Origin of the sequence: Streptomyces sp. NPDC019224, from assembly GCF_040632605.1 — a bacterium.
Lineage (GTDB): Bacteria > Actinomycetota > Actinomycetes > Streptomycetales > Streptomycetaceae > Streptomyces.
In genome coordinates, this window is record NZ_JBEYCF010000024.1 from 1 (window position 1) to 57671 (window position 57671).

The following is a 57671-nucleotide window of genomic DNA, read 5'->3' on the forward strand; positions in this document are numbered from 1 at the left end:
GCCGGAGAGGGAGTCCTTCGGTGCCGCCCCGGGAGAGGCGGCTATGGCTGCTTCGCTGTACGGGCGCTCGGGGAGGATCACGCCTGCGGGGCGGCCTTGATCGCGGAGATGTCGAAGTTCAGCTTCACCTTGTCGCTGACCATCACGCCGCCGGTCTCCAGCGCCGCGTTCCAGGTCAGGCCCCAGTCGGAGCGCAGGATCTCGGCGCTGCCCTCGAAGCCGACGCGCTCGTTGCCGTAGACGTCGGTGGCGGAGCCGTTGAACTCCAGGTCGATGGAGAGCGGGCGGGTCACGTCCTTGATGGTGAGGTCGCCGGTGACGCGGTACGTGTCGCCACCGAGCTGTTCGGCGGAGGTCGAGCGGAACGTCATCAGGGGGAACTTCTCGGCGTCGAAGAAGTCGCCGCTCACCAGGTGGCCGTCGCGGTCCTTGATGCCCGTGTCCACGCTGGCGATCTTCACGTCGATCGAGGCCGTGGAGTTGGCCGGGTCGCTGCCGTCCAGCTTCAGGAAGCCCTCGTGGTTGGCGAAGGAGCCCCGGACGTTGGTGACCATGGCGTGACGGACGGTGAAGCCGATGCTGCTGTGCGCCGGGTCGATCGTGTAGTCGCCCGTGAGGGCGGCCAGGGCGGGGTCGACGGCGACGGTGGTCGTGGCGGCGGCGGTGCCGTTCTTGCGGTTGAACAGAGCCATGGCTCCTCCTCGGGGACGGGGCCGAGCGGGCTCGGCCTGTTGTTTAACGTTCAACGAGATTTACTGTAGACCCATCTTGTTCAAAGTTCAACATCTGTGACGCGGATCGTTGCGGCGGGCGCCATGTGTTCACGCGGTCGTTACGCCCGCCCTCTGGCGACGCGCGTAGAACTCGGGCACCATCTCTCCTGCCCCTTTGTCATGCACAGGAGGAGTCTCTCATGGTGTTCCATGCGCCCCACGTCTCCCGGATGACGCTGCGCCCCGTCCTGACCGCCCTCGCCCTCGTCCTCGGCGTCCTCTTCGCCCCCGGTATCGGTGTCGTCGGCGGGACGACCGAGGCGTACGCCGTCACCAAGCTCACCCACAGCCAGGCGACCGCCCGCTTCCGCGCGTCCGGCATCACCTGGTCGTCCTCGGGCGGCTGCTCCGACCGCAACGTCTCCACCTGCACCTCGTTCGACCAGCTCAACCTGCCGACCGCCCAGGGCGCCCAGACCCTCAAGAGCGCCACGGGCTGCGCCCTGAACATCACCGGCGGCACCGAGACCGGGCACGCCGGCGGCACGTACTCGCACTGGAACGGCTACAAGCTCGACTTCAGCAAGTCCACCTGTCTCACCAACTACGTGCACAACGTGTTCAGTTACATCGGCGTGCGCGGTGACGGCGCGCCCCAGTACAAGTCCGGCTCCGGCAACGTCTACGCCGACGAGGGCAACCACTGGGACGTGACCTACTACAACTGCGGCGGCTGCTGACGGCCTTCGCTCCCACGCATGACGGCGCCCCCGCCGATGGGCGGGGGCGCCGTCATGCGGGGGCGGGGGCGGCGGTCAGTCCGTCGCGTCCAGAGCACGTCGCGCCGCGGCGACGACTCCCGGGTCGGTGACGAAGTGGGTGTCCTGCTCGGCCGACGCACCGCCCGCGCCGAGCGGTACCCAGACGCTGCCGGGCCGGCGCGGGGCGCGGACCTTGGCGGAGAGGTGGACGGCGGCGACCCCGGCCGCGGCCAGCGCCGGGATGTCGGCGAGGCGCACGCCGCCGCCGGCCATCACCTCCACCCCCGGAGCGGCGGCGACCATCGCGGTGATCGCCGCCAGCCCCTCGGCCGCGGCGGGAGCGCCGCCCGAGGTGAGGACCCGGGTCAGACCGAGGGAGGGCAGCAGCGCGGCGGCGGCCACCGGGTCGGCGGACTGGTCGATGGCGCGGTGCAGGGTCACGTCCACCGGGCGGTCCGCGGTGCGGGCCGCCTCGGCGAGCCGGGCGACCGCGCCGGTGTCCAGGGCGCCGTCGGCGGTGAGCGCGCCGACGACCACCCCGGCGGCGCCGGAAGCGATCACGGACCGCACCTCGGCGACCATGAGGGCGACCTCGTCCGCGTCGTGGACGAAGTCGCCGGGCCGGCACCTGACGAGGACCTGCACCGGCAGCCCCTCCGCCGCGACCGCCTCGACCAGCGCCGCCGACGGGGTCACGCCGCCCAGCTCCAGCGCGGTGCAGAGCTCGACCCGGTCGGCTCCGTTCTCCCGGGCGGCGCGGGCGCCCGCCGGTGAGGTGACGGCGATCTCCAGGGCGGGACGGGCGGTCACTCGTCGTCCCCGGTCAGCGGCTGGTCGGAGGCGGGGATGACGCGGGCCGACAGGTCCGGGTCGGCCATCTCGCGGTCGAACGGGAACATCGGGCGGCGGATGCGGTGGTGGCCCAGACGCTCCAGGTCCTGGTCCACACCGCCGGGGGTGAGCGCCATCTTCCAGCCGACCGACATGTCGAAGAGTTCGGGCTCCAGGTACCCGATCTTCACGATCACGATGTCGGCGCCCCGCGGGTCGAGGCCGAGGTCGGTGAAGTCGTGCTCGTGGTGGTAGGGCTTGCGGAGCTCCGTGAGGATCGCGTACACGCTGCCCACCCGGATCACGACCTCGGTCCGGGCGTCCCGGTCGCCGTGCCGGACGGAGTGCACCGTGCCGGTCAGGGTGACCGGGCCCGCGTGCCGGTCGTCCACCTCCGCCCCGGCGGTGACCGTGACGGTGGCGCCGACACCGGCGGCGACGGCCGTCGCCACGGCGTCCGGACCCGGCACCGAGGCGTAGATGACGGTCGGGCCGTCCTCCTGCCGGAACTCCGGGCGGGCCAGCAGCCGGGTCAGCCCCCAGGTCACGTCACCGGCACCGCCCGCGGTCGGGTTGTCCCCGGTGTCGCTGATGAAGTAGGGGAGCCGGTCGGATGCCAGGGCCTCGTCCAGGATGCCGTCGAAGGTGCCGGTCGGGGCGACGAACTCGAAGTCGTGGCGGGCCTTCCAGAACCCCTCGGCCAGACGCTCCGCACCCGCCGAGACGGCGGCCCGGTCGGGGCCGGTGACCACCACGGCGGCGCGGTTGCGGGGTTCGTCGGCCCACGCGTAGCCGACCCAGATGGCGGCGTCGGTCACGCCGTCCACGGCCTCGACCTCGTCCACCGCCGCGTACACGCTCTTCGCCGGTTCGATCCGGGTGGAGGTCTGCTCGCCGGCCAGCAGCACCGGCACCGGCACCCACGCCTTGACCGGACGCGGTGCCCCGGAGGCCAGCAGCTCCACCAGGTTGCGGACGGCCCGCTCCTTGGTCTCCATGTGGTCCTCGTGGGGGGCCATCCGGTAACAGGTGATCAGGTCGCTGCCGTGGACGAGTTCGCGGGAGACGTTGCCGTGCAGGTCCATCGAGGTCGAGATGACGACGTCGGGACCGACGGTGGCGCGGATGCGGTCGAGCAGGACCACCTCGGCGTCGTCGATGCCCTCCACGGTCATCGCGCCGTGGATGTCGTACCAGAGGCCGTCCGGGCGGGGCAGTGCGGCGAGCCGTTCGATCAGCTCGTCGGTCAGCTCCTGCCAGGCGGCGGCGGTGACGGTGCCGCCCGGCAGCGACTTGCCGACCAGCGCGCCGTGCCAGTCGGCCGCCTCGCGCAGCTCCTCACCGGGGGCCAGGAACGGGTAGCGGTCCAGCACCTCGGCGCCGCGCGAGGGGTGGAAGGCGGCGGCCCGGGTCCGGGCGGGGGAGAAGGTGGAGGACTCGATGCCGAGCCCTGCGATGGCGATGACCGGGCGGGATGCTGCGGTGCGGGATTGCGACATGGCTCCTCGTAGGGGTGTGGCGTCAGAGGTGACGGGGGGCGAGTGAGCCGAACCGGCCGGTTCCGCCCACCTCGTGCAGGGCGTGGGCCAGGGCGTGCTGCAGGGCGAACTGCCCGGCGCCGACCAGACCGGCGTCGGCACCGAGTCTCGTCCGCTCGATGGTGAGGTGCTCGGTGACGAGCGGGTGGCAGCTCTCGTAGAGCCGGCTGCGCACAGCGGCGACGAACTGTTCCAGGGTGGAGAGGATGCCGCCGAGGTAGACGGCGTCCGGATTGAAGAAGTTGACGTTGGCGGCCAGCACCTGACCCAGGTAGTCGCCGGCCCTGCGGACCGTGCGGGTGGCCAGCGGATCGCCGTCGAGGGCCAGCCGGGCCACGTCCTCGGGGCTGCTCACATCCGCTCCCCGCTCGCGCAGGATGCGGACCAGTGCGGCCCCGGACGCCACGGTTTCCAGACAGCCGGTGTTCCCGCAGGAACAGGGGATGCCGGCACCGGCGTCGATCCGGATGTGGGTGATGTCGCCGGCGGCCCCGGTCGCGCCGCGGTAGAGGCGCCCCTGGGCGATCACTCCGGCGCCGATCGCGGACCCGATCTTCACCATGATCGTCTGAGCGGGCCCGTCGGCCCGGACGGTGTGTTCACCGACCGCCATGCAGTTGGCGTCGTTGTCCACGGCCGCCGGGACGCCGAAGCGCTCCTCCATCCAGGCGGCGACCGGGAAACGGTTCCAGCCGGGCATCCGCGACGGCCGGACGACCGACCCCGAGGCGAGGTCCACGGGTCCGGGCAGGGAGAGCCCGACCCCGCGCAGACGGCCGGGTTCACGCTGTCCGGCCAGCGCTTCCAGGGCCTCGGCCAGCCGGGGCAGGGCGGCCTCGGGCCCGTCCGCGATCAGGAAGGGGACGGTCGAGACGTCGGTCAGGCCGCCGCCCGGGAGCACCACGCCGATCCTGGCGTGCCGGCCTCCGAGGTCGGCGGCGACGGCGAAGTCGTCCCGGCTCCCGATCCTCAGCGCCTTGCGGGGGCGGCCGCCGGTGGAGGACTGGGTGCCCTCCTCGGCGACCAGCCCGCGATCCACCAGGTGCCCCACGGCGAGGGAGACGGTGGAGGCGGCGGCCCCGAGACGCTCGGCGAGTTCGGCCCGCGACGTCGCCTGGCCCGATGCGATGAGTTCCAGGACGCGCACGGCGAGGGACGGGGTCCCCTTCGTGGCCTTGCGGTCCCACGCGCTTATTCCAGTCATGTACAAAGTTACTTCCGCAACGGGTGTGTGGCGGAGACGATACGCCTGCACTTCGCACAGGGGAACAGTGTCGCGAAGGAAGTTCGCCGCCCTTGAAATCGGCCATGTCGGGCCAAATCACCCCAAGCTGTCCGGAGAAAAGGGGCGAGAGGACTTTCGTCGAATGTGCAGTAACTTACTTGTTATTAATTCTTGTTTGTTTCTTCGACGGCTGAGGCGTTAGCTGTCGTGAACGCAGCGCCGACCCCCCGAGCGGCTGCGGGCCCTTTCGATCCGAGGAGTGTCATGATCCTTACCCGCACGGTGAAGAACCGTCGCTGGGCCCTTGCCGCGGGCGCTGCCACCACCGCGGCCGTTCTGCTGTCCGGCTGTTCCGGCGGCGGCACGACCTCGTCCGGCTCCGGCTCCTCGGACAGCATCAACTACGCGCTGCCGGCGAACTTCACGCCGAACTGGATCCTTCCGGTCGGCACCGCCGCCCACCTCAACACCAACAACTCCTCGATATCCCAGTCCCTCTGGGAGCCGCTGATCGCGTACGACGGTTCCACCGGCAAGGTCGGCTGGAACAAGGGCAACTCGCTGGCCACCGCCGCCGACTTCGCCGAGGACAGCAAGAGCGTCACGATCACCCTCGGCGACCGGCACTGGAGCGACGGCGAGAAGATCACCTCGCGCGACGTGCAGTTCTGGTTCAACCTGGTCAAGGCGAACAGGGAGGACTGGGCCAGCTACAGCCCGGGCAAGGCGCCGGACAACTGGACCGCGCTGAAGATCGTGGACGACACGCACTTCACCATCACGTTCGACAAGGCGTACAACACCCAGTGGATGCTCGCCAACGAGCTGAGCATGATCCGCCCGATGCCGCAGCACGTCTGGGACAAGACCAGCGACGCGGGCAAGGTGTCGGACCTCGACCTCACCACCGAGGGCGCCAAGAAGGTCTGGACGTACCTCAACACGGCCGCCAAGAAGATCTCCGGTTACGCCACCGACCCGCTCTGGAAGACGGTCAGCGGCCCCTACACCATCAAGTCGTTCTCCACGGCCGGCAAGGTGCAGCTGGTGGCCAACGCCAAGTACGACGGCGGCGGCAAGGCCAACATCAAGACGGTGAACCTGCTCCCGTTCACCACCGCGGACGCCGAGGAGAACGCGCTCCGGGCGGGCACGGTCGACTACGGCTACATCAACGCCACCAACCTCAGCCAGGAGTCGTCCTTCACGGCCAAGGGCTACACCCTCAAGCCGTGGGCCGGCTGGGCGATCACGTACATGCCCTACAACTTCAACAACCCCACCATGGGCCCCGTCTTCAAGCAGCTCTACGCCCGCCAGGCGATCCAGATGTCGGTGGACCAGAAGACCCTGTCCGAGGTGATCTTCAACGGCACCGCCGTCCCGACCTACGGGCCCGTCCCGCAGGGCCAGGCCTCCACCTTCATCTCCGCGGAGCAGAAGAGCAACCCGTACCCCTTCTCCACCGCCAAGGCGAGGAAGCTGCTCACCGACCACGGCTGGACCGAGCAGAACGGCACCATGGTCTGCACGGAGCCGGGCAACGGCGACGACCAGTGCGGCGCCGGCGTGGACAAGGGCACGAAGTTCCAGATGCAGGTGCTGTCGCAGTCCGGCTCGACCGTGACCGACAACCTGATGAGCGCGCTCCAGTCCTCCTTCGCCAAGTCCGGCATCGGCTTCGGCATCAAGACCGCCCCGGTCAACTCGGTTCTCTCGCAGGCCGGTGAGTGCAGCGCCGACGCGCCCGGCTGCAAGTGGCAGCTGTCCTTCTTCGGCAGCGCGGGCAGCTGGTACTTCCCGGCCTACCCGAGCGGTGACTCGCTCTTCGCCACCGGCGGCGGCTCCAACTTCGGCAGCTACTCCAACCCCGCGGTGGACAAGGTGGTCAGCAGGACCACCACCGACTCCTCCGACGCCGCCATGCAGGAGTACAGCGCCGCCCTGGCCAAGGACCTCCCGGTCGTCTGGCTGCCGGAGCCCGACTACCAGGTCTCCGTGGTCAAGAAGGGCCTCGGCGGCTTCGCCCAGGACTCCCTCGCCAACTTCCACCCCGCCATGTGGAAGTGGACCAACAAGTGAGCCCGGTCGCCGACCACGCGCATCACTGAGCCGAAGCGACCGGAAAACACATGAGCACTTCCTCGTACCTCATCAGGCGGGTCCTCCAGGCCGTCGTGGTGATCGTCATCGTGACGATCGTGGTCTTCGGTCTGCTGCACGCCCTGCCCGGGGGTCCCGCACGCGGGATCCTCGGCCCGCAGGCCACCGCGCAGCAGATCGCGTCCTTCAACCACGACCAGGGCCTCGACAAGCCGCTGCCCGTGCAGTACTTCTACTACCTGAACCAGCTGTTGCACGGTGACCTCGGGACCTCGTACACGCTCAACGAGCCGGTGTCCCAGCTCATCACCGAACGGCTGCCGAAGACGCTGCTGCTCACCGTCCTGTCGGCGATCGTCGGCCTGGCGCTGGCGATCCCGCTGGGCATGTGGCAGGCCATGCGGCGCAACAAGCCCGCGGACTACGTCATCACCACGCTGAGCTTCATCGCCTACTCCACGCCCGTGTACTTCCTCGGGCTGATCCTGGTGCTGGTGTTCAGCCAGACGCTGCCGTGGTTCCCCGCCCAGGCACCGCAGGGCGACACGCTCGCCCAGGTGATCTCCGAACCGCAGGCGCTGGTGCTGCCGGTGATCGCGGGCGGCGCCTCCATGATCGCGGTGTTCAGCCGCTACATGCGGGCGGCCACCCTGGAGAACCTCTCCGAGGACTACGTCAGGACGGCGCGGGCCGGCGGCTCCCGCTCCCGCGCCATCCTGTGGCGGCATGTGTTCCGCAACTCGCTGACCCCGGTGGTCGCCATGCTCGGGTACTACGTGCCGGTGCTGTTCGGCGGTGCGCTGGTGGTCGAGCAGCTCTTCAACTACCCCGGCATGGGGCTGCTCTTCTGGACCGCCGCGCAGTCCTCCGACTACCCGGTGCTCCTGGGCTGCGTGCTCGTCATCGCGGTCGCCACGGTGACCGGCACGCTCCTCGCCGACATCGTCCAGCGCGTCATCGACCCCCGAGTGAAGGCAGGCCGGGCATGAGTGCCGTCATCCAGCCGGGCCAGGTGCCCGGCACGGCCGCCGCCGTCACGGCGTCCGGCTCCCGCCTCGCCGTGCGGCGCTTCTGCCGCAACCGGCTCGCCGTCGTCGGGCTCGGCGTCGTGGCCTTCTTCGTCCTGTTCTGCTTCGCCGGTCCGCTGGTGTACTCCACCGACCAGACCCACACGATGCTCCAGCAGGTCAACCTCGCGCCCAGCGGCTCGCACTGGCTGGGCACCGACGCGGTCGGCCACGACGTACTGGGCCGGCTCATGTACGGCGGCAAGGTGTCGCTGATCGTCGGTCTCGCCGCAGGCGTCCTGGCCACCGTCATCGGCACCCTGTGGGGCGCCGTCGCCGGCTACGCGGGCGGCTGGGTGGACGCGGTCATGATGCGGATCGTGGACGCGGGGATCGCCATCCCGGCCCTCTTCATCCTGCTGGTGGTCTCGGCCATCACCACCCCGGACCTGACCGGCCTGATCGTCATCCTCGGCTTCGTGTCCTGGCTGGTGCCGTCCCGGCTGATCAGGGCGGAGACGCTGAGCCTGAAGAACCGCGACTACATACTGACGCTCCGGGCGATCGGCGGGACGCACAGCCGGGCGATCATCCGGCACATCCTGCCGAACTCGGTCTCGACCATCATCGTCGCGGCCACCTTCCAGATCGCCGACGCCATCCTGCTCGTCGCCTACGTCTCCTACCTGGGCCTGGGCGTCCAGCCGCCGGCCACCGACTGGGGCGGCATGCTCTCGGCCGGTCTCACCGCGGCCTACTCCGGCTACTGGTGGCTCATCATTCCGCCCGGCCTGGCCATCATCCTGGTGGTGTGGGCGTTCAACGCGATCGGGGACGGGCTCCGCGACGCATTCGACGTGAGGGGACGCGGATGACCGTCACCCAGGGTCCCGCCGCACCGCCGGCCGGGCCGATTCTCGAACTCGACGACCTCGGCGTCGTCTTCACCACCGAGACCGGTGAGGTGCCGGCCGTCCGGGGCGTCTCCCTGCACGTCCGGCCCGGCGAGACGCTCGCCCTCGTCGGCGAGTCGGGCTCGGGCAAGTCCACCATCGCGCTGGCCGCGATGGGCCTGCTGACCGGCAACGCCCGGGCCACCGGCAGCGCCGTCATCGCGGGCACCCAGGTCGTGGGCGCCCGCGAGAGCGAGCTCGTGGCCCTGCGCGGCCGGACGGTCTCCATGGTGTTCCAGGAACCGGCCACCGCGCTCGATCCGCTGACCCGGGTCGGCCGGCAGATCGCCGAGGTGATCCGCAACCACCGCGAGACGTCCGCCAAGGACGCCGCCGCCGAGGCCGTCGAGCTCCTCCGCAAGGTCGGCATTCCCGAACCGGAGAAGCGGGCCACGGCCTACCCCTTCCAGCTCTCCGGCGGGCAGCGCCAGCGCGTGGTCATCGCCATGGCCATCGCCAACAACCCCGCTCTGCTGATCGCCGACGAACCGACCACCGCGCTGGACGTCACGGTGCAGGCCGAGATCCTCGACCTGCTGCGCCGGCTCGCCGCAGAGACGGGCACCGGCGTCCTGCTGGTCACCCACAACATGGGCGTCGTCGCCGACTTCGCCGACCGGGTCGCCGTGATGTACCACGGCGAGATCGTGGAGTCCGGACCGGTCGAGGACGTGCTCCTGCGCCCCTCCCACGACTACACCCGCCGCCTGCTGGCCGCCGTGCCGAGACTGTCCGTGGCCGAGGCGGGCCAGGCGGTCGAGGCCGCCTTTGCCGCGGACCCGGACACCGAGCCGGTGGCGGAACTCCGCGACGTCTCCGTGGTCTTCGGCCGCGGCAAGAACGCCGTGCGGGCCCTGGACGGCGTCTCCCTCGCCGTGCACGCCGGCCAGACCCTGGCCCTGGTGGGCGAGTCGGGTTCCGGCAAGTCCACCGCTTCCCGGGTCGCACTCGGCCTGATCGCGCCGAGCTCCGGCACGGTCTCCCTGTTCGGCACCGACCTGGCGCGCACCCGCTCCCGGGCCCGCCGGGCCCTGCGGGCGGGCATCGGCGTGGTCCTCCAGGACCCGGTCGCCTCGCTGGACGCCCGGATGACGGTCGGCGAGTGCGTCGCCGAGCCGCTCAGGGTCCACCACCGGGGTCTGACCGCCAAGGACCGCAGGAGCAAGGTGGCCGCCATCCTCGACCGCGTCCGGCTGCCGCGCGAAGTCGCCGACCGGGCGCCCCGGGAGCTGTCCGGCGGTCAGCGCCAGCGGGTGAGCCTGGCCCGTGCGCTGGTCCTGGAGCCCCGGCTGCTGGTCGCCGACGAACCCACCAGCGCCCTGGACGTGAGCGTGCAGCAGGCGGTGCTCGAAGTGATCTCCGAGCTCCAGGACGAGCTGGGCTTCGCCTGCCTGTTCGTCTCCCACGACCTGGCCGTGGTCCAGCACTTCGCGCAGCGCGTCGTGGTGCTGCGGGGCGGCCGCATCCAGGAGCAGGGCCCCACCGGGAAGACCCTCCTGTACCCGGAGACCGACTACACACGCGGCCTGCTGGCCGCCGTACCGGTGCCGGACCCGGTGATCCAGCGCGGTCGCAGGGCCGAGCGCCTGGCCGCCCTCACGGCCGGCCGGACGGAGGTCCAGGCATGAACCCGTACGACCGCAGGCTCTTCGCGGGCGTGGACATCGGCGGCACCACCACGCAGGTGGTCCTGTGCGACGACGACCTGACCGTCCTGGACCGCGCCGGGACGGCGACCCCGGCGGCTCAGGGCGGCCCGGCCATGATCCGCGCGGCCCTGGACACGCTGGCCCCGCTGCTGGAGCGCACCCCCGGCCGGCTCGTCGGCTGCGGGGTCGGCGCCGCCGGCGTCGTGGACTCCGCCACCGGTCGCATCCTGGTGGCCAGCGACTCCTTCACCGGCTGGGCCGGATTCGGGGTGACGGACGCCGTCCAGGACGCGCTGGGAGTCCCGGCCTTCCTGGACAACGACGTCAACGCCTTCCTCTACGGGGAGACCTCGGGCGGCGCGGTCCGGGGCGAGCCGGACGTACTCGGGATCACCCTCGGCACCGGTGTCGGCGGCGCGCTGTGGAGCGGTGGCGAACTGTTCACCGGCCCGCACGGCGCGGCCGGCGAGATCGGGCACATCCCCGGCTTCGGCGACCTGCTCTGCTCGTGCGGCGGGCGGGGCCATCTGGAGACCCTGGCCTCCGGCCGCTCCATCGGCGCCCGCTACGCGGAGCGCACCGGCCGCCGGCTGACCGCCCGTGAGGTCGCGGAGGCGGCGGGCCGCGGTGACGAGGACGCCCTCGCGGTGTACCGGGCCGCCGGTGCCGGCATCGCACGGGCGATCGTGATGACGGCGGGCGTCGTCGACATCACGACGGTGGTCGTGGGCGGCGGGGTCAGCCACGCCTGGCCGCTGCTGAACCCGGTCGTTCTCGCGGCGCTGGCCGACGAACCGCCGGTCAGCGGTCACCCCGTCCGGCTGGTCAGGTCCGGCCTGGGCGCCGACGCCGTACCGGTCGGCGCCGCGGCCCGGGCCCGGCGGGAACTCGTGGCGAGCTGCCCCGTCTGACACCCCACCGCGCCGGGCGGCCCGGACACAGGGGAGGACCCCCGTCCCGCCCGGACGGGGGTCCTCCCGGTCTGTGGGGGTGAGGTCAGGAACCGACGCTCACCGTGAACCGCCTCGGGTTGCCGTCGTTCGCGGCGCCCGAGACGTCCGGCTGCCCGTCCGGGCGTACGTCGTCGTACGGGAAGGCGTAGCCGATCGGGCTGTTGGCGTGGACGATCCGGGACCAGTGGTTGGTCACCGCGCCCTGGTAGTAGTCGGCCACCGAGGTGCCGTTGGGCTGGTCGGGGTGGCTGAGCATGATCGAGCGGTTGAAGCCGGCCGCGAGCCGGGCCAGCAGGGCCTTCTTGTCGTCGTTGTCCGCCGGGTTGTTGGTGAACGGCCCGTGGTTGCAGGTGAAGATGTCCTTGGAGACCGGCTTGGTGAACGTGTGCCCGCCCTCGAACACCAGGGTGTCGCCGCTGACCCGGCCGGTGCGCACTCCGCGTCCGCCCTGGAGGTCGATGCGCAGGTCCGTCGAGCGGTACTTCTCCCAGACCTGGTCGATCTGCGCCGTGAACAGGTCGCGGAACGGCATCTGGTCGGGCCGGTCGAAGTAGGGCGCCATCAGGTTCTGCGGCGAGATGACCCGCAGCACGCTGCCGTTCGCGCCACGGGTCACCAGCTTGTCCCAGGGTTGGCCGTCGGCCGCCGCCTGGGCGATGAGGCCGTCGGCGATCCGCTGCACGGCGCCGTCGGGGAGCGGGGCGACGGTGTGCGTGGAGTCGCCCTCCAGGGTCAGGCCGATCGGCAGCGCCGTCACCAGGTCGACGTAGCTGATGTTGGCGTACAGCTGCTGCGGGTTGAACGTGAACTCGCAGAACGACCAGGTGCGCCCGTAGTTCGGGTCCGCGGCGGTGGCGAAGGCCGGCTCGACGAGGGCGGGGCCCGGGTTGACGTAGAAGTCCAGGGTGTCGTCGCGCACGAAGTAGACCCGGGCGCCGTACATCTGAGGCAGCGTCAGGACGACGGGCGCTCCGCCCGCCCCGTTCAGCGGGATGGCGCAGTCGACCGGCAGCGGGGTCTGCGGGGCGGCGGGGGAGTCGGGGCTGTAGACGCTGCCGTCGGCGCGCAGCAGGACCCAGCGGCCGGTGCCCTGTTCGTGGCCGGTGACATAGGCGTTGACGCGGCCGGGCAGCGAGCGGTTCTCCAGGGCCAGTTCGCAGGTGGCGGCGGCCGCCGAGGCGGTGGGGCTCAGGGCGCTGCCCCAGAGGGGGTAGGTCAGTGCGGTGGCGGTGGCGGCGGCCCCGCCCGTGAGGAACTTCCGGCGCGAAATCATGAGGCGACTCCGGGGGTGCGTGGGGGGCGCGGACGGGGGACCGTGCGAGGGGGGTGGAGCGGGGGCGTCCGCGGTGCGCACCACTTTCGCGACGCGTGGCGCGGGCGTCAAGACTTGTGACTGAGAGCGCTCTCAAAAAGAAGAACTCTTCACAACTCGACACTGGTGGGCGGCAGTTGCCCGTCCGCTCCTCGATGTTTCCGTCACCCGCGATCAGGAGCTGAACACGGCGTCCGGGATGTCCCGGCTCCGCCCCACTTGGACTTACGGGGGGCGGTTGTTGGACTGGAGAGGCCCTCGGGGCCGTACGTCGTTGACGGTGCGCCGAGCCGACGACTACGCAGTGCACATGTCACCAAGATGTACGCCGGTGGGCGTCGCAGCCGCCGCCTCAGCAGCCGTCCTGGCCCTGGTGGGAACCGCCCTCCCCGCCGTGGCCGCCGCCCCCTCGCCCGCTGCCACCGGTGCCGCCGTGCCCGCGGGCGGCCCCGTCCTCCTCTCCGCGGACCTCGCGGTCGCCGTGGCCGCCGACTTCCCCCGCGTCCTCACGTACACCGACCGCGCCTCCGGCGAGCAGCTGGCCGGCAGCACCCGGCCGGTCACCGCCGTCACCCTGAACGGCACCGCGCACCCCGTGGAGCTCAAGGGCGCCCCGGAGATCACCGGCTCGGCCGCCCGCTACACCCTGGCCTTCACCGACCTGCCCGGCGTCGAGATCGACGCCACGCTCTCGGTGTCGGGCCGCGTCACCACCTTCAGGGTGACCGCGGTCCGCGACACCGCCGCCTTCCGGGTGGGCACGATCGACATACCCGGCCACGACCTGGTCTCCGTCGCGAGCACCGACGCCGGAGCCGCGACCGCCTTCACGAAGCTCGACCCCGACTCGACGAGGACCGCCGACGTCTTCGGGGCGGTCACCGCGGACACCCCGGCCCAGTCCGCGCCCGTCGGCGCCACGTACGCCCTCGTCAACACCGGTGCCCTGGCCGCCGCCGTCGAGTCCAACTCCTCGTACGACAAGCCCTCCGGCGCCACCGGCGGCGACGACGCCCGCTTCTGGCACCAGGCCCGCAAGGAAGCCGACGGCTCCACCCGGGTCGGCGTCCGGTCCGGCCAGTGGACCTACCGCGGCGACGGCGCTCCGAAGCCCGAGAGCGGCGACGGCCTGCCCTGGGCGAAGGTCGTCGTGACGCCCGACGCCAACGGCGACCGCACCGTCGACTGGCAGGACGGCGCCGTCGCGTTCCGCTCGATCGGCGTGGTGGCGCCGGGCAGCGAGGACACCGCGGACCGGGTGATCACCCACATCCCGTTCAACTTCGCCAGCCAGGCCACCCACCCCTTCCTGCGCACGCTCGACGACGTCAAGCGGATCTCCCTGGCCACGGACGGCCTCGGGCAGCTCGCGCTGCTCAAGGGGTACGCCTCCGAGGGCCACGACTCCGCCCACCCCGACTACGGCGGCGACTACAACGAGCGCGCCGGCGGGCTGAAGGACCTCAACGCCCTCCTGGAGGACGGCAGGAAGTGGGGCGCCACCTTCGGCGTCCACGTCAACGCCACGGAGGCGTACCCGGAGGCGAAGGCCTTCGACGAGAACCTCGTCGACAAGTCGAAGCCCGGCTGGAACTGGCTGGGCCAGAGCTACTACATCGACCAGCGCCGCGACATCAACAGCGGTGACCTGGCCAAGCGCTTCCAGCAGCTGCGGGACGAGACGGACAGCAACCTCAGCATGCTGTACATCGACGTCTACTACACGCACGGCTGGATCGCGGACAAGACGGTCCAGACCCTCCAGAAGCAGGGCTGGAACATCTCCAGCGAGTGGGCGGACAAGTTCGAGCGGGCCTCGCTCTGGTCGCACTGGGCCAACGACCTCGACTACGGCGGCGCCACCAACAAGGGCCTCAACTCGAAGATCATCCGGTTCATCCGCAACGGCGAGAAGGACGTCTGGAACAACGACCCGGTGCTCGGCCGGAGCGCCATCGACGAGTTCGAGGGCTGGACCGGCGAGACCGACTGGAACGCCTTCTACGCCAACATCTGGCAGCGGAACCTGCCCGCCAAGTACCTCCAGCAGCAGAAGATCACCCGCTGGGACGGCAACGACATCACCTTCACCGGCGGGATCACCGGAACCGTCGAGGACGGCAGGCGGACGTTCTACGACCACGGCCGCAAGGTCCTCAGCGGCACCGACTACCTGCTCCCGTGGGACGGCGGCAAGAAGCTGTACCACTACAGCCAGGAGGGCGGTACGAGCAGCTGGGCGGTGCCCTCGAACAGCACGTACACCGTCTACGAGCTCACCGACAACGGCCGCGTGAAGACCGGCACCGTCCGGCCCGTCGACGGGAGGATCACGCTGAAGGCCGAGGCCGGGCAGCCGTACGTCCTCTACCCGCACCGGGCCCCGAAGGCGGCCGACCCGAAGTGGGGCGAGGACACCCTCGTCGCCGACCCCGGCTTCAACGACGCCCGGCTCGGCGACTGGTCGAGGACCGGCGCCGCCGTCCGTGACACCGACGACCGGGGCCGCAACAGCGCGAAGCTCTCCGGCACCGGCACCGCGGCCCTCTCCCAGCGCATCGGCGGCCTCAGGCCCGGCGCCCGCTACACCGCGTCCGCGCTCATCGAGGTCGAGCCCGGGAAGTCCCGGCACACCACGCTCTCGGCCGGCGGGAAGTCCGTCGCCGTGGACCGCTCCACCGCCAAGGACCATGTCGCCGCGTCCGACTGGCACGGCACCTACTTCCAGCGAGCCAAGGTCAACTTCACCGCCCCGGCCGACGGCCGCACCACCCTGCGCATCGAGGCCGCCGACGGCAGCACGGCCACCGTCCGCGCCGACGACGTACGCCTGGTCGCCAACGCCCCCGCCACCCGGAAGAACACCGTGGTCCACGAGGACTTCGAGGACGTCGACCAGGGCTGGGGCCCCTTCCTCAAGGGCGACGCGGGCGGCTCCACCGACCCCCGCACCGTCATCTCCCGGCTGCACGCCCCGTACACCCAGGCCGGCTGGAACGGGAAGCTCGTCGACGACGTGATCGGCGGCGAGGAATCCCTCAAGGCCCACGAGGAGAACACCGGACTCGTCTACCGCACGGCCCCCTGGACCGTCCCGATGACCGCGGGCCACAGCTACCGGGTCGAGTACGACTACCAGTCCAGCCACGCCGGGGCCTACGAGTGGGTGGACGGCTACGACCGGATCACCGCCGAGGGCAGGCCCGCCTCCGTCGAGACCCGGGCCACCGCCATCGGCGCCCGGCGCACCACCGGCCACTTCACCGAGACCGTCACGGCGGGCTGCGGCGACACCTGGACCGGGCTGCGCAAGCGCGGCGACGCCCCGGACGGCGCCGACTTCGTGCTCGACGCCTTCACCGTGACCGACCTCGGCGAGGCGCCCGCGGGCGAGCGGGCCGCCTGCTCCACGCTCAGCCTCGCCCCGGCCGCCGAGACCCTGGAGCCGGGCACCGCCAACACCGTGAAGGCGAGCTTCACCAACTACGAGTCCACCGCCGCCACCGGCGTCACGGTGGACCTGGCCCTCCCCGAGGGCTGGAAGTCCGAGCCCGCCGGCGCCGTCACCTTCGACTCCGTCGCGCCCGGCGCGAAGGCCACCGCGAGCTGGCAGGTCACCCCGCCGGTGGACGCCGAGTACCGCACGTACGCCCTCACCTCCGAGGCCACGTACACGACCGGCGACGGGCAGCGGAAGATCGGTGCGCAGACCTCCGTACGCACCCTGCCGCCGCCGCCCACCACGGACAGCTGGGCCAGTGACCTCGACTGGACGGCCACCACCAACGGCTGGGGACCGGTCGAGCGCGACCTGTCCAACGGCGAGACCGGCACCGGCGACGGCACCGCCCTCACCATCGGCGGCACGGTCCACGAGAAGGGCCTCGGCAGCCACGCCCCGGCCACCATCCGCTACTACGTCGGCGGACGGTGCACCTCCTTCACCGCCGAGGTCGGCGTGGACGACGTCCAGAAGAGCGCCGGCAGCGTGCAGTTCTCCGTGAAGGCGGACGGCACCGAGAAGGTGAAGTCGCCGGTGCTCAGGGCCTTTGACACCGCCTGGTCGCTGACGGCCGACGTCACCGGCGCCGCGTACGTCGAGCTGATCGCCGGTGACGGCGGGGACGGCAACGGAAACGACCACGCCGACTGGGGGAGCGCCCGCTTCCACTGCGGAGGCTGAGTCCCCGCGGCGGGAGGGGGCCGGGTCCCCCTCCCTCGCGGGCTCACCGGCGTGTGCGGCAGACCACAGTGAACCGTTTGTGGAGCCTCCACAACCGATGCCGGGTACCGGCTGGTACTTCGCCTGCACGGCCCGGGGCTTCTGTCAGGCTCCACCAGTAATCCGGTCAGGAGACTGTACGGAGTCAACGGCAGGATTTTCTTGGCGGGGTTCGTAGGGTCAGTACATGACCGTTGTGGACGAAACCCAGGGCGAGCCGAGCGACACCCGTGGCCGTGTGGCCGAACTGCTGGCGCTGCGTGAGCAGGCCCGGCGCGGACCGAGTGACCGGGCGACCGAGGCGCAGCACGCCAAGGGCAAGCTGACGGCGCGTGAGCGCATCGAGCTGCTGCTGGACCCGGGTTCGTTCCACGAGGTCGAGCAGTTGCGGCGGCACCGGGCGACGGGTTTCGGCCTGGAGGCGAAGAAGCCGTACACCGACGGTGTGATCACCGGGTGGGGGACGGTGGAGGGCCGGACGGTCTTCGTGTACGCGCACGACTTCCGGATCTTCGGCGGGGCGCTGGGCGAGGCGCACGCGACGAAGATCCACAAGATCATGGACATGGCCATCTCGGCCGGCGCGCCGCTGGTGTCGCTGAACGACGGCGCGGGCGCCCGTATCCAGGAGGGCGTCTCCGCGCTCGCCGGGTACGGCGGGATCTTCCAGCGCAACACCCGCGCCTCGGGGGTCATCCCGCAGATCAGCGTGATGCTCGGTCCGTGCGCGGGCGGCGCCGCCTACAGCCCGGCCCTGACGGACTTCGTGTTCATGGTCCGTGAGACCTCGCAGATGTTCATCACCGGTCCGGACGTGGTGAAGGCGGTGACGGGCGAGGAGATCACGCAGAACGGCCTCGGCGGCGCCGACGTGCACGCCGAGACCTCGGGCGTCGCGCACTTCGCGTACGACGACGAGGAGACCTGCATCGCCGAGGTCCGCTACCTCATCGGGATGCTGCCCTCCAACAACCGGGAGAACCCGCCCACCACGGCGAGCGACGACCCGGCAGACCGGCGCGGCGAGGCCCTGCTGGACCTGGTGCCCGCCGACGGCAACCGCCCGTACGACATGCACAAGGTGATCGAGGAGCTCGTCGACGACGGCGACTACCTGGAGGTCCACGAGCGCTGGGCCCGCAACATCATCTGCGCGCTGGCCCGCATGGACGGCCAGGTCGTCGGCATCGTGGCCAACCAGCCGCAGGCCCTGGCCGGTGTGCTGGACATCGAGGCGTCCGAGAAGGCCGCCCGCTTCGTCCAGATGTGCGACGCCTTCAACATCCCGATCATCACTCTTCTGGACGTGCCCGGCTTCCTGCCCGGGGTGGATCAGGAGCACGGTGGGATCATCCGGCACGGCGCGAAGCTGCTCTACGCGTACTGCAACGCGACGGTGCCGCGGATCTCCCTGATCCTGCGCAAGGCGTACGGCGGCGCCTACATCGTCATGGACAGCCAGTCCATCGGTGCGGACCTCACCTACGCCTGGCCCACCAACGAGATCGCCGTGATGGGCGCGGAGGGCGCCGCCAACGTCATCTTCCGCAGGCAGATCGCGGAGGCCGAGGACCCCGAGGCCATGCGCACCCGCATGGTCAAGGAGTACAGGACCGAGCTGATGCACCCCTACTACGCCGCCGAGCGCGGCCTGGTCGACGACGTCATCGACCCGGCCGAGACGCGCGAGGTCCTGATCGCCTCCCTCGCCATGCTCCGCTCCAAGCACGCCGACCTGCCGGCCCGCAAGCACGGCAACCCCCCGCAGTAGTCCGACGCCCCGCAGCGACCCTGCGAGCCCCGCGAAGAACTGCCGAGAAGACGGAGACACACCCATGAGCACTGCCACCGCCGAGTCCGTGCTGCGCGTCGAGAAGGGTCTCGCCGACCCCGAGGAGCTGGCCGCCATCACCGCGGTCCTGCTCGCCCGCGCCGCCGCCCAGCCCGCCGCCGCCCCCCTTCGGGGCCGCGACACGGCGGGCTGGCGCCGCCTGGAGCGCACCCCCGGCTTCCGGGCGCCCCACAGCTGGCAGGGCTGAGAACCTCCGCCCGGACGGTCAGGGCGCGGCGGTGAGCACCCGCTCGGCGTCCCCGGTGGCGGTCCCCCGTCCAGGACGATCATGAGCTGGGCCGGCCCGATGAAGAGCAGCGCGCCCCAGCGGCCTGCGCCACCGGCTGGTGGCGGCGCCACGCCGACCGCACGGTCGAGCTGGTCCAGATCAACGGCGGCCCGGCGCTCCTCGTCCGCGTCGACGGCGAGATCGACGGGGTGGTGGCGGTACGGGTCGAGAAGGGCCTCATCGCCGGTGCCTACCACGTACGCAACCCCGAGAAGCTGTCCCGCCTGGAACGGGCGACCGCCATGAGCCGTTAGGGCACACGCGAAGGCCCCGCACCCCTCGAGGGGTGCGGGGCCTTCGTCGTCACGCCGTTCCTTACCGCAGGCGGGCCATCAGCGCGTGCTCGACGAGCGTGATCAGCGCGCTCTTCGCGTCCGCGCGGTGCCGCGCGTCCGTCGTCAGGATCGGGGTGTCGGGGCCGATCTGGAGCGCTTCGCGGACCTCGTCGGGGGTGTAGGGCTGGTGCCCGTCGAAGCCGTTGAGGGCGATGACGAAGGGGAGCCCGCTGTTCTCGAAGTAGTCGACGGCCGGGAAGCAGTCGGCGAGACGGCGGGTGTCGACCAGGACGACGGCGCCGATGGCGCCGCGCACGAGGTCGTCCCACATGAACCAGAAGCGGTCCTGGCCCGGCGTACCGAAGAGGTACAGGATCAGGTCCTGGTCGAGCGTGATGCGGCCGAAGTCCATCGCCACCGTGGTGGTGGTCTTGTCCCCGGTGTGCGTCAGGTCGTCGATGCCCGCCGAGGCGGACGTCATCACGGCTTCGGTGCGCAGCGGATTGATCTCCGAGACGGCACCGACAAACGTGGTCTTACCCACGCCGAAGCCCCCTGCCACCACGATCTTCGCCGAGGTAGTGGAGCGGGCCGCTCCGCCGCTAGAGCTTGCGAAGTCCACTGAGCACCCTTTCGAGCAGTGTCACATCTGGCTGGCCGCCGGCGGACTCGTCGCCGCCGGGCTGGTGGATAGCGACGAGTCCGGCCTCTGCCAGGTCGGCTACGAGGATCCGGGCCACGCCGAGGGGGATCGAGAGGAGGGCCGAGATCTCGGCCACCGACTTGATCTCGAAGCACAGCCGGCAGATCCGCTGGTGCTCGGGCAACTGCCCTTGCAGCCGGGACGGATCAGCCGTGGTACTGACCAACGCCTCAATGGCGAGTTGGTAGCGCGGTCGGGTCCGGCCACCTGTCATGGCGTACGGACGGACCAGCGGATTGTGCGCGGCCGGAGCCGCCGGTTCGGGAGCCCGCCGCGGCTGCACCGGCTGGATGCGGGGCTGCTGCTGCGGCGCGTCGAAGCGGTGGGGGCGCCGGGGGTGCTGGGGCTGCTGGGGCTGGTAAGGCTCCTGCTGCGGCCAGCCGGGGCCCGCCTGGCCGTACTGCGGCTGCCCGTACGGCTGATAGGGCTGTGGAGGCTGCTGAGCGCCCTGCCCGCCGGGGGTGGAGGGGAAGTCGAAACGTTCGTCCCCGTGCCCACCCGGCACATGCCGGCCACCGTCGTACTGGTGCCCGTCCGGGGGTGTACCCACGATTCCTCCTCCGCCTGCCGGTCCCGATCCCAGTGGGACCGCGCCACCGCACCCTATGGGGCGGTGACGCGAAACGCACTGTCTGGTTACTGGATAAGACTAGTTAAGAAGACTTCCCTGGAGCTCGGCACGGAGGTCCGGCGTCAGCACGCTGCCCGCGCGGTCCACCAGAAGGGCCATTTCGTACCCCACCAGACCGATGTCGGCGTCCGGATGTGCGAGAACGGCCAAGGAGGACCCGTCGGATACGGACATGATGAAGAGGAATCCACGCTCCATCTCCACAACCGTCTGATTCACCGCGCCGCCCTCGAAGATCCGCGAGGCACCGGCCGTCAGCGAGGTCAGACCGGAGGCGACCGCCGCCAACTGGTCGGCGCGGTCCCGCGGAAATCCCTCGGACATCGCCAGCAGGAGTCCGTCGGCGGAGACCACCACCGTGTGCGACACCCCGGGGGTGTTGTCCACGAAGTTGGTGATCAACCAGTTCAGATTCTGCGCCGCCTGGCTCATCGGGCTCACACTAACGCTCCTGGTTGTAGGTATTACTTGTGTCCGAACCCGCGTTGCGTCCCCTGAGGACACCGCGCCGCAGGTTGCTCAGCCTGCCACGCACGTCCTCCGGGGCGCGGGAGACCTGGGGGCCGCCCTGCTGGGTCTGTTCGGCGGTGCCCTCGACCAGGTTGGCCTTGGGCACGCGCCGGGGAAGACCGGAGGGGGTTATCCCGCCCGCCTTCGGCTCCCGGAGCTTCTCGGCCCGCTCCCAGCGCTCGTCGTTGGCCGAGCGCCGGTCGTCGGAGCCGTCGCCTCCGGCAGGGGCCTGCTGCGCCGTTGACGGCCGCTGCGGCAGTTCGTGCTGCTGCGGACGCTCCTGCACGGCACCGGGCCGGCTGTTCCCGCGGCCCGTGGGCTGCCAGTGCTGCTGGCCGCCCCGGCGCGGCAGACCGGCTTCGGTCAGTTCGTGGCCGGCGTTCGGGACGGGGCCCGAACGCTCGAAGCCTACGCGCTCCTGCGGCTCGGCGGGAGCGCTCGCCGCAGATTCCGGTTCCGCCTGCGCGACCGGCTCGAATCCACCCTGGTACGCGCTCTGATCTGCCCACTCATCCTGCTGGGGCTGGACGGCGTACTGCTCGCCGTAGCCCTGCTGGGGTGCCTCGGGGGCTGCGTACGAGGCCTCCGGATAGCCGCCCTGGGCCCCGTCGTAGCCGGTGGCGCCGGCGTACGGGTCGTAGCCGCCCTCGTACGGGCTCGCGGCGTAGGCGTCCTGGCCGTTCCCGGCGTAGGCGGCCTCACCGTTGCCGGCATAGGCGTCCTGGCCGTACCCGCCCTCCGGGTAAGCCTGTTCGGGCTGTCCCTGCCGCTGCTCCGGCTCCGGCTGCTGCGGGAACTGCTGGCGCTCGCCGGCGGCCTGGGCCCCCAGCGCCGCGCGGCGCTCCTCGCGCATCAGCGAGCGGCCCACCGGGTCGAGCTGGACGGCGTCCGCGGACGCCTCCTCGTAACGCGAGTCGTCGAAGCCGAGTTCGGCCGCCGTGCGCAGCTGCGGCTGGTGCGGCAGGGCGTCGAACGCCTGCTGCTGCGGGATGATCGAGGAGACGGTGAAGTCGTCCTGCGCCGGGGCCTCGCCGCCGCCACCGTGGGTGATCGCGTCCGGCAGCATGACCAGCGAGGTCGTGCCGGCCTGCTCCCCCGAGGGGCGCAGCTGGACCCGGATGCCGTGCCGGTCGGCGAGCCGGCCGACCACGAACAGGCCCATGCGCTGCGAGACCGCGGCGTCCACCGTCGGCGGGTTGGCCAGCTTGTGGTTGATGTCGGCGAAGTCCTCGGCGGTGAGGCCGATGCCCTTGTCGTGGATCTCGATCATCACGCGGCTGTCGGGCAGCCGGGTCGCGGTGACCCGCACCTTGGTCTGCGGCGAGGAGAACATCGTGGCGTTCTCCAGCAGCTCGGCCAGCAGGTGCACGAGGTCGGTGACGGACTGGCCGTGGATCTCGGTCTCCGGGATGCCGGAGAGCTCGATGCGCTCGTAGGACTCCACCTCGGAGGAGGCGGCGCGCAGCACGTCCACCAGCGGCACCGGCTGGTTCCAGCGGCGGCCGGGCTCCTCGCCGGCGAGGACGAGGAGGTTCTCGCCGTTGCGCCGCATGCGGGTGGCCAGGTGGTCCAGCCGGAACAGGTTCTCCAGCTGGTCGGGGTCGGCCTCGTTGTTCTCCAGGTCGGTGATGAGGGTCAGCTGGCCCTCGATGAGTGACTGGTTGCGGCGTGAGAGGTTGGTGAAGATCGCGTTGACGTTGCCCCGGAGCATGGCCTGCTCGGCCGCGAGCCGGACCGCCTCCTGGTGCACCTGGTCGAAGGCGCGGGCGACCTCGCCGATCTCGTCCCGGGAGGTGATCGGGATCGGCTGGACGCGGGTGTCGATGCGGCCCGGGTCGGTGCGCGAGAGCTGGTCGACCAGCGAGGGCAGCCGCTGCTCGGCGATGGAGAAGGCGGCGGTACGCAGCCGGCGCATCGAGCGGCTCATCTGGCGGGCCACCAGACCGGCCAGGAGGAAGGCGGCCAGGAGGGCGATGACCACGATCGCCGCGTTGACGAGGGCGTCGGTGCGGGCGTCGGACGAGATCTCCGCGGCCTCGGTCACGGCCTTGTCGACGAGCTCGTCCTCGACCGTGGTGTAGCCGTCGAACTTGGCGGTGGCGGCGGCCATCCAGGAGTCGGGCGTGATGCCCTTCGCCTTCAGCTGCTCGGGGGACCGGCCGAGGCCGATCTCCTGGGCCATGCCGTCGTAGACCGAGCCGTCGATGGTGGGCGGGGCCACGAACGGCACCCCGGCCGCGTCGGCCTTCGCCTTGGCGGCCTTGAGCTCGGCGGCGCCCGCGGCGGCCTTGGCGCCCATGACCTTCTTCAGCCGGGCCGCGTCGGCCTCCGTGCCGCCGGAGGTGAACTCACCGAGGGCGATCTGCTCCAGGTAGTTGTACGAGCCGAAGGCCTTGACCTGGTCGCTGAACTTGCCGTCCTCCTTGCTGGGACGGACCAGGAGGTGCGTGCCGATGGAGCGCTGAAGCGATTCTGCGGCCTTGGCCAGCTCGATCGCGTAGACGGTACGGCCGTAGCTGGTGATGTTGCCGGTGCCGAGACCCAGCTCGTTGCAGAACTCCATGAGGGAGTGCTGGACCTGGACGTAGCCCTCTTCGGTCTTCACCGGGTCCATGGCGGCGGTGTAGGCCACCTTGCGCAGCTGCGGGAGCTTGGGCTCCTCCAGCTTGAACAGCTTGAGGCGGCGCTGGAGGCCCTCCGTGGCCGGCATGTCCCTGACGGCCTCGGCGAACTTCTCCGCGGCGGCGTCGGTGGTGGCGCGGGTCCGCGTGACGACCTCGTCGTCCCGCTTGTTCGACAGCAGCGGCCGGGCGGTGAGGTCGCGCTCGTTGAGCAGGGCCTGCCCGTACTCGGCGGCCGCGCGCACGATCAGCGCGGTCTTCTCCGCGTCCTGGGCCTCCTGCCAGGTGTCGATCGAGCCCTTCACCTGGAAGCCGCCCATGACCAGGCCGACCAGTGCCGGGATCAGGAGGATCGCGTTCAGCCGGGTCGGCACCCGCCAGTTGCGCGGGGACAGCCGGCTGGTGCTGCCACCGGCCGGTGCCCCTTCGGACACGTCGGCGGACGGCGCCGCGGCTCGCGACGGCGGGGTGAAGTTGCCCCGCTCCGCCTGCGCCGTGGAGCCCTTGTTGTTACGCCTCACTCGACCAACAACCTCTCGGCGTCGGCACCTACGCTGTGCCGGGTTTTGTTCAGGGCCGTACTTACTCGGGAGTCGGTCGCATTGCAGCACGGCCGGCGGTCGCGTTCCAAACAGTCGGAATGAGGGATTCCGAGTGGCTCATGCCTCAGATAAATCGGGCATAAAGAGCGAGCCCCGCCAAAAGGCGAGGCTCGTGTGAGCGCAGTGACACCACTTGTGCGCATCCGGTATCTGTCGCGGGGCAATTCTCTTTCGAAACGTTATGAAGGTGGGGGCGGATCGTGTCAAAGGACACAGTCCGCCCCCGGTGGCTACGGTAACTGCCGTACGGTACTTCCGACTTGCCGCTACTTGAGCCGGGCCATCAGCGCGTGCTCGACGAGCGTGATCAGGCCGCTCTTCGCGTCCGCGCGGTGCCGTGCGTCCGTGGTGATGATCGGGGTGTCGGGGCCGATCTGGAGCGCTTCGCGGACCTCGTCGGGGGTGTAGGGCTGGTGCCCGTCGAAGCCGTTGAGGGCGATGACGAAGGGGAGCCCGCTGTTCTCGAAGTAGTCGACGGCCGGGAAGCAGTCGGCGAGACGGCGGGTGTCGACCAGGACGACGGCGCCGATGGCGCCGCGCACGAGGTCGTCCCACATGAACCAGAAGCGGTCCTGGCCCGGCGTACCGAAGAGGTACAGGATCAGGTCCTGGTCGAGCGTGATGCGGCCGAAGTCCATCGCCACCGTGGTGGTGGTCTTGCCGCCGGTGTGTGTGAGGTCGTCGATGCCCGCCGAGGCGGACGTCATCACGGCTTCGGTGCGCAGCGGATTGATCTCCGAGACGGCACCGACGAACGTGGTCTTGCCCACGCCGAACCCACCGGCCACGACGATCTTCGCCGAGGTGGTGGCCCGGGTCGCCGCACCGCCGTTAGAGCTTGCGAAGTCCACTGAGCACCCTTTCGAGCAGTGTCACATCCGGCGCGCCGCCGGCCTCTCCATTGCCCGGCTGGTGGATGGCCACCATGCCGGCTTCCGCCAGATCGGCTACGAGAATCCGCGCCACACCGAGGGGCATCGACAGCAGGGCCGAGACCTCGGCCACCGATTTGACCTCGCGGCACAGATGGCAGATCCGCTGATGCTCGGGGAGCAGGGTCCCCAGATGCGCGGGATCGGCCGTGGTGCTGACCAGTGCTTCTATCGCCAGCTGGTAGCGGGGCCTGGTGCGTCCGCCGGTCATGGCGTACGGACGGACCAGCGGCTGGTCACCCTCACCTTCGTACGACGCGTGGCTGGACGCGCCGTACGGATCGGGTGAGGCGGGTGGCGGGGTCATGAGTCCTCCGGGCGTGACAGCAGGGTGTCGGCTTGCCGTCTGAAGGGGCCGGTGGGGGGCTGTAAGCGGCCGGACGGGCGAGGGTTGAGTGCGGTTCCTGGGTTGATCGTCTGTGTCACTGGTTCAGGCCGCCTAGTGGAGCAGGCTGCCCTGCAGCTCCGCACGGAGGTCCGGGGTCAGGACGGTGCCCGCCCGGTCCACCAACAGGGCCATTTCGTAGCCGACCAGACCGATGTCGGCGTCCGGGTGGGCCAGTACGGCCAGCGAGGAGCCGTCCGAGATGGACATGAGGAACAGGAAGCCCCGCTCCATCTCCACCACGGTCTGGCTGACGGCACCGCCCTCGAAGATCCGGGAGGCACCTGCCGTCAGCGAGGTCAGTCCGGACGCGACGGCCGCCAGCTGGTCGGCGCGGTCGCGCGGGAAACCTTCGGACATCGCCAGCAGCAGGCCGTCCGCCGAGACCACCACCGTGTGCGACACCCCTGGGGTGTTGTCCACGAAATTGGTGATCAACCAGTTCAGATTCTGTGCGGCCTGACTCATCGGGCTCAACTAACGCTCCTGCTGGTGAGTGGGGCCGAGGGGGAAACTGCCGGTCTGACCGCTGCCCGCCTGGCGTCCCTGCTGGATGCCCCGGCGGAGGTTGGTCAGACGCCCGCGCACATCGTCGGGCGCTCGCGAGACCTGCGGCCCGGACTGGTGGTTCTGCTGCTGGGCGGCACCCGGCACCAGGTTGGCGCGCGGGACCCGGCGAGGCAGACCGGAGGTGGTGATTCCACCCGCTGCGGGCTTCTTCACCCGCTCCGCCTGCCGGACGATCTCGTCGTTCGGCGAGGCGCGCCAGGCGCTCGTCGCACCGGTGTCGCCGAGGCCCCGCTGCGGCGCGGGAGCCGCGGGCTTCTGCCCGTTCTGCTGCGGGAAGCCCGGCGTCGGCGCGGCGGGAGGCTGCTGCGGGGCACCCTGCTGCGGACCGCGGAACCAGTTGGTCTCCAGCGTGTCGTACAGCGGGGTACGGCCGTCGCCGGGCCCGGAGGCCGGTGGCAGCGCCTCGGGCTGCGACTGCTGCGGCAGGGCCGGACGGTACGGGGCCTCGGGGGCCGGGGCCGCCAGGGGCGGACGCGGCGCGCCGAAGTCCTGGCTGTCGCGCTGCGAGGGCGCCGGCTGCTGCGGGGCGCCGAAGTCCGGCCGGGCGAACTGCGAGGTGCTCGCCACGTCCGGGTTCTGCGGTCCGTTGCCGTACGAGGTGTCGTGCTGCGGCCCGTTGCCGTACGGGCCGGAGTCACGCGGTCCGTTCTGCGGTCCGTTCTGCGCGCCGGGCGCGGGGGCCGAGAAGTCCGGGCGGGGGAACTCCGCCGTGGAGCCCGGGCCCTGGCGGTCGTCCGCCGGAAGGAGCGGGGCCTGCGGCTGCTGGAAGCGGCCCGTGGTCTCCGGCTCCTCGTGACCGCGCGGCGCGTCGAGCGGCGCGCGCCGGGGCGCGGACGGCTCGTCGGTGCCCCAGCTCGTCGTCTGCGGGCGCTCCGGGGCGGGGAAGCCGCCGCCCGGAGCGGCCGGGGCCGGAGTGCCGCCGGGCAGCTCGGCACGCGGACCGCCGACGGGCGGCAGCCGGCGCTCGCCGCGGGCGGGACCGCGCGGCGCCTCGAAGGCGTTGCGGCCGTCCTGGCCGCCCTGGTCGAGCCGGGCCTGCTGGGGCTGCGGGGCCTGCCGGGCGGGGCCGTTCTGCTCGGGGCGCCGCTGGTCGAACAGGCTGGGCGGGTTCGTGTCCGTACCGCCGTCGCCCTGGCCGCCGTGGGCACCGAGCCGGGCACCGCCGAACGCGCCGGCGAGACCGCCGCCCTGACGCGGTGGCTCCGGACGGGCCCCGTCCTGCGGCCGGGCCTGCGGCTTCTGGAACGCCGCGTCCTGCGTACCGGGTCCGCCCTGCGGGTTCTTCTGCTGCGTGCGGCCGACGTCGCGGGCGGGCAGCGCGGCCCGGGGACCGGCGCCGGCGCCGACCTGGCCGCGCTGGGGACCACCGGGGCCGCCCGCGAGCAGGCCGCCGGGGGACTGCTGGCCGGGCGCCTGCTTCGGGGCCGGCTGCTTGCCGCCGTGCGCGACGTCGACCGGGAGCATGACCAGCGCGGTCGTGCCGCCCGAGTCGGAGGGCCGCAGCTGGATGCGGATGCCGTGGCGCAGGGAGAGGCGGCCGACCACGAACAGGCCCATGCGGCGGGAGACCGAGACGTCCACGGTGGGCGGCGAGGCGAGCCGCTCGTTGATCGCCGCCAGGTCCTCGGGGGAGAGACCGATGCCGGTGTCGTGGATCTCGACGAGCACCCGGCCGTCGGGCAGCGCGTGACCGGTGACCCGGACCTTCGTCTGCGGCGAGGAGAACGACGTGGCGTTCTCCAGCAGCTCGGCGAGCAGGTGCACGAGGTCGTTGACGACCCGGCCGGCGACCTCGGTGGCGGGCACGGCGGCCAGTTCGATGCGCTCGTACTGCTCCACCTCGGACGCGGCGGCGCGGAGCACGTCGACGAGCGGCACGGGGCGGGTCCACCGGCGGCCCGGCTCCTCGCCCGCGAGGACGAGGAGGTTCTCGCCGTTCCGGCGCATACGGGTCGCGAGGTGGTCGAGCTTGAAGAGCGAGGAGAGCTGGTCCGGGTCGGCCTCGCGCGACTCCAGCTCGGAGATGAGCGAGAGCTGGCGCTGGATGAGACCCTGCGAGCGGCGCGAGAGGTTGGTGAACATCGCGTTGACGTTGCCCCGCAGAAGGGCCTGGTCGGCGGCGAGACGGACCGCCTCGCGGTGCACGTCGTCGAAGGCCGCGGCCACCTTGCCGATCTCGTCGCGGGAGTGCACACCGACGGACTCGACGGAGGTGTCGACGTCCTGCGGGTCGGACTCGGAGAGCTGCTTGACCAGCTCGGGCAGGCGGTCCTGCGCGACGCGCGTCGCGGTGTCCTGGAGCCGGCGCAGCGAGCGGATCATGGACCGGGCGACGACGAAGGCGCCGACCAGGGAGACACCGAGCACCAGCAGGATCAGCGCACCGGAGATGATCGCCTCGCGCTGGGCCTCGTCACGCAGCTCGCGCGCCTTGCTCTCCATGTCGCTGAGGAGGGTCTCCTCGATCCGCTTCATGGCCTGGATCTTGATGGTGTCCTGGTCGTACCAGTTCATGTACGAGCGGCGCGTGGAGGAGCCGCTCATGGAGATGGGGTTCTCCAGCATCTTCTTGGCGTACGTGTCCGCCGCCTTGATGTCCGGATGTCCCTCCTCGAGCGTCGAGGTCAGCTCGTCGGCGTTCTTGCCCGTGGTGGTGTAGATCGCCTCGAAGGAGTTGAGGGCCGCCTCCTCCTTGCGCTGCGCGGCCAGACCGAACTGCTGGTCGTTCCGGTTGAGCTTCGGCTTCTCGTCATCGCTGTTCGGCAGCGCGGCGGCGATGATCGCGCGCTGGATCGAGGCGTACTCCTTGGAGGAGGAGAAGGCCGCCAGCGCACGGGTCCGCTTGATCATCTCGGGGCTGCTGGTCGCCTGCGCCATGTCCTGGGAGAGGCTCAGCAGCGAGGTGATCAGCTGGCTGTAGGCGTCGACCGTCTGGAGACTCGGGCTGCCATCGACGTACGCCTGCCGACGGGTGTCCCGGATGGAGCCGAGCTGGGCGGCGATCTGCTGGACGCTGGCGTGGATGCTCTCCAGCGTCTCGTCGCCGGCGGTGTCGCCGATGGCCTCCGTGCCGTCGAGGAACGCCTTCCGCGCCCGGTCGGTCTTGTCCCGGGGCGTGGTGACCTTGAAGTCGGTCGCGGGCACCCCGTTGGACAGCGGGCCGGCCGTCTGGTCGCGCTCCTCCTGGAGCGCCTGCGCCAGCGAGGTCGCCTGCTTCGTCATCTCCGTCAGCAACTGCATGTGCTCCAGCTGCTGGATGTCGTTCAGGGACTCGTTGATGCGCAGACCGCCCAGGGTGGTCGCGGCGACCACGGGGAGGGCGAGCAGGGAGACCAGGCGCGTGCTGATGCGCCAGTTGCGCAGCGCTACGCGCGAGCCCGTGTTGACGGGGCCACGCGGCTTCGGTGCGACGGCCTGCTCGGACTCGCCACCGGCCTGCGCGGCGCCGGGGCGCCTGTCGCGGTCGCCGTGGTCACCGGCCGCGGCCGGCCGGGGGTTCTGGGCGTGCTGGGGCGAGGAGCCGCGGTCGGTTCCGCCGCGCGGCTCCTGTTCCGCCGCCGCGCTGCCATCCCTCTTGAAACGTCCCTGCACTAGCGTCGCAACCTCTGGACCAGGCGCTCCTCCGTCGTGAACGGAGAAAACGGTGTCGGCGTGGCGGGGCGTCGTCCCGCCCCGTGGTGGTCGTGAGTGACCGGCGCTCTTCCCCTTCCCGCCGCCACTCGGCGCTGCGTTGCGCCCCTGCGCGCCGGCTTGAAACCCGCGGCGGTGCGTGGAATTTCAGCACAGTGCCGGATCTCCAACAAGGGCCAGGTACCGGGCTGTGACCTGCGTGACACCGTGTGATGACTGCGTAACAAGGGGTGCGGGGTGTTCGGTGACATAACGGACCATTGGGTGCGAGTCCGATCGGGGCGAGGGGTGTCCCAGTCGCCATGATCAGGAGCGGAATGACTCATTCAGGGATGACATGTCCGTTTCTGAGGTCCAGACCATGCGCCCGCATTGCTCCATTTGTCCTGTCGTTCGTGAGCAAACTCACATGAAGATCGCCGTCTCTTCCGGACTCCCGGAGGGAATTGCATGTTTAGCCTGACGCTTTACTGGGATGGCAGAACCGACAACCGGCGCCCCCTCGCACGGGCGGCGCCCCGACGACAGGGCCCGTACGGCAGATGAACACGACGACGTTCCGCAACATCGCCAACCCCCGGCGCACCACGCTGGCGCACCTCAAGGACGCCGAGGCGCTGAGGACGGCGGAACTCCTGGAGCACGCGGTCCAGCTGCCGACGCAGACCGCCAATCCGCGCCGCACGATCCTCATGAAGGCCCCGGCCGCCGCGGAGTGAACCCGCGCGGGAGCGCCCCTCCTGCGCGCTAGCCTGGAGCGTCAGTCTTTTCCAGGCACCCAGCAAGCAGTGAGGGGCGACAGCAACCCGTGCGCATCGCCAGGTTCTCCATCGACGGCAATGTCGCCTTCGGCGCGGTCGAGGGCGACGGGCCCGACGGTCTCGTCCTCGACATCATCAAGGGCATTCCGTACTCCGAGTTCGAGCTCTCCGGGACCAAGGTCCCGCTGAACAAGGTGCGGCTGCTGCCGCCCGTGCTCCCCAACAAGGTCGTGGCCATCGGCCGCAACTACGCGGAGCACGTCGCAGAACTCGGCAACGAGGTCCCCGACGTCCCCGTCGCCTTCTTCAAGCCCACCACCTCGGTGATCGGCTCCGGCGACGCCATCGAGTACCCCTCCTTCTCCGACGAGGTCCACCACGAGGCCGAACTGGCCGTGGTCATCGGCCGGATGTGCCGTGAGGTGCCGCGCGAGCGGGTCAAGGACGTCATCTTCGGCTACACCTGCGCCAACGACGTCACCGCCCGTGACGCCCAGAAGCGGGAGAAGCAGTGGGCCCGGGCCAAGGGCTTCGACACCTCCTGCCCGCTCGGCCCCTGGGTGGAGACCGACCTCGACCCCGGCGACCTCGCCATCCAGGCCACGGTCAACGGCGAGCAGCGCCAGCTCGGCCGGACGAGCGACATGATCCGGAGCATCGAGGACCTGATCGTCCACATCACGGAAGCCATGACGCTGCTCCCGGGCGACGTGATCCTCACCGGCACTCCCGCAGGGGTCGGACCCCTCCATGTCGGCGACGAGGTCGCCGTCACCATCGAAGGCATCGGCACTCTCACCAACAAGGTGATCAAGCGTGGTTAACGCACCAGTCCGCGTACGTTTCTGTCCCTCCCCGACCGGCAACCCGCACGTCGGCCTGGTCCGGACAGCTCTCTTCAACTGGGCCTTCGCCCGGCACCACCAGGGCACCCTGGTCTTCCGCATCGAGGACACCGACGCGGCCCGCGACTCCGAGGAGTCGTACCAGCAGCTCCTCGACGCCATGCGCTGGCTGGGCCTCGACTGGGACGAGGGCCCCGAGGTCGGCGGCCCGCACGCCCCCTACCGCCAGTCGCAGCGGATGGACATCTACAAGGACGTCGCCGAGAAGCTCCTCGCCGGCGGCTACGCGTACCACTGCTACTGCACCACGGAGGAGCTGGACACCCGCCGCGACGCCGCCCGCGCCGCCGGTAAGCCGTCCGGCTACGACGGCCACTGCCGCGAGCTGAGCGACGAGCGGAAGGCCGCCTACGAGGCCGAGGGGCGTACGTCGATCGTCCGCTTCCGGATGCCCGACGAGGCCATCACCTTCACCGACCTGGTCCGCGGCGACATCACCGTGCAGCCGGAGAACGTCCCGGACTACGGCATCGTCCGCGCCAACGGCGCCCCGCTCTACACGCTGGTCAACCCGGTGGACGACGCCCTGATGGAGATCACCCACGTCCTGCGGGGCGAGGACCTGCTCTCCTCCACCCCCCGCCAGATCGCCCTGTACCGGGCGCTCATCGAGCTGGGCATCGCCAAGGACACCCCGGTCTTCGGGCACCTGCCGTATGTCATGGGCGAGGGCAACAAGAAGCTCTCCAAGCGCGACCCGCAGGCCTCGCTCAACCTCTACCGCGAGCGCGGCTTCGTCCGCGAGGGGCTGCTCAACTACCTCTCGCTGCTGGGCTGGTCCATCGCCGAGGACCGCGACATCTTCGACATCGACGAGATGGTCGCCGCCTTCGACATCAAGGACGTCAACGCCAACCCGGCCCGCTTCGACCTCAAGAAGTGCGAGCACGTCAACGCGGAGCACATCCGCCGGCTGGACGTGAAGACGTTCACCGAGGCGTGCGGCCCCTGGCTGCGGGCACCGTTCGCCCCCTGGGCCCCGGAGGCCTTCGACGCGGAGGTCTTCGCCGAGATCGCCCCGCACGCCCAGACCCGGGTCACGGTGCTCTCCGAGATCACCGCCAACGTGGACTTCCTCTTCCTCGACGAGCCGGTGCGCGACGAGGCGTCCTGGGCCAAGGCGATGAAGGAGGGCTCCGACGCCCTCCTCGCCACGGCCCGCGCCGAGCTGATCGCCGCCGACTGGAACGCGGACGCCCTGAAGGCCGCGGTCCTCGCCGCCGGCGAGCAGCACGGCCTCAAGCTCGGCAAGGCCCAGGCCCCGGTCCGGGTCGCCGTCACCGGCCGCACGATCGGTCTCCCCCTCTTCGAGTCCCTGGAGATCCTGGGCCGCGAGAGGACGATCGCCCGCATCGACGCGGCCCTGGCCGAGCTGGCGGCGTAACGCGTCACGCGAAGCACGAGGACGGGCCCGGCGGCCGCACAGCGCGGCCGCCGGGCCCGTCCGTCCGTATGCGGCCGCGCGTAGAGTCGGGCCATGCCCATCAGAGCCGTCCTCTGGGACATCGACGACACGCTCTTCGACCACACGACGGCCGCCGCCACCGGCATGGCGCGGCATCTCGCGGCGGAGGGGCTCCCCGAGGGCTACGCCACCCCCGACGAGGCCGTCGAGGCGTGGCAGCGGCTCACCCGGCGCCACTGGGCGCGGTTCTCCGCCGGGGAGACCGACTGGCAGGGGCAGCGGCGCGACCGGGCCAGGGAGTTCCTGGGACGGGCGCTGGACGACGCCGAGGCCGACGCCTGGTTCGAGCGGCACGTCTCCCACTACGAGGGCGCCTGGGCGCTCTTCCCGGACGCCGTCCCGGCGCTCGACGCCCTGGCGGGGACGTACCGGCACGCCGTGCTGTCCAACTCGGCCCTGGAGTCGCAGCACCACAAGCTGACGGTGCTCGGGGTGCGCGACCGGTTCGAGTCCCTGCTGTGCGCGGCCGAACTGGGCGTCTCCAAGCCCGCAGCCGGGGCGTTCCTCGCCTCCTGCGAGGCGCTGGGACTCGATGCGCACGAGGTGCTGTACGTCGGGGACGAACCCGACATCGACGCCGCGGGAGCCACCGCCGCAGGCCTCGCCGGCGTCTGGCTGGACCGGCACGGCAGGGGCGGGCGGCCCGAACTGGTCCGGATCACGGGGCTCGGCCAGCTGCCCGGACTGCTCGCGGGCCATACCCGTTTTGGAGCGTCGGACACCTTCGGGTAATGTTCTTTCTGCGCCGCCCGAGCGGGCCGAAAGATCCGGCCGGGAAGCGCAGACAGGAACAAGACCCTCAGGGGTTGCGTTTCAGTGGGCTATGGTGTAATTGGCAACACTACGGTTTCTGGTACCGTCATTCTAGGTTCGAGTCCTGGTAGCCCAGCGCAGTACAGAGCAAGTTGTAGGACAAGCCCCCGTTGTGTAGCGGCCTAGCACGCTGCCCTCTCACGGCAGTAGCGCCGGTTCGAATCCGGTCGGGGGTACAGATCCTTCCCGCGAGATCATCTGGGTCGCACCCACGGTCTCGATGCAGGATCGCTAGGGCCCCCGTTGTGTAGCGGCCTAGCACGCTGCCCTCTCACGGCAGTAGCGCCGGTTCGAATCCGGTCGGGGGTACTTGCAACACCATGGGCTATGGTGTAATTGGCAACACTACGGTTTCTGGTACCGTCATTCTAGGTTCGAGTCCTGGTAGCCCAGCGCAGTACAGAGCAAGTTGTAGGACAAGCCCCCGTTGTGTAGCGGCCTAGCACGCTGCCCTCTCACGGCAGTAGCGCCGGTTCGAATCCGGTCGGGGGTACAACAGAGCAACAGGCAGAGGCCCTTCACTCCGGTGAGGGGCCTTTCGCTTGTGCGCGGCGCGGCCCTCGGCCCGCTCGCTCCGTACCGCTCGTGAGAAGGGGGCCGCCACGACGCTGGGGCGGCTTCGGGGAAGAGGAGGGGGATGCCGCCGGCTCAGCCGTTGCGGCGCAGCGCCTCGCTCAGCCGGGCGGCCGAGTCGATGACGGCCTGGGCGTGCATCCGGCCCGGGTGACGGGTCAGCCGTTCGATCGGTCCGGAGACCGAGACGGCGGCGACCACGCGGTTGGACGGGCCGCGCACCGGGGCGGAGACCGAGGCGACGCCCGGCTCGCGCTCACCGATCGACTGGGCCCAGCCGCGGCGCCGTACACCGGAGAGCGCCGTCGCCGTGAAGCGGGCGCCCTGGAGGCCGCGGTGCAGACGCTCCGGCTCCTCCCAGGCCATCAGGATCTGCGCGGAGGAACCCGCCTTCATGGTGAGCGTGGAGCCGACCGGCACGGTGTCCCGCAGACCGGACAGCCGCTCCGCCGCCGCCACGCAGATGCGCATGTCGCCCTGGCGGCGGTAGAGCTGGGCGCTCTCGCCGGTGATGTCGCGCAGATGCGTGAGCACCGGCCCGGCCGTGGCCAGCAGGCGGTCCTCGCCGGCCGCCGCGGCCAGCTCGGAGAGCCGGGGCCCGAGAATGAACCGGCCCTGCATGTCCCTCGCCACCATCCGGTGGTGTTCCAGTGCCACGGCCAGCCGGTGGGCCGTGGGTCGTGCGAGCCCGGTCGCCGCGACCAGCCCGGCGAGGGTGGCCGGTCCGGACTCCAGGGCGCTCAATACCAGAGCCGCCTTGTCGAGAACGCCGACGCCGCTAGAGTTGTCCATACGACGATACTCCCGTCTCACTCTGTGAAACGCAAGTTCAAATTTCCCGGGAAGTTGCGAACCTGTACCGGCGGCCCCACAACGGCCCGTAGCCACCGCCCCGTACGGGGGTCGGGACGGGGGCGCACCGAATCTCTAGTTGGGCCGGCGACGACGCCGGCCGGAGGGAAAGCGATGGGTAGGACACTCGCGGAGAAGGTCTGGGACGACCATGTTGTCCGGCGCGCCGAGGGCGAGCCCGACCTCCTCTACATCGATCTGCACCTGCTGCACGAGGTGACCAGCCCGCAGGCCTTCGACGGCCTGCGGCAGGCCGGACGCCGGGTGCGGCGCCTCGACCTCACCATCGCCACCGAGGACCACAACACCCCGACCCTCGACATCGACAAGCCGATCGCCGACCCGGTCTCCCGCGCGCAGCTGGAGACGCTGCGCAAGAACTGCGCGGAGTTCGGCGTCCGGCTGCACCCGCTGGGCGACGTCGAGCAGGGCGTCGTGCACGTGGTCGGCCCGCAGCTGGGCCTGACCCAGCCCGGGACCACCGTCGTCTGCGGTGACTCCCACACCTCCACGCACGGTGCGTTCGGCGCCCTCGCGTTCGGTATCGGCACCAGTCAGGTCGAGCACGTGCTGGCCACCCAGACGCTGCCGATGGCCCGCCCGAAGACGATGGCGATCACCATCGACGGCGAACTGCCCGACGGCGTCACCGCCAAGGACCTGATCCTCGCGATCATCGCCCGCATCGGCACCGGCGGCGGCCAGGGATACATCCTCGAATACCGCGGCCCTGCCATCGAGAAGCTCTCGATGGAGGCCCGGATGACCATCTGCAACATGTCGATCGAGGCCGGCGCGCGGGCGGGCATGATCGCCCCCGACGAGACCACCTTCGAGTACCTCAGGGGCCGCGACCACGCCCCGCAGGGCGAGGACTGGGACGCCGCCGTCGCGTACTGGAAGACGCTGCGCACCGACGACGACGCGGTCTTCGACGCCGAGGTGGTCATCGAGGCCGCCGAACTGGCGCCGTTCGTCACCTGGGGCACCAACCCCGGCCAGGGCGCGCCCCTGTCGGCCAACGTCCCCGACCCCGCTTCGTACGAGGACGCCTCGGAGCGCAACGCCGCCGAAAAGGCGCTGGAGTACATGGGGTTGACCGCGGGGCAGCCGCTGCGCGAGATCAGCGTCGACACCGTCTTCGTGGGCTCCTGCACCAACGGCCGCATCGAGGACCTGCGCAACGCCGCCGCCGTCCTGGACGGCCGCAAAGTCGCCGACGGCGTACGGATGCTGGTCGTCCCGGGCTCCGTCCGGGTCGCCCTCCAGGCCGTCGACGAGGGCCTGGACAAGGTCTTCACCGCCGCCGGGGCCGAATGGCGGCACGCCGGCTGCTCGATGTGCCTCGGCATGAACCCCGACCAGCTGGCCCCCGGCGAGCGCTCCGCCTCCACCTCGAACCGCAACTTCGAGGGGCGGCAGGGCAAGGGCGGCCGCACGCACCTGGTCTCCCCGCAGGTCGCCGCCGCCACCGCCGTGCTGGGCCGTCTGGCCTCGCCGGCCGACCTGTCCGACGTCCGTACGCCTGCCGGAGTCCGATAACCATGGAAGCTTTCATCACGCACACCGGCCGGGCCGTCCCGCTGCGCCGCAGCAACGTCGACACCGACCAGATCATCCCCGCCCACTGGCTGAAGAAGGTCACCCGGGACGGCTTCGAGGACGGGCTCTTCGAGGCCTGGCGCAAGGACGAGAACTTCGTCCTCAACCGCCCGGAGCGCAAGGGCGCGACGGTCCTGGTGGCCGGCCCCGACTTCGGCACCGGCTCCTCCCGCGAGCACGCGGTCTGGGCCCTGCAGAACTACGGGTTCAAGGCCGTCATCTCCTCCCGGTTCGCCGACATCTTCCGCGGCAACTCGCTGAAGAACGGTCTGCTGACCGTGGTCCTGGACCAGAAGACCGTCGACGCGCTCTGGGAGCTGACGGAGGCCGACCCGACGGCCGAGGTGGCCGTCGACCTGGAGGCCCGGCAGGTCCGCGCCGAGGGCATCACGGCCGACTTCGAGCTCGACGAGAACGCTCGCTGGCGGCTGCTGAACGGGCTGGACGACATCAGCCTCACCCTTCAGAACGAAGCGGACATCGCGGCCTACGAGGCTGCCCGGCCGGCCCACAAGCCCCGCACAATTCACGCCTGATCAGCACGTTTTCAGGACTGCGCCCCCTGCCTTCTGGTAGGGGGCGCAGTCGTTTGTTGGGACCCCGTCGGGCGACAACTCGCCCCAGATGGCACAATCGGTGCATGGGACGCGACAGCCAACTCAAGCTTTACGGCCAAGTCGCCGACCAATTGAAGGAAGCGCACTCCCGGGTGCGCGCACTGCAAGTCCCGGACGGCGTAAGGATGGCGTTGAACCGGAAGCTGTTGGTCGTCACGGCCACGGCGAAGCACGATCTCCCGGGCGCGGCAAGGCGTCTGGACCGGTTGATGAAGGACCTCGACGAGGGCCGATTCCCCGAAGGTGACTGACCCCGCAGAACTGCGCGGCGGTCCACTTCGTTGCGGCACTAGGGTGATTAGCCCGTTTCGTGTTTGATTTGCGGTATATATCTGCCTAACGTGCGAAAAAGCCTGAACAGATTCGTTCCGGCAATGTCTCCGAAGGGGAAGACGTGAACAAGGCGCAGCTCGTAGAAGCGATTGCCGACAAGGTCGGCGGCCGGCAGCAGGCCGCGGACGCCGTCGACGCGGTGCTCGACGCGATCGTCCGTGCGGTTGTCGCGGGGGACCGGGTCTCGGTCACCGGCTTCGGCTCGTTCGAGAAGGTCGACCGCCCCGCCCGCTACGCGCGCAACCCCCAGACGGGTGAGCGCGTGCGGGTCAAGAAGACCTCGGTGCCCCGCTTCCGCGCGGGCCAGGGCTTCAAGGACCTGGTGAGCGGCTCCAAGAAGCTCCCCAAGAACGACGTGGCCGTGAAGAAGGCCCCCAAGGGCAGCCTCTCGGGCGGTTCTTCCGCCCGTACGACGGCCAAGGCCGCCGCGAAGAAGGCCACCGCCAAGAAGGCCGTGGCGAAGAAGGCCACCGCGAAGAAGGCCGTGACCCCGGCGAAGAAGACCACGGCCGCGGCCAAGAAGGCCACCGCGAAGAAGACGTCGCCGGCGAAGAAGACGACGACGGCCGCCGCGAAGAAGGCCACCCCGGCGGCGGCGAAGTCGACGGCGGCCAAGAAGACCACCGTCGCCAAGACCGCGCCCGCCAAGAAGACCACGGCGAAGAAGGCGCCCGCGAAGAAGACCACGGCGCGCAAGACCACGGCCAAGAAGGCCACCGCGCGCAAGAAGTGAGACCGGGCCGCACGGGCCCCCACACGCGCCGGGCCGGGCTCCCCTCGGGGAGCCCGGCCCGCGGGCTGTCCGGGGGAGCGCCCCGGAACCCCTCAGAACGTCTGCAGCGTCACCAGGGTGATCCGCAGCGCGGCCCCCTCGCCCTCGCCCTCGATCCGCACCCGCTGTCCCGGACGCAGCAACCGCAGCCCGCCGGCGTCGAAGGCCGCTGCGTCGAAGTCCACCGGGGTGCCGTCGTCGAGCAGCACACTGCCGCTGCGGGTCACGGGGTCGTACGTGTACGAGGTCGCCTGCATGGGTGCAGACTATCGGTCCGGCGCCAACGCCCCGGCGGCCCAGCGGCCCGCCGTGAACGGGCCGACGCCCAGCGCCAGCGCCACCCGGAGGTCCTCGCCGGTGTCCACGTCCCGGCGCACCGAATCGATTCCCGGCAGCGTGATTTCCACCGCGCCCGACGCCAGATGGTGCGCCCGCGAAGGGCCGCCGAAAGCGGGCCGCAATTCCACTCCCGGACCGGCCGACAGAAATGTCGTCCCGATGCCCGCCGCATCCGGAACAAAAGCGCGGGGAAAAGCGGCAGAGAATTCGAGGACCCGGGACAATTCCGCCGGGCGCAGTGCGGGAAGATCCGCGTTGAGCGCCGCGAGCGGCGCATCCGCCCGGGCCGCCCGGGCCACGTGCTCACCGTGCGCGAGGGCGGCATTGAGCCCCGCGGCCGGGGAGTCGGGCACCACCCGGGCGCCGAGCGCGGCCAGCGCCGTCCCCGCCACCGTGTCGTCCGTGACGACCACCACATCCGCCACGTCCGGGCAGGACAGCGCGGCGGCCACGGTGTCGCGGGCGAAGGCGAGGGCGAACCGGGGGCGCAACAGGGCGCCGGAGGCGGGCACCAGCCTGCTCTTGGCCCGCGCCAGGGGCTTCAACGGGACGACCAGGGACCAGCGGCCGGCCGGGTCGGTGTTCGTGGCGGTGCCTCCCTCCATACGCGTCGCCGCCCATTCTCGCCTGCCGGTGCGCCGACCCGGAGGGGCGCTCCCCGGGGCGGGGCGTACGGTGTTCTCGACAGAGCAGGGGCCTGGGGCGAGACTTGACCCTCGGTAGTCAGGCAGCAATCAGCTCCACAGCCCCGTTCGCAGAGGAAAGGTGTCCGAGTGTCCCGCCGCAGAATCGGCTTCTGGTACCGCCTGGCGGCGGTCATTGCGAAACCGCCGCTGGTGGTTCTGTTCAAGCGCGAGTGGCGGGGAATGGAACACGTTCCGGCCGAGGGCGGATTCATCACCGCGGTCAACCACAACTCGTACCTGGACCCGCTTTCGTACGGGCACTTCCAGTACAACACCGGCCGCGTGCCGCGGTTCCTGGCCAAGGCCGGGCTCTTCAAGGCCCCCTTCGTCGGCATGATGCTGCGCGGCACCGGCCAGATCCCCGTCTACCGCGAGACCACCAACGCGCTGGACGCCTTCCGGGCCGCCGTGAACGCCATCGAGCGCGGCGAGTGCGTCTGCTTCTACCCCGAGGGCACCCTCACCCGGGACCCCGCGATGTGGCCGATGGCCGGCAAGACCGGCGCCGCCCGCGTCGCGTTGATGACCCGGGCCCCCGTCATCCCGGTCGCGCAGTGGGGCGCCAACGAGGTGATGCCGCCCTACGCCAGGGAGAAGAAGGTGCGCCTCCTGCCCCGCAAGACCCTCCGGGTCCAGGCCGGCCCGGCCGTCGACCTCTCCCGGTTCTACGACAAGGAGCCGACGCCCGAGCTGCTGCGCGAGGCCACCGAGGTGATCATGCGGGCGGTCACCGCGCAACTGGAGGAGATCCGGGGGCAGCAGGCACCCGCCGAGCCCTACGATCACCGCAAGGCCCGCGTCGAACAGCGGCGCAGGGCCCAAGGAGAGGGACTCACGTGACGCACCCCGCGAAGGCCGCCGTCTTCGGAACCGGCTCATGGGGTACCGCCTTCGCCGTCGTCCTCGCGGACGCGGGCTGCGAAGTGACGCTCTGGGGCCGCCGGGCCGAGGTCGCCCAGGCCGTCAACACCACCCGCACCAACCCCGACTACCTGCCGGGCATCGAGCTCCCGGCCTCGGTCCGGGCCACCACGGACGCGGCCGAGGCCCTGCGCGGCGCCGACTTCGCGGTCCTCGTCGTACCGTCCCAGACGCTGCGCGCCAACCTCGCCGACTGGGCCCCGCACCTGGAGCCGCAGACGGTGCTCGTCTCCCTGATGAAGGGCGTCGAACTCGGCACCGCCAAGCGGATGAGCGAGGTGATCGAGGACGTCACCGGGGTGTCCGCGGACCGCATCGCCGTCATCACCGGGCCCAACCTCGCCAAGGAGATCGCCGAACGCCGCCCCGCCGCGGCCGTCGTCGCCTGCCGGGACGAGTCCGTCGCCCAGCGCCTCCAGGCCGCCTGTCACACCCCGTACTTCCGCCCGTACACCAGCACCGACGTGGTCGGCTGCGAACTCGGCGGGGCCGTCAAGAACGTCATCGGGCTGGCCGTCGGCATCGCGGACGGCATGGGGCTCGGCGACAATGCCAAGGGCTCGCTCATCACCCGGGGCCTCGCCGAGACGATCCGGCTGGGCGCGGCCATGGGCGCCGACCCGCTGACCTTCTCCGGGCTCGCCGGTCTCGGCGACCTGGTGGCCACCTGTTCCTCGCCGCTCTCGCGCAACCACACCTTCGGCACCAACCTCGGCCGGGGCATGACGCTCCAGGAGACCATCGCCGTCACCAAGCAGACCGCGGAGGGCGTCAAGTCCTGCGAATCGGTGCTGGACCTGGCCCGCAGGCACGGCGTCGAGATGCCGCTGACCGAGACCATCGTCGGCATCGTCCACGAGGGCAAGCCGCCGAAGGTCGCGGTCAAGGAGCTGATGTCGCGCAGCGCCAAGGCCGAACGGCACTGACCCCGTTCGGCCCCGGGCGGCCCGCGCCACGCTGACTCGACCGGTACCAGCAGGTACGCTCATCGCGATATGAGCAGCGAGAACCTCCCCCAGAGCACGGAGCAGCAGCTCCGCAAGCCGCGTGTGGCCGTCGTGTTCGGCGGCCGCAGTTCCGAACACGGCATTTCGGTGGTCACGGCCGGCGCCGTCCTGAACGCCATCGACCGGACCAAGTACGACGTCCTGCCGATCGGCATCACGACGGACGGCCGCTGGGCGCTCACCGCCGACGACCCGGAACGCATGGCCATCGCGAACCGGCGGATGCCGGACGTGGACCAGCTGGCCGAGTCCGACGAGGGCGGCGTCGTGCTCTCCGTCGACCCCGGCAGCCGCGAAGTGGTCTACACCGAGCCCGGGGCCGTTCCCAAGGCGCTCGGCGAGGTCGACGTCGTCTTCCCCGTCCTGCACGGCCCGTACGGCGAGGACGGCACCCTGCAGGGACTCCTGGAACTGTCCGGCGTGCCGTACGTGGGCGCCGGCGTCCTCGCCTCGGCCGTCGGCCAGGACAAGGAGTACATGAAGCGGGTCTTCACCTCCTTCGGCCTCCCCGTCGGCCCGTACCTGGTGGTCCGTCCCCGCGAGTGGGACCGCGACCCCGCCGCCGCCCGCGAGCGCATCACCGGTTTCGCCGCCGAGCACGGCTGGCCGCTCTTCATCAAGCCCGCCCGGGCCGGCTCGTCCATCGGCATCACCAAGGTCGACGACGTCTCCGGTCTCGACGCGGCCATCGAGGAGGCCCGCCGCCACGACCCCAAGTTCCTCGTCGAGTCGCTGCTGCGGGGCCGCGAGATCGAGTGCGGCGTCCTGGAGTTCGAGGACGGACCGCGCGCCAGCGCGCCGGCCGAGATCCCGCCCGTCACCGCGCACGACTTCTACGACTTCGAGGCCAAGTACATCGACGCCGCCTCCGGGATCGTGCCGGCGCCGCTCACCGACGAGCAGACCGCCGAGGTCCAGCGGCTCGCCGTCGAAGCCTTCGAGGCATGCTCCTGCGAGGGCCTGGTGCGCGCCGACTTCTTCCTCACCGAGGACGGCGGCTTCGTCATCAACGAGATCAACACCCTGCCGGGCTTCACCCCGATCTCCATGTACCCGCGCATGTGGCAGGAGAGCGGCGTCGGCTACCAGCAGCTGGTGGACCGCCTCATCCAGGCCGCGCTCAGCCGGCCGACCGGCCTGCGCTGACCCGCTCCCGGCACGGCGAAGGGCGTGCGCTCGCTTCGAGCGCACGCCCTTCGCCGCGGCCCTAGAGCCGGTTCGGAACCGTCTTCTCCACCGCCGGCGCGAAAGCCGCGAGCGGTGTCGTGTCGTGCGCGTACGCCTCCGAGAGCGACACCTCGACGTACACCTTGCGCAGGGTGGTCGTCAGCCGGGGGCCGTCGTCGTCCCGCTGTTCCAGCATCCAGTTGACGCCGTTCGCGGTGATCCCCTTCGACTGGTCGTCGTCCATCTTCGCGGGGCGCTCCACACCGCAGCGCAGTACGATCGCCCCGTCCCCCCAGCCGGCGGTCAGCTCCGAACCGGGTTCCGGATCGCTCCGCTCCAGACCGGCGACGGTATCCGGCAGCTCCCTGTCCAGCGCACGGCAGTAGGCTGCGGCTTCCGGGGAGGGGGAGGGCACCGTGACCGACGCCGTCGCGTCGCCCGCGGAACAGCCCGCCGCGGCAAGCACCAGCAGGGCGGCGAACGGACCGAGGAGCACGGAATGGGGGAGCCGGCGGCTGGAGGACGTCACCGGCCCAGCGTAGACGGGGGCTACAGGTGAACGACCGGGCAGGTCAGGGTTCGGGTGATGCCGTCCACTTGCTGGACCCGCGCCACCACCATGCGTCCGAGTTCGTCGACCGTGTCGGCCCGGGCGCGCACGATCACGTCGTAGGGACCGGTGACGTCTTCTGCCTGGATGACTCCCGGGATCTCGGAAATGGTCTCGGCGACGATCGACGCCTTGCCCACCTCGGTCTGAATGAGGATGTACGCCTGTACCACGGAACCTCCAGAGCGGCCACGAGGATCATGTGGGGGAAAGGGACGCCACGTTATCGCGTCGCCGCGCGCGGCGGGGAGACCCACGGGCCGGATGACGTCCTCAGCGTGGCGTGCAGAACGCACAAGTTGACGTATCTCTTGACACTACCGACAGCAGTGACGGCACGCGACCGCGAGTGGGGCGGCGCGCGCGGGGGACAGGCCGGAAGGTCCGGCCCGACAGATGAGAGGTGACACTCGGTGAAGGCAACCGTGGGCGAGTTGGGGGAGTTCGGGCTCATCAGAGAGCTCACGTCCCGGCTCACCACCACTCCGGCGGTCCGGCTCGGCCCGGGCGACGACGCCGCGGTCGTGACCGCCCCCGACCGCAGGGTGGTGGCCAGCACGGACATCCTGCTGGAGGGACGGCACTTCCGGCGCGACTGGTCGACGGCGTACGACGTGGGCCGCAAGGCCGCCGCGCAGAACCTTGCCGACATCGCCGCCATGGGCGCCGTCCCCACCGCGCTGCTCCTCGGCCTCGTCGTCCCCGCCGAACTCCCGGTCACCTGGGCCGCGGAGCTGATGGACGGCCTGCGCGACGAGTGCCAGGTCGCGGGGGCGGCCGTGGTCGGCGGGGACGTGGTGCGCGGTGACACCATCACCGTCGCGATCACCGCCCTCGGTGACCTGCGCAACCACGAACCCGTCACCAGGGCGGGCGCCCAGCCCGGGGACGTCGTCGCCGTCACCGGCTGGCTCGGCTGGTCCGCCGCCGGATACGCCGTGCTCTCCCGGGGCTTCCGCTCCCCGCGCGCCTTCGTCGAGGCCCACCGCCGCCCCGAACCGCCGTACCACGCGGGCCCCGCGGCCGCCGGGCTCGGCGCCACCGCCATGACCGACGTCAGCGACGGGCTCGTCGCCGACCTCGGGCACATCGCCGAGGCCAGCAAGGTCCGCATCGACCTGCGCTCCGGGCTCATCGACGTGCCGTCCCAGATGTCGGACATCGGGCAGGCCGTCGGCGTCGACCCGCTCCAGTGGGTGCTGACCGGCGGCGAGGACCACGCCATCGTCGCGACGTTCCCGCCCGACGTGAAGCTCCCGGCCCGCTGGAAGGTGATCGGCGAGGTCCTCAACCCCTCGGCGCTGCCCCAGGTGACGGTCGACGGGGCGCCCTGGAACAGCAAGAGCGGCTGGGACCACTTCGGTGACATCGAGGACGCCCAGTAGATTGCGGCGTATGCCGATAACCACCCCCGTACCTCCCCGCGTGCTCACCGTCGCCGGATCCGACTCCGGCGGCGGTGCGGGCATCCAGGCCGACCTCAAGACGATGCTGGCGCTCGGCACGCACGGGATGAGCGTGCTCACCGCCGTCACCGCGCAGAACTCCCTCGGCGTCCAGGGTGCCTGGGAACTGCCCCCCGAGGCGGTCCGCGCCCAGTACCGCAGCGTCGTCGACGACATCGGCGTCGACGCGGTCAAGACCGGGATGCTGGCGTCCGCGCCCCTCGTCGAGACCGTCGCGGAGCTCCTCGCGGGGACCGGCGCCCCCGTCGTCGTCGACCCGGTCGGCGTCTCCAAGCACGGCGACCCGCTCCTCGCCGCGGACGCCCTCGAATCGGTCCGCACGAAGCTGCTCCCCGTCGCGACCGTGGCGACCCCCAACCTGGACGAGGTGGCGCAGCTCACGGGCATCACCGTCACGGACGAGGCCGGAATGGCCCGGGCCGCCGGCGTGCTGCTCGGCTTCGGGCCCCGCTGGGTCGTGATCAAGGGCGGGCACCTGCCCGGCGAGCCCGTCGACCTGCTCACCGACGGCACCGAGGAGCACTGGCTGCGCGCCCCCCGCCACGACAACCGGCACACCCACGGCACCGGCTGCACCCTCGCCTCCGCCATCGCGAGCCACCTGGCGCGGGGCGCCGGCGTACCGGCGGCGGTCCGCGCCGCGAAGGCGTACGTCACAGGGGCGATCGAGGCGGGCTTCCCGCTCGGCGCGGGCATCGGCCCGGTACGCCACGGCTGGCGGCCGCTTGACGCGGGCTGACCGCGCGGCCCACCGGACGCCGCGGGCACCCGCCGGCGTCCGGGCACAGCAAAAAGCCGGTCCACCGAGATGGACCGGCTTTTTGGGCAACCGGTAGGGCTGCGCTACGACGGGAACGTCAGCGCGCGACCTTGCCGGCCTTGATGCACGAGGTGCAGACGTTGAGCCGCTTCGGCGTCCGACCGACCACGGCACGCACGCGCTGGATGTTGGGGTTCCAGCGACGGGACGTACGGCGGTGCGAGTGCGAAATGTTGTTGCCGAAGCTCGGCCCCTTGCCGCAAACGTCGCAGTTGGCAGCCACGGGTCACTCCAAAGACTTCAGATGCACTTACAGTGAATTCCGGTACGCCGGATTCAAGGTCTGAAGTGGCGGTACCGGGGGAATGTCCCGACTTTCGTCGGGCAACCGAAGCAGCATACAACGGCTGCTCCGGAGATACGAAACTACCATGGGTTCCACCGCCGCCCTCCCCGCCCCCGGACCGGCCGCACCCCCGACCGGGGCTAGGGTCTGTGCGGCCCGGATCCGCCGGACAGACCCTGACCTGCGGTGCGGCCGGCCGCTCCGTCCCCGTTCCGAGTCCCTGTTCCGAGGAGGACCCGAGGTGCCGCAGACCGCCGACGAACCGGATGCCGTCGCGGTACGGACCTGGTGCACCCTCGCCCTGGACGCGCTCGGCCGGGAGCGGGAGGCGATCGACGCGATCAACGTCTACCCGGTCGCCGACGGGGACACCGGCACCAACCTCTACCTGACCGTGGAATCGGCGGCGGCGGCCGTCGAAGCGGTGTTCGCCGCCCACGAGACCGGCACCTCGGCACCCTCCGCCGCGGACGCCGTACGGGCCATGGCCCACGGTGCCCTCATCGGCGCCCGGGGCAATTCCGGCACCATCCTCGCCCAGCTCCTGCGCGCCATGGCCGGTGTCCTCGCGGAGGGCACCGGCGGCGACCGGATGCGCCTGGCGCTCGACCGGGCCGCGGTCCGGGCCCGCGAAGCGGTCGCCCACCCCGTCGAGGGCACCATCCTCACCGTCGCGGACCGGGCCGCGGCCGCCGCCGGAAGCGCGGCGCCCGGCGCGGACACGGCCGAGGTGGTCCGGGCCGCGTACGAGGGGGCGCGCACCGCCCTGGACGCCACCCCCGGACAGCTCCCCGCCCTCGCCAGGGCCGGGGTCGTCGACGCCGGCGGACGCGGCCTGGTCACCCTGCTCGGAGCCCTGGTCCACGCCGTCTCGGGGCGGGCCCCGGAGCGGCCGTACGAGGCCCCCGCCCCGTTCGTCCCGCCGCCCGCCGACGACGCCCGGTGCCCGGCGGCCGACGGGGCGGGCAGCGGGCCCGCCTTCGAGGTCATCTACTTGCTGGAGGCCGGCGACGAGGCCGTCGCGCGGCTGCGCGCCCGGCTGGACGCGCTCGGCGACTCCCTCGTGGTGGTCGGCGGCGACGGCCTGTGGAACGTCCACGTCCACGTGGACGACGCGGGCGCCGCGGTGGAGGCCGGCGTCGAGGCCGGCCGGCCGTACCGCATCCGGATCACCCACTTCGCCGCCGACCGCTCGCACGCCCGCCCCGAACCCGCCCGCCGCGCGGTCGTCGTGGTCGTCCCGGGGGAGGGGCTGGCCGCCCTGTGCCGGGAAGCCGGCGCGACCACCGTGCTCGCCCGGCCCGGCGAACCACCCGCCAGCGGCGAACTCGTCGACGCGATCCGCCGCGCCCACGCCCGCGAGGTCGTCCTGCTGCCCAACGACGGAGACCTCCGCCACACCGCCGCTGCCGCCGCCGAACAGGCCAGGGCCCAGGGTGTCAGGGTCGCCCTCATCCCGACCCGGGCCGCCGTCCAGGGCATCGCGGCCCTGGCCGTCCACGAGCCGGACCGCAGCTTCGACGAGGACGTGGTCGCCATGACCGCGGCGGCCGGCGCCACCCGCTACGCCGAACTGGCCGTCGCCGAACGGCAGTCCTGGACCACGGCGGGCATCTGCCAGGCCGGCGACATCCTCGGCCTGATCGACGGGGACGTGGCCGTCATCGGCCAGGACGTCCCCGGCACCGCCCGCAAGGTCCTGGACCGGATGCTCGCGGCCGGCGGTGAACTGGTCACCCTCGTCCTCGGCGACGACACCCCGCCCACCCTGGCCGAAACCCTGGAACAACACGTCCGCGAGGGCCACTTGGCGGTGGACACGACGACCTACCGCGGCGGCCATCGGGGCGCGCCGCTGCTGATCGGCGTGGAGTAGGACCAGGCGCACCGACGGGCCCCCGGCGGTGCCCGACGGACAACTGTCACTGCCGTGGTGTGCAATGGATCGCGTGTCTGCGTTCGACGAACCCCTGAAGAAGCTGCTCGGCGGTCCCACCGCGAAGGTGATGGCCGAGCACCTCGACCTGCACACGGTCGGTGATCTCCTGCATCACTACCCGCGCCGGTACGAGGAGCGCGGCCGGCTCACGGCGCTGACCGACCTCCCGCTCGACGAGCACGTCACGGTCGTCGCCCAGGTCGCCGACGCCCGCGTCCTCACGTTCAACGGCGGACGCGGCAAGCGCCTCGAAGTCACCCTCACCGACGGCCACGGCCGGCTCCAGCTGGTCTTCTTCGGCCACGGCGTCCACAAGCCGCACAAGGAGCTGCTGCCCGGCCGGCGCGCCATGTTCGCCGGCAAGGTCTCCGTCTTCAACCGGAAGATGCAGCTCGCCCACCCCACCTACCAGCTGCTCGACGCCGAGGACACCGACGGGGCGAGCGAGGCCGTGGACGCCTTCGCGGGCAGGCTGCTGCCGATCTACCCCGCCTGCAAGCAGCTCGACTCCTGGCGGATCGCCAAGGCGGTCGACACGGTGCTGCCCAGCGCCCGGGAGGCCGTGGACCCGCTGCCCGCCGCCCTGCGCGAGGGCCGAGGCCTCGCTCCGCTGCCCGAGGCGCTCCTGAAGATCCACCGGCCGCAGACCAAGGCCGACGTCGCCGCGGCCAGGGACCGGCTGAAGTGGGACGAGGCGTTCGTCCTCCAGGTCGCCCTGGCCCGCCGCAGGTACGCCGACACCCAGCTCCCGGCCGTCGCCCGCAGGCCCGTACCCGGCGGCCTCCTCGACGCGTTCGACGCGAAGCTGCCGTTCACCCTCACCGACGGCCAGCGGAAGGTCTCCGCGGAGATCTTCGACGCCCTCGCCACCGAGCACCCGATGCACCGCCTCCTCCAGGGCGAGGTCGGTTCGGGAAAGGCGCAGCCCCTCGACTCACTCGTCCTGACGCCTGCGGGCTTCAGGAGGATGGGGGACATCTCCGTGGGAGACCAGGTCGTGCTCCCCAACGGTGAGATCAGCTTCGTCGGAGGTGTCTTCCCCCAGGGCGAGCGGGACGTATGGCGTCTCGTACTGTCCGATGACACCTCCGTGGAGTGTGATGACGAACATCTGTGGATCGTCGGAACCAGCTGCGCTTGGGATCGGGGACAGACCCCCAGGGTCATGACGACCCGCGAGATCCGCGCGGATACGTTCAAGGCCGACGGATCTTCGAAGTGGTACCTCCCGGTGGCCACCCCGGTGGATCTGTCCGATGGCACGGCACCGCCTCTCGACCCCTACCTCTTCGGCTTGCTGCTGGGAGACGGGTCCTTCCGACACAACCTGCGCTTTTCGACGGCCGACGAGGAACTCCTGGCTGCCGTGCGCTCGATTCTGGCTCCGGATTGCGCGGTTGCACCGGTTCCCGGCTCGCGCTGTGACTACACCATCGGGCTGGCAGGCCCCAGGGGTGGCACCCGCCGAAACCCAGTGATCAGCGTGTTGCGTGAGCTCGGTCTCTGGGGACTCACTTCGCACGACAAGTTCCTGCCCCTCGCCTTCAAGAACACATCGGTCAAAAACCGTCTGGCGGTCCTGCAGGGGCTCATGGACACGGACGGGACAGTGGATGCCCAAGGCATGAGCGTGTCGTTCTGTTCGGCCTCCCGGCCGCTGGCGGACGACGTGGCATGGCTGGTCCGCTCGCTGGGGGGAAGGGCTCGAGTCCTGCCGAAGAAGGCCGCATTTAACGTCTCCGTCGCATTGCCCGACGAGTACGTCCCGTTCAGGCTCGACCGGAAGGCGCGTCGCATGCGCCCGAGGCCGAAGTACAACACCTTCCGACGGGGGATCCGTGCGGTCGAGTACGTCGGACGCAAGCCCGTGCAGTGCATCAGTGTCACCGACGCGAGTCATGCGTACGTCACCGATCACTTCACCGTGACTCACAACACCATGGTCGCGTTGCGCGCCATGCTCGCCGTGGTCGACTCCGGCGGCCAGGCCGCCATGCTCGCCCCCACCGAGGTCCTGGCCCAGCAGCACCACCGGTCCATCACCGAGATGATGGGGGAGCTGGCGGAGGGCGGCATGCTGGGGGGCTCCGACCAGGGCACCAAGGTCGTCCTGCTCACCGGGTCCATGGGCACCGCCGCCCGCCGGCAGGCGCTGCTCGACCTGGTCACCGGCGAGGCCGGTCTCGTCATCGGGACGCACGCACTGATCGAGGACAAGGTCACGTTCCACGACCTGGGCCTGGTCGTCGTGGACGAACAGCACCGCTTCGGGGTGGAACAGCGCGACGCCCTCCGCTCCAAGGGCAAGCAACCGCCCCACCTCCTCGTCATGACCGCCACCCCCATTCCCCGTACCGTCGCCATGACCGTCTTCGGGGACCTGGAGACCTCCGTCCTCGACCAGCTCCCGGCCGGCCGCTCGCCCATCGCCAGCCACGTCGTCCCCTCGAAGGACAAGCCGCACTTCCTCAGCCGCGCCTGGGAACGGGTCCGCGAGGAAGTGGAGAACGGCCACCAGGCGTACGTCGTCTGCCCCCGCATCGGGGACGACGAGGACGAGGCCGCCAAAAAGAAGGGGAAGGGCAGGAAGGCTGCCGACGAGGAGGAGGCGGCCGCGGCGGACAAGCGGCCCCCGCTCGCCGTCCTGGAGATCGCCGAGCAGCTCGCCAAGGGCCCGCTGACGGGACTGCGCGTCGAGGTGCTGCACGGCAGGATGCAGCCCGACGACAAGGACGGCGTGATGCGCCGCTTCGCCGCCGGCGACGTCGACGTCCTGGTCGCCACCACCGTCATCGAGGTCGGCGTCAACGTCCCCAACGCCACCGCCATGGTCATCATGGACGCCGACCGCTTCGGCGTCTCCCAGCTGCACCAGCTGCGCGGCCGGGTCGGCCGCGGCTCCGCCCCCGGCCTCTGCCTGCTGGTCACCGAGGCCCACGAGGCGAGCCCGGCCCGCGCCCGCCTCTCCGCCGTCGCCGCCACGCTGGACGGCTTCGAACTGTCCCGGATCGACCTCGAACAGCGCCGCGAGGGCGACGTCCTCGGCCAGGCCCAGTCCGGCGTCCGCTCCTCGCTGCGGGTCCTCAGCGTCATCGACGACGAGGAGGTCATCGCCGCCGCCCGCCAGGAGGCCGTCGCCGTCGTGGCCGCCGACCCCGGCCTGGAACGCCTGCCCGAGCTGCGCACCGCCCTGGACGCCCTGCTCGACAAGGAACGCGAGGAGTACCTGGAGAAGGGGTGAGCGCGGGCGGACCCCCGCCCGCCGCCCCGGCGCACCGGACCCCCGGCCCTCCGGAGCACCGGGCACCGCCCGCCCCGGGGCGCTCCACCCCCGCCGACGCCATATCGTGGGAGGCACGGCGCCCACGGCACCCCGAGCGCCGCCCCGACCCGAGGACCAGTCACCCATGACCCGCGTGATCGCAGGCGTGGCCGGCGGACGCCGCCTGGCCGTCCCGCCCGGCACCGGCACCCGCCCCACATCCGACCGCGCGCGCGAGGGCCTGTTCTCCACCTGGCAGGCGCTCCTGGGAACCCTGGACGGCATCCGGATCGCCGACCTCTACGCCGGCTCCGGCGCCGTCGGCCTCGAAGCGCTCTCCCGGGGCGCCGCCCACGCCCTGCTCGTGGAAGCCGACCCCAAGGCCCTGCGCACCGTCAAGGACAACGCCCGCACCCTAGGCCTGCCCGGCGCCGAGGTCCGAGGCGGCAAAGCCGAACAGATCGTGACGGGTCCGGCACCGGCCGAACCGTACGACGTGGTCTTCCTGGACCCGCCGTACGCCGTCACCGACGACGATCTTGGCGAGATCCTGCTCACACTCCGTGCCCAGGGGTGGCTCACGGGCGACGCGCTCGTCACCGTGGAACGCAGCACCAGAGGCGGAGAATTCAGCTGGCCCAAGGGTTTCGAGCCATTGCGGGCCCGTCGCTACGGCGAGGGGACGCTTTGGTACGGTCGCGCCGCCGCTACGTGCGAAGACGCACGATGACCGGACCGGAGAGCGAGGGAATCAAGTTGCGCCGCGCCGTATGCCCGGGGTCGTTCGACCCCATCACCAACGGACATCTCGACATCATCGGCCGTGCCTCGAAGCTGTACGACGTCGTACATGTCGCGGTGATGATCAACCAGTCCAAGAAGGGCCTGTTCACGGTCGACGAGCGGATCGACCTCATCCGCCAGGTCACCGCGGAGTTCGGCAACGTCCAGGTCGAGTCGTTCCACGGCCTGCTGGTCGACTTCTGCAAGCAGCGCGACATCCCGGCGATCGTGAAGGGCCTGCGGGCCGTCAGCGACTTCGACTACGAACTCCAGATGGCCCAGATGAACAACGGGCTCTCCGGCGTCGAGACGCTCTTCGTGCCGACCAACCCCACCTACAGCTTCCTGTCCTCCTCGCTGGTCAAGGAGGTCGCCACCTGGGGCGGCGACGTCTCCCACCTGCTGCCGCCGGTGGTCCAGGAGGCCCTGGCCGAACGCCTCGCCCGGAGCTGAGCCACTGACAGCGCGTCAGCCGTACCCACCGCAGGTGTCGGGCGGGCGCCGACTGGCCGTACAGTCGTCCCGTCCGTCTCCAACCGGCAGTAGAGAGTGGCGAGCACACGGTGGACGTGCAGAAGAAGCTCGACGAGATCGTCGAGACGGTCGGGAACGCCCGGTCCATGCCCATGTCGGCGTCCTGCGTGGTCAACCGCGCCGAACTGCTCGCGATGCTCGAAGAGGTGCGCGACGCCCTGCCCGGCTCGCTCGCCCAGGCCGCGGAGGTCATCGGCGGCCACGAACAGCTCGTCGAGCAGGCCCGCCAGGAGGCCGGCCGCATCATCGAGAACGCCCACGCCGAGCGGACCGCCCTGATCTCCGACACCGAGATCGCCCGGCGCTCCCGGGCCGAGGCCGACCGAATCCTCGCCGAGGCCCGCAAGGAGGCCGACGAGGTCCGCGCCGAGGCCGACGAGTACGTCGACAGCAAGCTCGCCAACTTCGAGGTCGTCCTCACCAAGACCATCGGTTCCGTCGACCGGGGCCGCGAGAAGCTCCTCGGCCGCGGCCAGGGCTTCGACGAGCAGGGCTACGAGGACCCGGACTTCGCCGAGGCCCCCGAGCGCAGCACCGACCCGGACACCCTCCGGAGCCGCGCCGACGCGTACGTGGACACCAAGCTCGGCGCCTTCGAGGCGGTGCTCGCCAAGACCCTGGAGGCGGTCGGCCGGGGCCGGCAGAAGCTGCACGGCCGGGTCGCCACCGACGAGCTCGGCGCGCACATCGCCGCCCAGGACGCGGCCGGCGATCAGGGGCACACCAGCGACGAGGACCACTGGGCCGGACTGGCCGAGGTGGCCGCCCCGCAGCCGCTCCGGATGCCGCACCAGGCCGAACCGCAGTACGCCCGGCCGGAACCGCAGTACGCCCAGGGCTACGGCTACCAGGAGCAGCCGCAGCAGGACGCCTCCTACCAGGACCGGCAGGCCCAGCAGGACGTCTACGGCTACCAGCAGCCCGACCCGTACGCGGCCTACCAGCAGCAGGGCTACGACCAGGGCGGGGCGCGCGCCGCGATGCCCGCGCAGGGCGGCTACGACGCGGCGGGAGCCGACTCCGGCTCGGCCACGGCGGCGACGCCCGCGCAGGGCGGCTACGACGCCTGGCAGCAGCCGGTCCAGTCCCAGCAGCCCCTCCAGCAGTCCGGCGAGGGCGCCTTGGACGAGACCAGCCTGTTCGACACCAGCATGATCGACCTGGACCAGCTCCGCCGTTACGAACAGGAACGCTGACCGCCGCAGGGCCCGGATTGGGAGCTGGGCGGTGTGTCCAGTATCCTGGCTGTTCGGTCGCGCGTATGTCCGCGATCTCGGCTGCCCGCTTCGATTCCGGACCGGTCGGCCCCTCCCACCACGCGTGACGCGTTCGATCCGAAAGCAGGAGAAGCCCTGAACGGCCACCTCGACCACCGAAACCCCCTCGTGTTCGACACGCACGAGCTGGGGCGGCGTCCGGGTGCCATGAAGCGGCTGACCCGCACGGCGGACGCCCCCGCCGATCTCGGTATCGGCGACGTCATCGGAGTGCCCGAGGGCGCTCCGGTGAAACTGGACCTCCGCCTCGAATCCGTCATGGAGGGCGTGCTCGTCACCGGGACCGCCCGTGCGACGGTCGAGGGGGAGTGCGTAAGGTGTCTGGAGCCGCTGAGCCGCGAGGTCGAGGCGGACTTCCAGGAGATGTTCTCGTACCCTGACGCCGACGACCGGAACCACGGCAAGCCCGCGGACCCGGTCGACGACGCCGAGGACGACGAGGACAGGCTTTTCCTCGAGGACGGCTTGTTCGACCTCGAGCCGGTGCTGCGTGATGCGGTGGTGCTCGCACTGCCGATGCAGCCGGTGTGCAAGGAATCCTGTGCCGGTCTGTGCTCCGAGTGCGGAGTCAGGCTGGACGAGAATCCCGGCCACCACCACGATGCCGTCGACGCTCGTTGGGCGGCACTGCAAGGACTCGCCGAGACCGTTCAGGACGGCGAGAAGGACAACATGGGCGGCGCCGCACCCGGCGTCGACAAGAAGCAGGAGAAGTAGCCGTGGCTGTTCCGAAGCGGAAGATGTCGCGCAGCAACACGCGCCACCGCCGGTCGCAGTGGAAGGCTGCGGTCCCCACCCTGGTTTCGTGCGAGCGCTGCCAGGAGCCGAAGCTGCAGCACATCGCGTGCCCCAGCTGCGGCACGTACAACAAGCGCCAGGTCCTCGAGGTCTGAGCGGCTGGTGAGAGGCCCGATGTCTGAGTTGTCCCACGCCAAGAAGCAGGCAGACAACGTCAACACAGCCTCGTCCCACACGCTTCTGGAAGGGCGGCTCGGGTACCGACTCGAGTCCGCCCTTCTGGTGCGTGCGCTGACCCACCGTTCGTACGCGTACGAGAACGGCGGTCTGCCCACCAACGAGCGGCTGGAGTTCCTCGGGGACTCCGTGCTCGGTCTGGTGGTCACGGACACGCTGTACCGCACCCACCCCGACCTGCCCGAAGGCCAGCTGGCCAAGTTGCGGGCCGCGGTGGTCAACTCGCGGGCGCTTGCGGAAGTGGGCCGCGGCCTCGAACTCGGCTCCTTCATCCGGCTCGGCCGCGGTGAAGAGGGCACGGGTGGCCGGGACAAGGCCTCCATCCTCGCCGACACCCTGGAAGCGGTGATCGGCGCGGTCTATCTCGATCAGGGCCTCGACGCGGCATCGGAGCTGGTCCACCGGCTCTTCGACCCGCTGATCGACAGGTCCTCGAACCTCGGCGCCGGCCTGGACTGGAAGACCAGCCTCCAGGAGCTCACCGCGAGCGAGAGCCTCGGAGTCCCCGAGTACCTCGTCACGGAGACCGGCCCGGACCACGAGAAGACCTTTACTGCTGCCGCTCGCGTCGGTGGTGTCTCGTACGGCACCGGCACCGGCCGTAGCAAGAAGGAAGCGGAGCAACAGGCGGCCGAGTCCGCCTGGCGCGAGATCAGCGCCGCCGCGGAGGCGCGGGAGGCCGCGGCGAAGGCCGCGGCCGGCGGAGGGGTCGCCGACACCCCTGCCGACCCGTCGCCGTCCACGGACGTCGCTCCGGCCTGACCTGCGAGAACCCCCCGGTGCCGCCGTGCGCCGGGGGGTTCTCCCTGTCCGCGTACCCCAGTCGTGTTTCCCCCAGGAGCCGTCCCGTGCCCGAACTGCCCGAGGTCGAAGTCGTCCGCCGAGGACTGGAGCGCTGGGTCGCCGGGCGGACCGTCGGGGAGGTCGAGGTCCTGCACCCGCGCGCGGTCCGCCGCCATCTCGCGGGCGGCGTGGACTTCGCGGCCCGGCTCACGGGAACGCGGTTCGGGGCCGCGATGCGACGGGGCAAGTACCTGTGGGTGCCGCTCGACGAGTCGGCCGGCTCGCTCCTCGGTCACCTCGGCATGAGCGGCCAGCTCCTCGTCCAGCCCGAGGGGGCGCCCGACGAGAAGCACCTGCGGGTCAGGATCGGGTTCGCCGACTCGGTCGGCACCGAACTGCGCTTCGTGGACCAGCGCACCTTCGGCGGGCTCTCGCTCCACGAGAACACCCCCGACGGACTGCCCGACGTCATCGCGCACATCGCCCGAGACCCCCTGGACCCGGCCTTCGACGACGCCGCCTTCCACACGGCGCTGCGATTGCGCCGCACCACGGTCAAGCGCGCCCTGCTCGACCAGTCGCTGATCAGCGGGGTCGGCAACATCTACGCGGACGAGGCGCTCTGGCGCGCCCGGCTGCACTACGACCGGCCGACCGCGACGCTCACCCGCCCCCGGTCCGCCGAACTGCTCGGCCACGTCCGCGACGTGATGAACGCGGCGCTGGCCCAGGGCGGCACGAGCTTCGACAGCCTCTATGTCAACGTGAACGGCGAATCGGGCTACTTCGACCGGTCGCTCGACGCCTACGGCCGCGAGGGCGAGCCCTGCCACCGCTGCGGTACGGCGATGGCGCGGCGCCCCTGGATGAACCGGTCCAGCTACTACTGCCCGCGCTGCCAGCGCCCGCCGCGCATCGCCTGAGGGCCCGTCCGCCGGACAGGCCCTCAGGTTGCGCCCCTCGTGGAGCGCGGGTCAGAAGCCGAAGTCCTGGGTCCACCAGGGGCCGCCGGCCCCGACGTGGACGCCGACGCCGAGCGTCTTGTAATCGCAATTGAGAATGTTTGCCCGGTGGCCCTCGCTGTTCATCCAGGCGTCCATCACGGCCTGTGCGTCGGCCTGGCCGCGGGCGATGTTCTCGCCGCCCAGCCCCGCGACACCGGCCGCGTCCGCCCGGTCCCAGGGGCTCTTGCCGTCGGGGTCGGTGTGGCCGAAGAAGCCGCGAGCCGCCATGTCGTCGCTGAAGTTCTGGGCGAGCGAGGCCAGCGACGCGCTCGCCGTGACCGGGCTGCAGCCGACCTTGGCGCGCTCCTCGTTGACGAGGGCCAGCACGGCCGCCTGGGCCGAGGCGGCCGTGGCGGTCGGGGTGCCGCTCTTCGACGCGGCCGGCGCGGAGGACGAGGACTTCGGGGTGGCCGGCGCCGAGGACGAGGTCTTCGGGGCGGTCGGCGCGGAGCTTCTGGCGGCCTTGGTGAGCGGGGCCTTCAACGCGGAGGAGGAGGGCGCGGCCGTCTCCTTCTTCCGGGCCGGAGCCTTCTTCCCGGCGGCGGACTTCTCTCCGGCCGGGGACTTGGACGGCGTCACCGTCTTCGACGGCGAGGCCGAAGCGGAGGCCGAGTGCGAGGCGGAGGGTGAGTGCGAGGCGGAGGGTGAGGACGACTTCGAGGGGTCTGACGTGGTGGAACGCGACTTCTCGGGCCCGGCGGCGCGGTCGGCGCCCCGGCTCACCGGCGCCGAAGCGGAGGAACGGTCGGCGGGCGAGGTGGTCGAGCCGCCCTGGGTGAGCAGGTCCGGGACGGCCTGGGAGCGCACCTGGTCGGCGGCCGGACCGCCGCCCACGGTGGAGCTGTCGCCGCCGGGCAGCAGACCCGAGGCCAC

Annotated in this window: 51 protein-coding genes and 5 tRNA genes (1 of these 56 running past the window's edge); 36 read left to right on the plus strand and 20 right to left on the minus strand. The window is 71.2% G+C overall.

What is annotated here, in order from left to right; genetic code table 11:
- Positions 1–77 precede the first annotated feature (77 nt).
- A complete protein-coding gene (locus ABZ564_RS17260) occupies positions 78–692 on the minus strand; it encodes a YceI family protein (RefSeq protein WP_360856537.1) in 615 nt (204 codons plus the stop codon).
- 221 nt (positions 693–913) lie between these two features.
- Between ABZ564_RS17260 and ABZ564_RS17265 the strand changes: the two genes are divergently transcribed.
- Positions 914–1453, plus strand: coding sequence for a hypothetical protein (locus ABZ564_RS17265; RefSeq protein ID WP_360856539.1), 540 nt, complete (start codon positions 914–916; stop codon positions 1451–1453).
- A 75-nt stretch (positions 1454–1528) separates the two neighbouring features.
- On the opposite strand, the gene ABZ564_RS17270 is transcribed toward ABZ564_RS17265, so the two are convergent.
- Genes ABZ564_RS17270 through ABZ564_RS17280 form a run of 3 tightly spaced genes read right to left on the minus strand, consistent with a single transcriptional unit; the run spans position 1529 to position 5047 of the window.
- Positions 1529–2284 (minus strand): copper homeostasis protein CutC, encoded by a 756-nt coding sequence (locus ABZ564_RS17270; protein WP_360856542.1) that lies wholly within the window; start codon positions 2282–2284, stop codon positions 1529–1531.
- Positions 2281–3804 (minus strand): M81 family metallopeptidase, encoded by a 1524-nt coding sequence (locus tag ABZ564_RS17275; RefSeq protein ID WP_360856545.1) that lies wholly within the window; start codon positions 3802–3804, stop codon positions 2281–2283. Before ABZ564_RS17275 ends, ABZ564_RS17270 begins: the two co-directional genes overlap by 4 nt.
- A 22-nt stretch (positions 3805–3826) precedes the next feature.
- Positions 3827–5047 carry an ROK family protein gene (locus tag ABZ564_RS17280; RefSeq protein ID WP_360856548.1) on the minus strand — a complete coding sequence of 407 codons (1221 nt, stop codon included), beginning with the start codon at positions 5045–5047 and terminating at the stop codon, positions 3827–3829.
- Between the two features lie 285 nt (positions 5048–5332).
- Between ABZ564_RS17280 and ABZ564_RS17285 the strand changes: the two genes are divergently transcribed.
- The 5 genes from ABZ564_RS17285 to ABZ564_RS17305 are packed head-to-tail and all read left to right on the plus strand — an operon-like array spanning position 5333 to position 11691.
- Positions 5333–7150: a peptide ABC transporter substrate-binding protein gene (locus tag ABZ564_RS17285; RefSeq protein ID WP_360856550.1), complete on the plus strand. Its 1818-nt coding sequence runs from the start codon at positions 5333–5335 to the stop codon at positions 7148–7150.
- Between the two features lie 50 nt (positions 7151–7200).
- Positions 7201–8160, plus strand: a complete 960-nt coding sequence (locus tag ABZ564_RS17290; protein ID WP_360856553.1) for an ABC transporter permease — start codon at positions 7201–7203, stop codon at positions 8158–8160.
- Positions 8157–9053: an ABC transporter permease gene (locus tag ABZ564_RS17295; RefSeq protein ID WP_360856556.1), complete on the plus strand. Its 897-nt coding sequence runs from the start codon at positions 8157–8159 to the stop codon at positions 9051–9053. Before ABZ564_RS17290 ends, ABZ564_RS17295 begins: the two co-directional genes overlap by 4 nt.
- Positions 9050–10759, plus strand: a complete 1710-nt coding sequence (locus ABZ564_RS17300; protein WP_360856559.1) for an ABC transporter ATP-binding protein — start codon at positions 9050–9052, stop codon at positions 10757–10759. The genes ABZ564_RS17295 and ABZ564_RS17300 overlap by 4 nt, the downstream gene beginning before the upstream one ends.
- A complete protein-coding gene (locus ABZ564_RS17305; protein ID WP_360856562.1) occupies positions 10756–11691 on the plus strand; it encodes an ROK family protein in 936 nt (311 codons plus the stop codon). Before ABZ564_RS17300 ends, ABZ564_RS17305 begins: the two co-directional genes overlap by 4 nt.
- An 85-nt stretch (positions 11692–11776) precedes the next feature.
- Here the strand turns inward: ABZ564_RS17305 and ABZ564_RS17310 are convergent, their stop codons facing one another.
- A complete protein-coding gene (locus ABZ564_RS17310) occupies positions 11777–13006 on the minus strand; it encodes a glycoside hydrolase family 64 protein (RefSeq protein WP_360856565.1) in 1230 nt (409 codons plus the stop codon).
- A gap of 349 nt (positions 13007–13355) precedes the next feature.
- Between ABZ564_RS17310 and ABZ564_RS17315 the strand changes: the two genes are divergently transcribed.
- From ABZ564_RS17315 to ABZ564_RS17325, 3 genes are all read left to right on the plus strand, one after another.
- Positions 13356–17228: an endo-alpha-N-acetylgalactosaminidase family protein gene (locus tag ABZ564_RS17315; protein WP_360856567.1), complete on the plus strand. Its 3873-nt coding sequence runs from the start codon at positions 13356–13358 to the stop codon at positions 17226–17228.
- Between the two features lie 226 nt (positions 17229–17454).
- Positions 17455–19038, plus strand: a complete 1584-nt coding sequence (locus tag ABZ564_RS17320; RefSeq protein ID WP_360856570.1) for an acyl-CoA carboxylase subunit beta — start codon at positions 17455–17457, stop codon at positions 19036–19038.
- A 64-nt stretch (positions 19039–19102) separates the two neighbouring features.
- Positions 19103–19306, plus strand: a complete 204-nt coding sequence (locus ABZ564_RS17325; RefSeq protein ID WP_360856573.1) for an acyl-CoA carboxylase subunit epsilon — start codon at positions 19103–19105, stop codon at positions 19304–19306.
- 396 nt (positions 19307–19702) lie between these two features.
- On the opposite strand, the gene ABZ564_RS17330 is transcribed toward ABZ564_RS17325, so the two are convergent.
- The 8 genes from ABZ564_RS17330 to ABZ564_RS17365 all read right to left on the minus strand — a co-directional run bounded on the left by ABZ564_RS17330 (position 19703) and on the right by ABZ564_RS17365 (position 30207).
- Entirely contained in the window at positions 19703–20284 is a 582-nt protein-coding gene (locus ABZ564_RS17330) for an ATP/GTP-binding protein (RefSeq protein WP_014048542.1), read from the minus strand.
- Positions 20265–20915, minus strand: coding sequence for a DUF742 domain-containing protein (locus tag ABZ564_RS17335; RefSeq protein ID WP_360856575.1), 651 nt, complete (start codon positions 20913–20915; stop codon positions 20265–20267). The genes ABZ564_RS17330 and ABZ564_RS17335 overlap by 20 nt, the downstream gene beginning before the upstream one ends.
- 99 nt (positions 20916–21014) lie before the next feature.
- Positions 21015–21428, minus strand: a complete 414-nt coding sequence (locus ABZ564_RS17340) for a roadblock/LC7 domain-containing protein (protein WP_018551717.1) — start codon at positions 21426–21428, stop codon at positions 21015–21017.
- Positions 21429–21438: 10 nt separating this feature from the next.
- Positions 21439–24648, minus strand: a complete 3210-nt coding sequence (locus ABZ564_RS17345) for a nitrate- and nitrite sensing domain-containing protein (RefSeq protein WP_360856578.1) — start codon at positions 24646–24648, stop codon at positions 21439–21441.
- 347 nt (positions 24649–24995) lie between these two features.
- Complete coding sequence (locus ABZ564_RS17350; RefSeq protein ID WP_028444348.1) at positions 24996–25580, minus strand: ATP/GTP-binding protein; 585 nt, start codon at positions 25578–25580, stop codon at positions 24996–24998.
- On the minus strand, positions 25561–25968 hold the full coding sequence (locus tag ABZ564_RS17355; RefSeq protein WP_018521347.1) for a DUF742 domain-containing protein: 408 nt from the start codon (positions 25966–25968) through the stop codon (positions 25561–25563). The genes ABZ564_RS17350 and ABZ564_RS17355 overlap by 20 nt, the downstream gene beginning before the upstream one ends.
- A gap of 132 nt (positions 25969–26100) precedes the next feature.
- Positions 26101–26523 (minus strand): roadblock/LC7 domain-containing protein, encoded by a 423-nt coding sequence (locus ABZ564_RS17360; protein ID WP_003966009.1) that lies wholly within the window; start codon positions 26521–26523, stop codon positions 26101–26103.
- Complete coding sequence (locus ABZ564_RS17365) at positions 26524–30207, minus strand: nitrate- and nitrite sensing domain-containing protein (RefSeq protein WP_360856582.1); 3684 nt, start codon at positions 30205–30207, stop codon at positions 26524–26526. It abuts the gene before it with no gap.
- Between the two features lie 581 nt (positions 30208–30788).
- Between ABZ564_RS17365 and ABZ564_RS17370 the strand changes: the two genes are divergently transcribed.
- The 9 genes from ABZ564_RS17370 to ABZ564_RS17410 all read left to right on the plus strand — a co-directional run bounded on the left by ABZ564_RS17370 (position 30789) and on the right by ABZ564_RS17410 (position 34683).
- Positions 30789–30965, plus strand: coding sequence for a hypothetical protein (locus ABZ564_RS17370; protein ID WP_360856585.1), 177 nt, complete (start codon positions 30789–30791; stop codon positions 30963–30965).
- Positions 30966–31054: 89 nt separating this feature from the next.
- Positions 31055–31831 (plus strand): fumarylacetoacetate hydrolase family protein, encoded by a 777-nt coding sequence (locus ABZ564_RS17375; RefSeq protein WP_360856588.1) that lies wholly within the window; start codon positions 31055–31057, stop codon positions 31829–31831.
- The gene (gene gltX, locus ABZ564_RS17380) at positions 31824–33296 is read left to right on the plus strand and encodes a glutamate--tRNA ligase (protein ID WP_360856591.1); all 1473 of its coding nucleotides are present in this window, start codon (positions 31824–31826) and stop codon (positions 33294–33296) included. Before ABZ564_RS17375 ends, gltX begins: the two co-directional genes overlap by 8 nt.
- 93 nt (positions 33297–33389) lie before the next feature.
- Positions 33390–34109 (plus strand): HAD family hydrolase, encoded by a 720-nt coding sequence (locus ABZ564_RS17385; protein ID WP_360856594.1) that lies wholly within the window; start codon positions 33390–33392, stop codon positions 34107–34109.
- Between the two features lie 85 nt (positions 34110–34194).
- Positions 34195–34266, plus strand: a tRNA-Gln gene (locus ABZ564_RS17390).
- A 27-nt stretch (positions 34267–34293) separates the two neighbouring features.
- Positions 34294–34366: transfer RNA gene (locus ABZ564_RS17395), tRNA-Glu, on the plus strand.
- A 60-nt stretch (positions 34367–34426) separates the two neighbouring features.
- Positions 34427–34499: transfer RNA gene (locus ABZ564_RS17400), tRNA-Glu, on the plus strand.
- Between the two features lie 12 nt (positions 34500–34511).
- Positions 34512–34583, plus strand: a tRNA-Gln gene (locus tag ABZ564_RS17405).
- Between the two features lie 27 nt (positions 34584–34610).
- Positions 34611–34683 (plus strand) — tRNA-Glu (locus ABZ564_RS17410).
- 155 nt (positions 34684–34838) lie between these two features.
- On the opposite strand, the gene ndgR is transcribed toward ABZ564_RS17410, so the two are convergent.
- Entirely contained in the window at positions 34839–35555 is a 717-nt protein-coding gene (gene ndgR, locus ABZ564_RS17415; protein ID WP_018521358.1) for an IclR family transcriptional regulator NdgR, read from the minus strand.
- Positions 35556–35729: 174 nt separating this feature from the next.
- Between ndgR and leuC the strand changes: the two genes are divergently transcribed.
- From leuC to ABZ564_RS17435, 4 genes are all read left to right on the plus strand, one after another.
- Positions 35730–37157, plus strand: a complete 1428-nt coding sequence (gene leuC, locus ABZ564_RS17420) for a 3-isopropylmalate dehydratase large subunit (RefSeq protein WP_360856597.1) — start codon at positions 35730–35732, stop codon at positions 37155–37157.
- A 2-nt stretch (positions 37158–37159) separates the two neighbouring features.
- Positions 37160–37753, plus strand: coding sequence for a 3-isopropylmalate dehydratase small subunit (gene leuD / locus ABZ564_RS17425; RefSeq protein WP_360856600.1), 594 nt, complete (start codon positions 37160–37162; stop codon positions 37751–37753).
- Positions 37754–37857: 104 nt separating this feature from the next.
- Positions 37858–38085, plus strand: a complete 228-nt coding sequence (locus ABZ564_RS17430) for a hypothetical protein (protein WP_360856602.1) — start codon at positions 37858–37860, stop codon at positions 38083–38085.
- 143 nt (positions 38086–38228) lie between these two features.
- Positions 38229–38900 carry an HU family DNA-binding protein gene (locus tag ABZ564_RS17435; protein WP_360856605.1) on the plus strand — a complete coding sequence of 224 codons (672 nt, stop codon included), beginning with the start codon at positions 38229–38231 and terminating at the stop codon, positions 38898–38900.
- Positions 38901–38992: 92 nt separating this feature from the next.
- On the opposite strand, the gene ABZ564_RS17440 is transcribed toward ABZ564_RS17435, so the two are convergent.
- Complete coding sequence (locus ABZ564_RS17440; protein WP_360856608.1) at positions 38993–39196, minus strand: hypothetical protein; 204 nt, start codon at positions 39194–39196, stop codon at positions 38993–38995.
- 9 nt (positions 39197–39205) lie between these two features.
- Positions 39206–39883 carry a 2-phospho-L-lactate guanylyltransferase gene (gene cofC / locus ABZ564_RS17445; protein ID WP_360856610.1) on the minus strand — a complete coding sequence of 226 codons (678 nt, stop codon included), beginning with the start codon at positions 39881–39883 and terminating at the stop codon, positions 39206–39208.
- A gap of 168 nt (positions 39884–40051) precedes the next feature.
- On the opposite strand from cofC, the gene ABZ564_RS17450 reads away from it, so the two are divergent.
- From ABZ564_RS17450 to ABZ564_RS17460, 3 genes are all read left to right on the plus strand, one after another.
- Complete coding sequence (locus tag ABZ564_RS17450) at positions 40052–40804, plus strand: lysophospholipid acyltransferase family protein (RefSeq protein WP_360856613.1); 753 nt, start codon at positions 40052–40054, stop codon at positions 40802–40804.
- Positions 40801–41811, plus strand: coding sequence for an NAD(P)H-dependent glycerol-3-phosphate dehydrogenase (locus ABZ564_RS17455; protein ID WP_360856616.1), 1011 nt, complete (start codon positions 40801–40803; stop codon positions 41809–41811). Before ABZ564_RS17450 ends, ABZ564_RS17455 begins: the two co-directional genes overlap by 4 nt.
- Before the next feature lie 69 nt (positions 41812–41880).
- Positions 41881–43038, plus strand: a complete 1158-nt coding sequence (locus ABZ564_RS17460) for a D-alanine--D-alanine ligase family protein (RefSeq protein ID WP_360856619.1) — start codon at positions 41881–41883, stop codon at positions 43036–43038.
- Between the two features lie 61 nt (positions 43039–43099).
- Here ABZ564_RS17460 and ABZ564_RS17465 read toward each other — a convergent pair whose 3' ends face one another.
- Both ABZ564_RS17465 and ABZ564_RS17470 read right to left on the minus strand, forming a co-directional pair.
- The gene (locus ABZ564_RS17465) at positions 43100–43588 is read right to left on the minus strand and encodes a DUF3515 domain-containing protein (protein ID WP_360856621.1); all 489 of its coding nucleotides are present in this window, start codon (positions 43586–43588) and stop codon (positions 43100–43102) included.
- 20 nt (positions 43589–43608) lie between these two features.
- Positions 43609–43842: an Lrp/AsnC ligand binding domain-containing protein gene (locus tag ABZ564_RS17470; protein ID WP_360856624.1), complete on the minus strand. Its 234-nt coding sequence runs from the start codon at positions 43840–43842 to the stop codon at positions 43609–43611.
- Positions 43843–44082: 240 nt separating this feature from the next.
- On the opposite strand from ABZ564_RS17470, the gene ABZ564_RS17475 reads away from it, so the two are divergent.
- The gene (locus ABZ564_RS17475) at positions 44083–45054 is read left to right on the plus strand and encodes a thiamine-phosphate kinase (protein ID WP_360856627.1); all 972 of its coding nucleotides are present in this window, start codon (positions 44083–44085) and stop codon (positions 45052–45054) included.
- A 10-nt stretch (positions 45055–45064) separates the two neighbouring features.
- Positions 45065–45874 carry a bifunctional hydroxymethylpyrimidine kinase/phosphomethylpyrimidine kinase gene (gene thiD, locus ABZ564_RS17480; protein WP_360856630.1) on the plus strand — a complete coding sequence of 270 codons (810 nt, stop codon included), beginning with the start codon at positions 45065–45067 and terminating at the stop codon, positions 45872–45874.
- Positions 45875–45992: 118 nt separating this feature from the next.
- On the opposite strand, the gene rpmB is transcribed toward thiD, so the two are convergent.
- The gene (gene rpmB / locus ABZ564_RS17485; protein ID WP_026171429.1) at positions 45993–46178 is read right to left on the minus strand and encodes a 50S ribosomal protein L28; all 186 of its coding nucleotides are present in this window, start codon (positions 46176–46178) and stop codon (positions 45993–45995) included.
- Positions 46179–46482: 304 nt separating this feature from the next.
- On the opposite strand from rpmB, the gene ABZ564_RS17490 reads away from it, so the two are divergent.
- The 9 genes from ABZ564_RS17490 (at position 46483) to mutM (ending at position 56717) form a co-directional block, all read left to right on the plus strand.
- Positions 46483–48117, plus strand: coding sequence for a DAK2 domain-containing protein (locus ABZ564_RS17490; protein WP_360856634.1), 1635 nt, complete (start codon positions 46483–46485; stop codon positions 48115–48117).
- A gap of 64 nt (positions 48118–48181) precedes the next feature.
- Positions 48182–51421, plus strand: coding sequence for a helicase-related protein (locus tag ABZ564_RS17495; protein ID WP_360856636.1), 3240 nt, complete (start codon positions 48182–48184; stop codon positions 51419–51421).
- Positions 51422–51587: 166 nt separating this feature from the next.
- Entirely contained in the window at positions 51588–52172 is a 585-nt protein-coding gene (rsmD, locus tag ABZ564_RS17500; protein WP_360856639.1) for a 16S rRNA (guanine(966)-N(2))-methyltransferase RsmD, read from the plus strand.
- A 26-nt stretch (positions 52173–52198) separates the two neighbouring features.
- On the plus strand, positions 52199–52678 hold the full coding sequence (gene coaD / locus ABZ564_RS17505; protein WP_360856755.1) for a pantetheine-phosphate adenylyltransferase: 480 nt from the start codon (positions 52199–52201) through the stop codon (positions 52676–52678).
- Between the two features lie 110 nt (positions 52679–52788).
- Entirely contained in the window at positions 52789–53955 is a 1167-nt protein-coding gene (locus tag ABZ564_RS17510; RefSeq protein WP_360856642.1) for a cell division initiation protein, read from the plus strand.
- A gap of 189 nt (positions 53956–54144) precedes the next feature.
- Positions 54145–54753, plus strand: a complete 609-nt coding sequence (locus tag ABZ564_RS17515) for a YceD family protein (protein WP_360856645.1) — start codon at positions 54145–54147, stop codon at positions 54751–54753.
- A 2-nt stretch (positions 54754–54755) separates the two neighbouring features.
- Entirely contained in the window at positions 54756–54929 is a 174-nt protein-coding gene (gene rpmF / locus ABZ564_RS17520; RefSeq protein ID WP_003965982.1) for a 50S ribosomal protein L32, read from the plus strand.
- 19 nt (positions 54930–54948) lie between these two features.
- Positions 54949–55773, plus strand: a complete 825-nt coding sequence (gene rnc, locus ABZ564_RS17525; protein ID WP_360856648.1) for a ribonuclease III — start codon at positions 54949–54951, stop codon at positions 55771–55773.
- A gap of 86 nt (positions 55774–55859) precedes the next feature.
- The gene (gene mutM / locus ABZ564_RS17530) at positions 55860–56717 is read left to right on the plus strand and encodes a bifunctional DNA-formamidopyrimidine glycosylase/DNA-(apurinic or apyrimidinic site) lyase (protein ID WP_360856651.1); all 858 of its coding nucleotides are present in this window, start codon (positions 55860–55862) and stop codon (positions 56715–56717) included.
- A gap of 51 nt (positions 56718–56768) precedes the next feature.
- Here mutM and ABZ564_RS17535 read toward each other — a convergent pair whose 3' ends face one another.
- Positions 56769–57671, minus strand: the 3' portion of a protein-coding gene (locus tag ABZ564_RS17535; protein WP_360856654.1) for a CAP domain-containing protein. Its footprint extends 162 nt past the window's final position; the window shows 903 of its 1065 coding nt (coding positions 163–1065); its start codon lies off the right edge, out of view — the gene reads right to left on this strand; its stop codon occupies positions 56769–56771.

Bases quoted from the DNA above. Each gene is read 5' to 3' on its own strand.
- ABZ564_RS17460 (WP_360856619.1), top strand. From the start codon at position 41,881: ATGAGCAGCGAGAACCTCCCCCAGAGCACGGAGCAGCAGCTCCGCAAG.
- cofC (WP_360856610.1), bottom strand. From the start codon at position 39,883: ATGGAGGGAGGCACCGCCACGAACACCGACCCGGCCGGCCGCTGGTCC.
- ABZ564_RS17430 (WP_360856602.1), top strand. From the start codon at position 37,858: ATGGGACGCGACAGCCAACTCAAGCTTTACGGCCAAGTCGCCGACCAA.
- ABZ564_RS17440 (WP_360856608.1), bottom strand. From the start codon at position 39,196: ATGCAGGCGACCTCGTACACGTACGACCCCGTGACCCGCAGCGGCAGT.
- leuC (WP_360856597.1), top strand. From the start codon at position 35,730: ATGGGTAGGACACTCGCGGAGAAGGTCTGGGACGACCATGTTGTCCGG.
- ABZ564_RS17305 (WP_360856562.1), top strand. From the start codon at position 10,756: ATGAACCCGTACGACCGCAGGCTCTTCGCGGGCGTGGACATCGGCGGC.
- rsmD (WP_360856639.1), top strand. From the start codon at position 51,588: ATGACCCGCGTGATCGCAGGCGTGGCCGGCGGACGCCGCCTGGCCGTC.
- ABZ564_RS17340 (WP_018551717.1), bottom strand. From the start codon at position 21,428: ATGAGCCAGGCGGCGCAGAATCTGAACTGGTTGATCACCAACTTCGTG.
- ABZ564_RS17310 (WP_360856565.1), bottom strand. From the start codon at position 13,006: ATGATTTCGCGCCGGAAGTTCCTCACGGGCGGGGCCGCCGCCACCGCC.
- thiD (WP_360856630.1), top strand. From the start codon at position 45,065: ATGCCGATAACCACCCCCGTACCTCCCCGCGTGCTCACCGTCGCCGGA.
- ABZ564_RS17355 (WP_018521347.1), bottom strand. From the start codon at position 25,968: ATGACCCCGCCACCCGCCTCACCCGATCCGTACGGCGCGTCCAGCCAC.
- ABZ564_RS17295 (WP_360856556.1), top strand. From the start codon at position 8,157: ATGAGTGCCGTCATCCAGCCGGGCCAGGTGCCCGGCACGGCCGCCGCC.
- ABZ564_RS17370 (WP_360856585.1), top strand. From the start codon at position 30,789: ATGAACACGACGACGTTCCGCAACATCGCCAACCCCCGGCGCACCACG.
- ABZ564_RS17285 (WP_360856550.1), top strand. From the start codon at position 5,333: ATGATCCTTACCCGCACGGTGAAGAACCGTCGCTGGGCCCTTGCCGCG.
- ABZ564_RS17260 (WP_360856537.1), bottom strand. From the start codon at position 692: ATGGCTCTGTTCAACCGCAAGAACGGCACCGCCGCCGCCACGACCACC.
- ABZ564_RS17315 (WP_360856567.1), top strand. From the start codon at position 13,356: ATGTCACCAAGATGTACGCCGGTGGGCGTCGCAGCCGCCGCCTCAGCA.
- ABZ564_RS17300 (WP_360856559.1), top strand. From the start codon at position 9,050: ATGACCGTCACCCAGGGTCCCGCCGCACCGCCGGCCGGGCCGATTCTC.
- ABZ564_RS17265 (WP_360856539.1), top strand. From the start codon at position 914: ATGGTGTTCCATGCGCCCCACGTCTCCCGGATGACGCTGCGCCCCGTC.
- ABZ564_RS17495 (WP_360856636.1), top strand. From the start codon at position 48,182: ATGGATCGCGTGTCTGCGTTCGACGAACCCCTGAAGAAGCTGCTCGGC.
- ABZ564_RS17325 (WP_360856573.1), top strand. From the start codon at position 19,103: ATGAGCACTGCCACCGCCGAGTCCGTGCTGCGCGTCGAGAAGGGTCTC.
- leuD (WP_360856600.1), top strand. From the start codon at position 37,160: ATGGAAGCTTTCATCACGCACACCGGCCGGGCCGTCCCGCTGCGCCGC.
- ABZ564_RS17290 (WP_360856553.1), top strand. From the start codon at position 7,201: ATGAGCACTTCCTCGTACCTCATCAGGCGGGTCCTCCAGGCCGTCGTG.
- ABZ564_RS17280 (WP_360856548.1), bottom strand. From the start codon at position 5,047: ATGACTGGAATAAGCGCGTGGGACCGCAAGGCCACGAAGGGGACCCCG.
- ndgR (WP_018521358.1), bottom strand. From the start codon at position 35,555: ATGGACAACTCTAGCGGCGTCGGCGTTCTCGACAAGGCGGCTCTGGTA.
- rnc (WP_360856648.1), top strand. From the start codon at position 54,949: ATGTCTGAGTTGTCCCACGCCAAGAAGCAGGCAGACAACGTCAACACA.
- ABZ564_RS17385 (WP_360856594.1), top strand. From the start codon at position 33,390: ATGCCCATCAGAGCCGTCCTCTGGGACATCGACGACACGCTCTTCGAC.
- ABZ564_RS17320 (WP_360856570.1), top strand. From the start codon at position 17,455: ATGACCGTTGTGGACGAAACCCAGGGCGAGCCGAGCGACACCCGTGGC.
- ABZ564_RS17275 (WP_360856545.1), bottom strand. From the start codon at position 3,804: ATGTCGCAATCCCGCACCGCAGCATCCCGCCCGGTCATCGCCATCGCA.